General features: G+C 59.2%; 52 protein-coding genes and 1 pseudogene (2 of these 53 only partly in view). 24 read left to right on the top strand and 29 right to left on the bottom strand.

Annotated elements, in window-relative coordinates:
* Positions 1 to 803, bottom strand: the 5' portion of a protein-coding gene (gene cof / locus AC4PR2_RS04500; protein WP_033647299.1) for an HMP-PP phosphatase. Its footprint begins 22 nt before the window's first position; only the first 803 of its 825 coding nucleotides appear in the window; the start codon lies at positions 801 to 803; its stop codon lies off the left edge, out of view.
* A 104-nt stretch (positions 804 to 907) separates the two neighbouring features.
* On the opposite strand from cof, the gene AC4PR2_RS04495 reads away from it, so the two are divergent.
* Positions 908 to 2,623: an SgrR family transcriptional regulator gene (locus tag AC4PR2_RS04495; RefSeq protein ID WP_330113329.1), complete on the top strand. Its 1,716-nt coding sequence runs from the start codon at positions 908 to 910 to the stop codon at positions 2,621 to 2,623.
* Between the two features lie 115 nt (positions 2,624 to 2,738).
* Positions 2,739 to 3,437 (top strand): 7-cyano-7-deazaguanine synthase QueC, encoded by a 699-nt coding sequence (gene queC / locus AC4PR2_RS04490; protein ID WP_025301770.1) that lies wholly within the window; start codon positions 2,739 to 2,741, stop codon positions 3,435 to 3,437.
* Positions 3,438 to 3,472: 35 nt separating this feature from the next.
* Here queC and AC4PR2_RS04485 read toward each other — a convergent pair whose 3' ends face one another.
* The 9 genes from AC4PR2_RS04485 to bolA all read right to left on the bottom strand — a co-directional run bounded on the left by AC4PR2_RS04485 (position 3,473) and on the right by bolA (position 14,123).
* A complete protein-coding gene (locus AC4PR2_RS04485; RefSeq protein WP_038876185.1) occupies positions 3,473 to 3,886 on the bottom strand; it encodes an acyl-CoA thioesterase in 414 nt (137 codons plus the stop codon).
* Between the two features lie 154 nt (positions 3,887 to 4,040).
* Positions 4,041 to 4,421 (bottom strand): ComEA family DNA-binding protein, encoded by a 381-nt coding sequence (locus AC4PR2_RS04480; protein WP_492174918.1) that lies wholly within the window; start codon positions 4,419 to 4,421, stop codon positions 4,041 to 4,043.
* A 138-nt stretch (positions 4,422 to 4,559) separates the two neighbouring features.
* Complete coding sequence (gene ppiD / locus AC4PR2_RS04475) at positions 4,560 to 6,443, bottom strand: peptidylprolyl isomerase (protein ID WP_330113328.1); 1,884 nt, start codon at positions 6,441 to 6,443, stop codon at positions 4,560 to 4,562.
* Between the two features lie 178 nt (positions 6,444 to 6,621).
* Positions 6,622 to 6,894, bottom strand: a complete 273-nt coding sequence (hupB, locus tag AC4PR2_RS04470) for a nucleoid-associated protein HU-beta (RefSeq protein ID WP_004940351.1) — start codon at positions 6,892 to 6,894, stop codon at positions 6,622 to 6,624.
* Positions 6,895 to 7,110: 216 nt separating this feature from the next.
* Positions 7,111 to 9,465, bottom strand: a complete 2,355-nt coding sequence (gene lon, locus AC4PR2_RS04465) for an endopeptidase La (protein WP_019454189.1) — start codon at positions 9,463 to 9,465, stop codon at positions 7,111 to 7,113.
* A 194-nt stretch (positions 9,466 to 9,659) separates the two neighbouring features.
* The gene (gene clpX / locus AC4PR2_RS04460; RefSeq protein WP_004940354.1) at positions 9,660 to 10,931 is read right to left on the bottom strand and encodes an ATP-dependent protease ATP-binding subunit ClpX; all 1,272 of its coding nucleotides are present in this window, start codon (positions 10,929 to 10,931) and stop codon (positions 9,660 to 9,662) included.
* 143 nt (positions 10,932 to 11,074) lie between these two features.
* Positions 11,075 to 11,698 carry an ATP-dependent Clp endopeptidase proteolytic subunit ClpP gene (gene clpP, locus AC4PR2_RS04455; protein ID WP_004940356.1) on the bottom strand — a complete coding sequence of 208 codons (624 nt, stop codon included), beginning with the start codon at positions 11,696 to 11,698 and terminating at the stop codon, positions 11,075 to 11,077.
* Positions 11,699 to 12,136: 438 nt separating this feature from the next.
* Positions 12,137 to 13,441, bottom strand: a complete 1,305-nt coding sequence (gene tig / locus AC4PR2_RS04450; RefSeq protein WP_004940358.1) for a trigger factor — start codon at positions 13,439 to 13,441, stop codon at positions 12,137 to 12,139.
* Positions 13,442 to 13,808: 367 nt separating this feature from the next.
* Positions 13,809 to 14,123, bottom strand: coding sequence for a transcriptional regulator BolA (bolA, locus tag AC4PR2_RS04445; RefSeq protein WP_004940361.1), 315 nt, complete (start codon positions 14,121 to 14,123; stop codon positions 13,809 to 13,811).
* Positions 14,124 to 14,437: 314 nt separating this feature from the next.
* Between bolA and AC4PR2_RS04440 the strand changes: the two genes are divergently transcribed.
* The 8 genes from AC4PR2_RS04440 to AC4PR2_RS04405 all read left to right on the top strand — a co-directional run bounded on the left by AC4PR2_RS04440 (position 14,438) and on the right by AC4PR2_RS04405 (position 23,345).
* Complete coding sequence (locus AC4PR2_RS04440; RefSeq protein ID WP_025160064.1) at positions 14,438 to 15,016, top strand: lipoprotein; 579 nt, start codon at positions 14,438 to 14,440, stop codon at positions 15,014 to 15,016.
* Between the two features lie 51 nt (positions 15,017 to 15,067).
* Complete coding sequence (ampG, locus tag AC4PR2_RS04435) at positions 15,068 to 16,546, top strand: muropeptide MFS transporter AmpG (protein WP_060423369.1); 1,479 nt, start codon at positions 15,068 to 15,070, stop codon at positions 16,544 to 16,546.
* 440 nt (positions 16,547 to 16,986) lie between these two features.
* Positions 16,987 to 17,937 (top strand): cytochrome o ubiquinol oxidase subunit II, encoded by a 951-nt coding sequence (gene cyoA, locus AC4PR2_RS04430; protein WP_492174917.1) that lies wholly within the window; start codon positions 16,987 to 16,989, stop codon positions 17,935 to 17,937.
* A 3-nt stretch (positions 17,938 to 17,940) separates the two neighbouring features.
* The gene (gene cyoB, locus AC4PR2_RS04425) at positions 17,941 to 19,932 is read left to right on the top strand and encodes a cytochrome o ubiquinol oxidase subunit I (RefSeq protein ID WP_033637313.1); all 1,992 of its coding nucleotides are present in this window, start codon (positions 17,941 to 17,943) and stop codon (positions 19,930 to 19,932) included.
* On the top strand, positions 19,922 to 20,536 hold the full coding sequence (locus AC4PR2_RS04420; RefSeq protein ID WP_019454194.1) for a cytochrome o ubiquinol oxidase subunit III: 615 nt from the start codon (positions 19,922 to 19,924) through the stop codon (positions 20,534 to 20,536). The genes cyoB and AC4PR2_RS04420 overlap by 11 nt, the downstream gene beginning before the upstream one ends.
* Entirely contained in the window at positions 20,536 to 20,874 is a 339-nt protein-coding gene (locus AC4PR2_RS04415; protein ID WP_004940369.1) for a cytochrome o ubiquinol oxidase subunit IV, read from the top strand. Before AC4PR2_RS04420 ends, AC4PR2_RS04415 begins: the two co-directional genes overlap by 1 nt.
* 17 nt (positions 20,875 to 20,891) lie before the next feature.
* Positions 20,892 to 21,782, top strand: coding sequence for a heme o synthase (gene cyoE, locus AC4PR2_RS04410; protein ID WP_492174931.1), 891 nt, complete (start codon positions 20,892 to 20,894; stop codon positions 21,780 to 21,782).
* A 198-nt stretch (positions 21,783 to 21,980) separates the two neighbouring features.
* Positions 21,981 to 23,345, top strand: coding sequence for an MFS transporter (locus AC4PR2_RS04405; RefSeq protein ID WP_492174916.1), 1,365 nt, complete (start codon positions 21,981 to 21,983; stop codon positions 23,343 to 23,345).
* Between the two features lie 34 nt (positions 23,346 to 23,379).
* Here AC4PR2_RS04405 and AC4PR2_RS04400 read toward each other — a convergent pair whose 3' ends face one another.
* A complete protein-coding gene (locus tag AC4PR2_RS04400) occupies positions 23,380 to 23,871 on the bottom strand; it encodes a YajQ family cyclic di-GMP-binding protein (protein WP_025301759.1) in 492 nt (163 codons plus the stop codon).
* 182 nt (positions 23,872 to 24,053) lie between these two features.
* Here AC4PR2_RS04400 and panE point away from each other — a divergent pair, with 182 nt between their 5' ends.
* Together panE and yajL are read left to right on the top strand one after the other, a co-directional pair.
* Complete coding sequence (gene panE / locus AC4PR2_RS04395; RefSeq protein WP_089185561.1) at positions 24,054 to 24,965, top strand: 2-dehydropantoate 2-reductase; 912 nt, start codon at positions 24,054 to 24,056, stop codon at positions 24,963 to 24,965.
* Entirely contained in the window at positions 24,928 to 25,530 is a 603-nt protein-coding gene (gene yajL / locus AC4PR2_RS04390; protein ID WP_047728724.1) for a protein deglycase YajL, read from the top strand. The genes panE and yajL overlap by 38 nt, the downstream gene beginning before the upstream one ends.
* 46 nt (positions 25,531 to 25,576) lie before the next feature.
* On the opposite strand, the gene AC4PR2_RS04385 is transcribed toward yajL, so the two are convergent.
* From AC4PR2_RS04385 to thiI, 3 genes are all read right to left on the bottom strand, one after another.
* Positions 25,577 to 26,953, bottom strand: coding sequence for a ShlB/FhaC/HecB family hemolysin secretion/activation protein (locus AC4PR2_RS04385; RefSeq protein ID WP_342169299.1), 1,377 nt, complete (start codon positions 26,951 to 26,953; stop codon positions 25,577 to 25,579).
* A 276-nt stretch (positions 26,954 to 27,229) separates the two neighbouring features.
* Positions 27,230 to 28,807 (bottom strand): filamentous hemagglutinin N-terminal domain-containing protein, encoded by a 1,578-nt coding sequence (locus tag AC4PR2_RS04380; protein WP_492174915.1) that lies wholly within the window; start codon positions 28,805 to 28,807, stop codon positions 27,230 to 27,232.
* Positions 28,808 to 29,256: 449 nt separating this feature from the next.
* Positions 29,257 to 30,705, bottom strand: coding sequence for a tRNA uracil 4-sulfurtransferase ThiI (gene thiI, locus AC4PR2_RS04375; RefSeq protein ID WP_047728729.1), 1,449 nt, complete (start codon positions 30,703 to 30,705; stop codon positions 29,257 to 29,259).
* A gap of 160 nt (positions 30,706 to 30,865) precedes the next feature.
* Here thiI and xseB point away from each other — a divergent pair, with 160 nt between their 5' ends.
* From xseB to AC4PR2_RS04355, 4 genes are all read left to right on the top strand, one after another.
* Positions 30,866 to 31,129 carry an exodeoxyribonuclease VII small subunit gene (xseB, locus tag AC4PR2_RS04370; RefSeq protein ID WP_015376838.1) on the top strand — a complete coding sequence of 88 codons (264 nt, stop codon included), beginning with the start codon at positions 30,866 to 30,868 and terminating at the stop codon, positions 31,127 to 31,129.
* 5 nt (positions 31,130 to 31,134) lie between these two features.
* Complete coding sequence (gene ispA / locus AC4PR2_RS04365; protein WP_047728733.1) at positions 31,135 to 32,055, top strand: (2E,6E)-farnesyl diphosphate synthase; 921 nt, start codon at positions 31,135 to 31,137, stop codon at positions 32,053 to 32,055.
* Between the two features lie 34 nt (positions 32,056 to 32,089).
* On the top strand, positions 32,090 to 33,955 hold the full coding sequence (gene dxs, locus AC4PR2_RS04360) for a 1-deoxy-D-xylulose-5-phosphate synthase (RefSeq protein ID WP_055316790.1): 1,866 nt from the start codon (positions 32,090 to 32,092) through the stop codon (positions 33,953 to 33,955).
* Between the two features lie 113 nt (positions 33,956 to 34,068).
* Positions 34,069 to 35,043: an aldo/keto reductase gene (locus tag AC4PR2_RS04355; protein ID WP_197658139.1), complete on the top strand. Its 975-nt coding sequence runs from the start codon at positions 34,069 to 34,071 to the stop codon at positions 35,041 to 35,043.
* 32 nt (positions 35,044 to 35,075) lie between these two features.
* Here the strand turns inward: AC4PR2_RS04355 and pgpA are convergent, their stop codons facing one another.
* The 6 genes from pgpA to nrdR form a co-directional block, all read right to left on the bottom strand.
* Positions 35,076 to 35,570: a phosphatidylglycerophosphatase A gene (gene pgpA / locus AC4PR2_RS04350; protein ID WP_004940382.1), complete on the bottom strand. Its 495-nt coding sequence runs from the start codon at positions 35,568 to 35,570 to the stop codon at positions 35,076 to 35,078.
* Positions 35,563 to 36,555 carry a thiamine-phosphate kinase gene (gene thiL / locus AC4PR2_RS04345; protein WP_330113325.1) on the bottom strand — a complete coding sequence of 331 codons (993 nt, stop codon included), beginning with the start codon at positions 36,553 to 36,555 and terminating at the stop codon, positions 35,563 to 35,565. Before thiL ends, pgpA begins: the two co-directional genes overlap by 8 nt.
* A gap of 51 nt (positions 36,556 to 36,606) precedes the next feature.
* A complete protein-coding gene (nusB, locus tag AC4PR2_RS04340; protein ID WP_004940384.1) occupies positions 36,607 to 37,023 on the bottom strand; it encodes a transcription antitermination factor NusB in 417 nt (138 codons plus the stop codon).
* 20 nt (positions 37,024 to 37,043) lie between these two features.
* Positions 37,044 to 37,514: a 6,7-dimethyl-8-ribityllumazine synthase gene (gene ribH / locus AC4PR2_RS04335; RefSeq protein WP_004940385.1), complete on the bottom strand. Its 471-nt coding sequence runs from the start codon at positions 37,512 to 37,514 to the stop codon at positions 37,044 to 37,046.
* A 107-nt stretch (positions 37,515 to 37,621) separates the two neighbouring features.
* Entirely contained in the window at positions 37,622 to 38,731 is a 1,110-nt protein-coding gene (ribD, locus tag AC4PR2_RS04330) for a bifunctional diaminohydroxyphosphoribosylaminopyrimidine deaminase/5-amino-6-(5-phosphoribosylamino)uracil reductase RibD (RefSeq protein ID WP_330113324.1), read from the bottom strand.
* A gap of 10 nt (positions 38,732 to 38,741) precedes the next feature.
* A complete protein-coding gene (gene nrdR / locus AC4PR2_RS04325) occupies positions 38,742 to 39,191 on the bottom strand; it encodes a transcriptional regulator NrdR (RefSeq protein WP_004940387.1) in 450 nt (149 codons plus the stop codon).
* Positions 39,192 to 39,366: 175 nt separating this feature from the next.
* On the opposite strand from nrdR, the gene AC4PR2_RS04320 reads away from it, so the two are divergent.
* Positions 39,367 to 39,927, top strand: coding sequence for a SadB/YajI family lipoprotein (locus AC4PR2_RS04320; RefSeq protein ID WP_330113323.1), 561 nt, complete (start codon positions 39,367 to 39,369; stop codon positions 39,925 to 39,927).
* A 64-nt stretch (positions 39,928 to 39,991) separates the two neighbouring features.
* Here AC4PR2_RS04320 and secF read toward each other — a convergent pair whose 3' ends face one another.
* The 5 genes from secF to queA form a co-directional block, all read right to left on the bottom strand.
* Positions 39,992 to 40,960, bottom strand: coding sequence for a protein translocase subunit SecF (gene secF / locus AC4PR2_RS04315; protein ID WP_060423338.1), 969 nt, complete (start codon positions 40,958 to 40,960; stop codon positions 39,992 to 39,994).
* A 10-nt stretch (positions 40,961 to 40,970) separates the two neighbouring features.
* Complete coding sequence (gene secD, locus AC4PR2_RS04310) at positions 40,971 to 42,818, bottom strand: protein translocase subunit SecD (RefSeq protein WP_004940390.1); 1,848 nt, start codon at positions 42,816 to 42,818, stop codon at positions 40,971 to 40,973.
* A 24-nt stretch (positions 42,819 to 42,842) separates the two neighbouring features.
* Complete coding sequence (gene yajC / locus AC4PR2_RS04305) at positions 42,843 to 43,175, bottom strand: preprotein translocase subunit YajC (RefSeq protein ID WP_004940391.1); 333 nt, start codon at positions 43,173 to 43,175, stop codon at positions 42,843 to 42,845.
* A 33-nt stretch (positions 43,176 to 43,208) separates the two neighbouring features.
* The gene (tgt, locus tag AC4PR2_RS04300; RefSeq protein WP_033647322.1) at positions 43,209 to 44,333 is read right to left on the bottom strand and encodes a tRNA guanosine(34) transglycosylase Tgt; all 1,125 of its coding nucleotides are present in this window, start codon (positions 44,331 to 44,333) and stop codon (positions 43,209 to 43,211) included.
* 72 nt (positions 44,334 to 44,405) lie between these two features.
* Entirely contained in the window at positions 44,406 to 45,476 is a 1,071-nt protein-coding gene (gene queA / locus AC4PR2_RS04295) for a tRNA preQ1(34) S-adenosylmethionine ribosyltransferase-isomerase QueA (RefSeq protein ID WP_016928878.1), read from the bottom strand.
* Positions 45,477 to 45,596: 120 nt separating this feature from the next.
* Between queA and AC4PR2_RS04290 the strand changes: the two genes are divergently transcribed.
* The 3 genes and pseudogenes from AC4PR2_RS04290 to ggt all read left to right on the top strand — a co-directional run bounded on the left by AC4PR2_RS04290 (position 45,597) and on the right by ggt (position 49,008).
* Entirely contained in the window at positions 45,597 to 46,178 is a 582-nt protein-coding gene (locus AC4PR2_RS04290; protein WP_046688353.1) for an ACP phosphodiesterase, read from the top strand.
* A gap of 229 nt (positions 46,179 to 46,407) precedes the next feature.
* Positions 46,408 to 47,010 (top strand): peroxiredoxin C, encoded by a 603-nt coding sequence (locus tag AC4PR2_RS04285; protein ID WP_019454212.1) that lies wholly within the window; start codon positions 46,408 to 46,410, stop codon positions 47,008 to 47,010.
* Positions 47,011 to 47,244: 234 nt separating this feature from the next.
* Positions 47,245 to 49,008 (top strand): annotated as a pseudogene (ggt, locus tag AC4PR2_RS04280) (gamma-glutamyltransferase).
* Positions 49,009 to 49,061: 53 nt separating this feature from the next.
* Here the strand turns inward: ggt and malZ are convergent.
* Complete coding sequence (gene malZ / locus AC4PR2_RS04275; RefSeq protein WP_193158716.1) at positions 49,062 to 50,885, bottom strand: maltodextrin glucosidase; 1,824 nt, start codon at positions 50,883 to 50,885, stop codon at positions 49,062 to 49,064.
* A 247-nt stretch (positions 50,886 to 51,132) separates the two neighbouring features.
* Between malZ and AC4PR2_RS04270 the strand changes: the two genes are divergently transcribed.
* The 4 genes from AC4PR2_RS04270 to AC4PR2_RS04255 all read left to right on the top strand — a co-directional run bounded on the left by AC4PR2_RS04270 (position 51,133) and on the right by AC4PR2_RS04255 (position 53,442).
* A complete protein-coding gene (locus tag AC4PR2_RS04270; RefSeq protein ID WP_049270771.1) occupies positions 51,133 to 52,389 on the top strand; it encodes a mechanosensitive ion channel family protein in 1,257 nt (418 codons plus the stop codon).
* 132 nt (positions 52,390 to 52,521) lie between these two features.
* Positions 52,522 to 52,791, top strand: a complete 270-nt coding sequence (locus tag AC4PR2_RS04265) for a hypothetical protein (protein WP_049199847.1) — start codon at positions 52,522 to 52,524, stop codon at positions 52,789 to 52,791.
* Between the two features lie 85 nt (positions 52,792 to 52,876).
* The gene (locus tag AC4PR2_RS04260; RefSeq protein ID WP_019454217.1) at positions 52,877 to 53,155 is read left to right on the top strand and encodes a type II toxin-antitoxin system RelE/ParE family toxin; all 279 of its coding nucleotides are present in this window, start codon (positions 52,877 to 52,879) and stop codon (positions 53,153 to 53,155) included.
* Entirely contained in the window at positions 53,155 to 53,442 is a 288-nt protein-coding gene (locus AC4PR2_RS04255) for a HigA family addiction module antitoxin (protein WP_025160069.1), read from the top strand. The genes AC4PR2_RS04260 and AC4PR2_RS04255 overlap by 1 nt, the downstream gene beginning before the upstream one ends.
* Positions 53,443 to 53,487: 45 nt before the next feature.
* Here the strand turns inward: AC4PR2_RS04255 and proY are convergent, their stop codons facing one another.
* The 3 genes from proY to AC4PR2_RS04240 all read right to left on the bottom strand — a co-directional run.
* On the bottom strand, positions 53,488 to 54,894 hold the full coding sequence (proY, locus tag AC4PR2_RS04250; protein ID WP_019454218.1) for a proline-specific permease ProY: 1,407 nt from the start codon (positions 54,892 to 54,894) through the stop codon (positions 53,488 to 53,490).
* Between the two features lie 73 nt (positions 54,895 to 54,967).
* Entirely contained in the window at positions 54,968 to 56,284 is a 1,317-nt protein-coding gene (brnQ, locus tag AC4PR2_RS04245) for a branched-chain amino acid transport system II carrier protein (protein WP_038873241.1), read from the bottom strand.
* 485 nt (positions 56,285 to 56,769) lie between these two features.
* Positions 56,770 to 57,671, bottom strand: partial view of a PstS family phosphate ABC transporter substrate-binding protein gene (locus AC4PR2_RS04240; RefSeq protein ID WP_049199839.1) — the 3' portion only. The gene runs 61 nt beyond the window's last position; only the last 902 of its 963 coding nucleotides appear in the window; its start codon lies off the right edge, out of view — the gene reads right to left on this strand; the stop codon is at positions 56,770 to 56,772.

The following is a 57,671-nucleotide window of genomic DNA, read 5'->3' as shown; positions in this document are numbered from 1 at the left end:
AGGCAAGGTGAACGCAGCCAATGTTGTAAATAATGGGCCACCGCCTGTTGCTGGCAATGGCCGATAACCGGTAGCTGCGGCAGCAGGGATTTCAGCTGCGGCAGGGCGTTGCCCATCACCACGCCGTGCCCCACCGCCCCCAGCATCTCTTTGTCGTTCATCGCGTCGCCGAACGCCATGCAGTCGGCCATCGTCAGCCCCAGATGGCGGCTCAGCCGGTCCAGCGCCGTGCCTTTGTTGCAACCGAGCGGCAGCACTTCCAGACAGTCGTAAGCGGAAAAGCACAGGTCTGCCTCGTCGCCCAGCTGTGCCCGCAGCTGCACCTGCAACGCCAGCAGCTCCTCATGCGGCGCGACAAAGCACACCTTGCTGTTGCCGAACGCCGGCAGGCGGCGCACGTCAGCCAGCTGAAAACGAAAGCCGCTCAGGTGGTGCGCCCGCAGCATCTCTTCCGGCACGGGAAACTCGGTCAGCCAACCTTCATCGCGGAACACATGCATGCTGGCGCGGGTGCGCCAATGATGATGCAGCACCTCTTCGGCGACCGCCGCCGGCAAATCGGTGGCGTGCAGCTGTTGGCCGCGATTGTCATACACTCGCGTGCCGTTGCCGGTGATCAGGTACCCCTGCAGCCCCAGTTGCGCCATGATCGGCTGCGCGTCGAGGTAGTGCCGCCCGGTGGCGAACGTCACCACCATTTCCCGCTCTACCAGCTGGTTCAGCACCGCCAGCGTTTCCGGGCCAACCCGGTGATCCGGCATCAACAGCGTGCCGTCCATATCGAAAGCAGCCAGGCGATACATAAAGACCTCTTGAATGTGAACGCGATTACAATCCGTGCAGTATGGGATGGTATTTGCGGAAGTAATAGTGAACAATTTGAGAAAACTGTTCCGGATTTCTGCCCATGCGCCTGGTTCACCGTCTCAGCCAATATCAACGCCTGTACCAACAGCTCGGCAGCGCGCCGGTCGCCGTGACCATCGGCGAGCTGGCGACGATGTTCTACTGCAGCGAACGGCACGCCCGCACGCTGGTGCAACAGCTGCAGGATCAGGGCTGGCTGAGCTGGCATTCGCAGCCCGGCCGCGGCAAACGCGCCCGCCTACACTGCCTGAAAACCCCAGATGAACTGCGCGCGCAGCTGCTGCAACAGCTGCTGCAACAGGGCAACCATCAGGGGGCGCTGGAGATGGCGCAGCTCGATCCGCAGCACCTGCAGGATCTGCTCAGCCCGCACCTCGGCGGGCAATGGCAGGCCGGCAGCCCGACGCTGCGCATTCCCTATTACCGCACGCTGGAAGCGCTCGACCCACTCACGCTGACCGGCCGCGCCGAGCAACATCTGGTATCGACCCTGCACGCCGGGCTGACGCGCCTGATGACCGGTAACCCGGAACCGCAGCCCGATCTGGCGCACCACTGGCAGATTGGCGAGCACGGCCTGCGCTGGCGCTTCTTTCTGCGCAGCCAGCTGCGCTGGCACAACGGTGAACCGCTGACCGGCCAACAGCTGCTGCAAACGCTGGAAAAGCTGCAGCGCCACCCGCGCAGCCAACCCAGCCTGGCCAACGTCGCACACATCAGCCTGCCGCATCCGCTGTGCATCCAGTTCGATCTGCACCTGGCGGACTATTGGCTGGCTCACCGGCTGGCGGAGCTGCCTTGCCTGATGACCCACCCGGAGCTGCCGACCATCGGCGCCGGCCCGTTCAAGCTGGCGTTGAATGAGCCGCAGCTGGTGCGGCTGGAACAGCACGCCGGTTACCATCTGCAGCATCCGTATCTGGACACCATCGAGTACTGGATCACCCCCGACCTGCCCACCGCCGGCGCCGACACCAGTTGCCAGCATCCGGTGCGCATCACCATCGGTCAGCAAGACGATTTGGCGCAGGCCCGGCCGGTGCAGCGCAGCATGAGCCTGGGCTGGTGTTATCTGGCGCTGAACCTGCGCCACGGCGTGCTGAGCGAAGCCCAGGGGCAAAAGCTGCTGATGCTGATCCAGCAGTCCGGCCTGCTGAGCCGTCTGCCTATTCCCAACAGCGTGATCACCCCCAGCCATGAAATGCTGCCCGGCTGGCGTATTCCCAGTCAACGGATTGAGGAAGATGTCACCCTGCCCGCCCGGCTGACGCTGCTGTATCGGCCGCCGGTCGAGCTGGAAACGGTGACGGTCGCGCTACAGCGGCTGCTGGCGCAGCACGGCTGCGAGCTGGAGGTGCGTTACTACGCCGGTAAACGCTGGCAAAGCGAGGCGCAGATCGCCCAGGCCGACCTGCTGCTGGCAGACAACCTGATCGGTGAAGCGCCGGAGGCGACGCTGGAGAGCTGGCTGCGGCAGGATACGCTGTGGCGCGGTATCCTGACGGAAAGCCGCTGGCAGCAGCAGCAGGACACGCTGCGACAGATCCAGCAGCTGCAGGCGCAGCAACCGCGCTTCGCACAGCTGCAGGCTTATTATCAACGGCTGATGGCCGCCGCCATCATCACGCCGCTGTTTCACTATCAGTATCAGATCAGCGCGCCGCCGCGCATGCATGGCGTCACGCTAACCGCCCACGGCTGGTTCGATTTTTGCCAGGCGTGGCTGCCGCCGCCGGTGGACAGCGCACCGGCCTGAGCCGAACCGCCCTGCGCCTGGCGGCCCTTTCTGCTACTATTGTCGCCGCAACGCAATTTTTATCCTGCCGCCCGAATGTGTATCGGGAGAGGCCAAAGCCCAAAAAGGTGATTTTATGAAGCGCGCGGTTGTCGTTTTCAGCGGTGGACAAGACTCCACGACCTGCTTGATCCAGGCATTGCAACAGTATGATGAAGTTCACTGCGTCACGTTCGATTACGGCCAGCGCCATCGCGCCGAGATTGAAGTGGCTCAAGAGCTGTCGGTAGCCCTCGGCGCCAAGGCACACAAGGTGCTGGACGTAACGCTGCTCAATGAGCTGGCCGTCAGCAGCCTGACGCGCGACAATATTCCGGTTCCCGCCTACGATCCCAATCAGAAAAATGCGCTGCCGAGCACCTTCGTGCCGGGCCGCAACATCCTGTTCCTGACGCTGGCGGCGATCTACGCCTACCAGGTGGAAGCGGAAGCGGTGATCACCGGCGTGTGTGAAACCGATTTCTCCGGCTATCCGGATTGCCGCGACGAGTTTGTTAAAGCGTTGAACAAGGCGGTGACGCTGGGCATCGCCCGCGATATCCGCTTCGAAACGCCGCTGATGTGGCTAAACAAGGCCGAGACCTGGGCGCTGGCGGATTATTACCACCAGCTGGATCGCGTGCGCCAGGATACGCTGACCTGCTACAACGGCATCAAGGGTGACGGCTGCGGCGAATGTGCCGCCTGCAACCTGCGCGCCAATGGCCTGATGCAGTACCGCGCCAACCAGGCGGAAGTGATGGCGGCGTTGAAACAGAAGGCCGCTCTGGCCTGAGGCAGTGACGGCGGCAGCCTCTGCCGCCCGTGAGCTTACTGCAGATTATCCTTCGGCGTGAGCGCCTCCAGGTGCTCGCGCAATTCTCCTTCGATCGGCAGCGCACGCTGCGTTTTCAGATCGACGCACACGAAAGTCAGCAGCGCGTCAGCCACCGGCGTCCCCGCCGGATCCTGCGTCACCTTTTGGCTCAGCACCCCGCTCTTGCCGTTGAGCTGAACCATCTGGCTGTCGATACGCAGCTTATCCCCCAATACCGCCGGGCTGCGGTAATTGATATTGATGTTCACCACGATGAAAGCGATGTTGTTTTCCGTCATCCAGCGGAACCCGGCCTCGTTCTCCAGCCACTCCCAGCGCGCCTCTTCCAGAAACTCCAGATAGCGGGCGTTGTTAACGTGCTGGTAAACATCAAGGTGATAACCGCGAACTTTGATAAAGGTTTGCATAGGGAACGATCGCTCCTGCCTGGTGATTACAGAAAGAGGGAGCCGCAGCGGCTCCCTCGCCCGTTTGGTCAACGCGCCAAACTGGTAAGACCTGTAAAATGTAGCAGAGGAGTGACGGCCTCAGCGGCATTTTGCCACGCAGCCGCGACCGGGATCACATTTTCAGCCGGGTGCGGTTCTTCTCAAACAGCGCCGGCCCGATGCCCGGTACCTCCTGCAACTGCTCAACCTGGGTGAACGGCCCGTTCTGCTCGCGGTAGCGCACGATGCCTTCCGCCTTCTTCAAACCGACGCCGCTCAAGGCGGCGGCCAGCTGTTCGGCGGTGGCCTGATTGATGCTGACCGCCGCCTCCTCGGCTGTCTTGGTCATCACCGATTGCCCGCCATTGCTCGCCGGTGCTGAGAGCATGGGTGCCGGCGCCTCGGCTTTATCCACCGCTGCGGCCGGCCCCGCCAGGCACAACAGCAGCGCGGTGAGCGCAGCTTTGACGTGATGACGGTAACCTGATAACGCTTTTTTCTCTTTATGTTGCATGCTGTATCCTCCTTGTGTGCGACAGCACGGCTACCTTGCCGCGGCGGCGAATATTCAGCAATCGGCGGATATCAGATGTGGAAAAGGCCGCGAAAGCGGCCTTTGTTTGTTGCACTGCGTTGCAGAAAAATGCGGCGATTACTGAGGCTGTTGCTCAGCGGCGCCCATTTTGATCTTGGCTTCTTTACGCAGGCTCGCCAGCAGCGAATCGAAGGAAACGCCGGTCGCGCCCTCTTCCATCTTGCCGACGAAGGTTTTCATTTCGTCTTCCGGCAGCGTGCCTGGCTTCACCGCATCGAGCGCGATCAGCACCACGTTGTCCTGGCGATCCTGCGACATGCCGTACACCGGTTTGCCGTCCTGCGGGTGCGGCAGCGCGAACACGCTCTCCACCAGCTGGCTGTCTTCCGGCGCGCGCGCCATCTTCTGCACGGCGCCAAAGCTCAGGCCGGCGGCTTTCATCGCCTCGTCGCCCTTGCCCTGCTTCAGCTCAACCAGCAGCTTCTCGCCCTGCAGTTTCGCTTCCTGCACCGCTTTGTTGCGCTTCACCAGCTCGGCCACGCGGTCTTTCACCTGGTCGAATGGTTCGATACCTTCCGGCTTATGGCCGCTCACGCGCACCACGAAGGCGCGGTCGCCATCTACGGTGATCACGTCGGAGTTGCTGCCCGGCGCGCCGTTCTCGCCGATCAGCGAGCCGTCGAAGATCGCCTGCACGACCGGCTTGAAGTTCAGCGCGGCAGGAATGTTGTCACGAGTGAACCAGTCGCTTTGCGCCGCTTTCACGCCGGCCGCTTCTTCAGCCGAGGCCAGAGATTCGTTGTCGCTGGTCGCCGCTTCGCTCACCTTCTGCTGCAGCGCGTAATACGCGTCTACCGCTTTCTCCTGCTGCACCTGCTTGGCGATGGCGTCATGCACTTCGCTCAGCGGCTTCACTTTCTCAGGTTCGATATCATTCAAACGCACGATCAGGAAGCCGACGGAAGATTTCACCACGCCGGACAGCTGCCCTTTCTCGGTCAGGTTAGCCTGCTTCAGCTCGTCGGCGGTGGTTTCCGGCTCCAACCAGCCCAGCTCGCCGCCGGTACGGCGTGAGATGATATCGGTGGATTTCTCTTTCGCCAGGGTGGCGAAATCGGCGCCCTTCTTCAGCTCGTCCAGCACGGCGTTGGCTTCCGCCTCGGTTTTCAGCTGGATCACGCTGTAGTTCTTACGCTCCGGCTGGCCGTAGCTGCTCTTGTGCTGGTCGTAGTAAGCGCTGATGTCTTCTTCGCTCACTTTCACCTTGTCCTGCATGGACGCGGCGTCCAGCGGGATATAGCTCACCTTCACCTGCTCTGGTGCGATGAAGCTGTTTTTGTTCTGATCGTAATACGCCTTCAGTTCGTCGTCACCGGCGCTCTGTTTCGCCTGCAGCGCCTTCAGATCGATGGTCGCCAGGCGCACGTCGCGCTCCTGCAGCACCAGCGCCGCCATGGCTTGCGATTCGGACGGCAGCACGAAGCCGGACTCGCCGAAGGCCTGAATCAGCTGCTGATTGACCAGCTGCTGGCGCATCGACTGCGCGAAGTTGTCGGCGGTGTAGCCCATGCGGCCGATCAGGTCGAGGTATTTGGCGTTATCGAACTGGCCGTTGGTCTGGAAGTAAGGCGCCTTGCGGATAGCGTCCTTGATCTGATCGTCGCTGACCGCCAGGCCCAGCTTCTTGGCGTACTGGTCGAGCAGCATGTTGTCGATCAACTGGGACAACACCTGACGGCGCATCTGCTGCATGTAGCCTTCGTTGCCGGCTAGCGCGGAGAACTGGTCACCCAGCTGCTGCTGCATGCGGCTACGCTCGCTTTGGAAAGCCTGTTCCAGCTGAGCGCGTTCGATCATCTGACCATTTACTTTCGCAGCATAATCGCCGGAGCCGCCGATCAGGTAGTTACCCACCCCGGTCAGAACGAATGACAGGATGATCAGGGCCAGGATGATTTTGAGCACGACGTGATTAGCAGCCGCGCGTAAATTGTCCATCATAGTGTGACAACACTCCGCTGTGATGTGGATTAACAACCCTTGTGCAGGCGCGTTCCCTGCGACAAAAATAAAAAAAGCGCATCAGTCCGATGCGCCTTGTATCTTACCTTACCAGCACCGCTGCGTCAGGTGATTGTTTATTACAAAACCCTGTTACGCTAAACGGTTAGACGCTAAATCAGTTTACAGCGTCTTTCAGCGCTTTCCCTGCACGGAAGGCCGGTACTTTGGCTGCCGCGATTTTGATCTCTTTACCGGTCTGCGGGTTGCGGCCGGTACGAGCCGAACGTTCACGCACGGTGAAGGAACCGAAACCTACCAGAGCCACGTCATCCCCTGCTTTCAGAGAGTCGGTAACGGAAGCGATTACTGCGTCTAAAGCACGTCCCGCTGCCGCTTTGGAAATATCAGCACCTGCGGCAATCTTGTCGATCAGTTGTGACTTATTCACTCTATCATCCCCTCTAGAATTCTATCGTCGCACCGAAAAATCCCTACGGTTGCGACAGCGCAGCTGTTATATCAATCCCATCGAACCTTAGCAAGCCACCGACTGGGTGGCAAAACGCGGGCCGACAGAGATCTAACTTAGCGGTACAAAAAAATACTGGCAAGTCCGAAATGGCTTGCCAGTATAAGTTTTATCAATGGTTTTTGCGATTCGTCACTATTTTGCCGCTACCGGCAGTGCGCCGAAGGCCGGGTTTTGCAACGCAATGTTCAAAACTTCATCGATTCGCTGCACCGGATGAATCTCCAGATCGGCGATAACATTGTCCGGGATCTCTTCCAGATCGCGCTTGTTCTCGTAAGGGATCAGCACGGTTTTGATGCCGCCGCGATGCGCCGCCAGCAGCTTCTCTTTCAGGCCGCCGATCGGCAATACCTGGCCGCGCAGCGTGATCTCGCCGGTCATCGCCACATCGGCGCGTACTGGGTTGCCGGTCAGACAGGAGACCAGCGCGGTGCACATCGCGATACCGGCGCTCGGGCCGTCTTTCGGCGTCGCCCCTTCCGGCACGTGCACGTGGATGTCGCGTTTCTCGTAGAAATCTGCGTTGATGCCCAATTTCTCCGCGCGCGCGCGCACCACGGTCAGCGCCGCCTGAATCGATTCCTGCATCACTTCACCCAGAGAACCGGTGTAGGTCAGCTTGCCTTTGCCCGGCACGCAGGCGGTTTCGATGGTCAGCAGATCGCCGCCCACTTCCGTCCACGCCAGCCCGGTGACTTCGCCCACGCGGTTTTCGGTATCCGCACGGCCGTAATCGACGCGCTGCACGCCCAGGTAATCCTTCAGGTTGTCGCCGTTGATCTCGATATGCTTGCGCTTCTTGTCCATCAGCAGCGTTTTCACCGCTTTACGGCACAGCTTGGAGATTTCACGCTCCAGGCTACGCACCCCGGCTTCGCGGGTGTAGAAGCGAATGATACCGATGATGGCGCTGTCGTCGACCGTCAGCTCGCCTTTTTTCAGCGCGTTGCGCTCAAGCTGCTTCGGCAGCAAGTGCTGCTTCGCAATGTTGAGCTTCTCGTCCTCGGTGTAACCCGACAGGCGGATCACTTCCATACGGTCCAGCAGCGGCGCAGGAATGTTCATCGAGTTCGAGGTGGCGACGAACATCACGTCGGACAGATCGTAATCCACTTCCAGGTAGTGGTCGTTGAACGCCACGTTCTGTTCCGGATCCAGCACCTCCAGCAGAGCGGAGGCCGGATCGCCGCGCATGTCGGAAGACATCTTGTCGATCTCATCCAGCAGGAACAGCGGGTTCTTCACCCCAACCTTGGCCATCTTCTGGATCAGTTTGCCCGGCATCGAACCGATGTAGGTACGGCGGTGACCGCGGATTTCCGCTTCGTCACGCACGCCGCCCAGCGCCATACGCACATACTGGCGGCCGGTCGCTTTGGCGATCGACTGCCCCAGCGAGGTTTTACCCACGCCCGGCGGCCCTACCAAACACAGGATCGGCCCCTTGATTTTGCTGACGCGGCTCTGTACCGCGAGGTACTCGAGGATGCGATCCTTGACGCGCTCCAGGCCGTAGTGATCGGTATCGAGCACTTCCTGCGCCTTGACCAGGTCTTTTTTCACCTTGCTGCGCGCATTCCACGGCACCTGCAGCATCCAGTCGATGTAGCCGCGCACCACGGTCGCTTCCGCTGACATCGGCGACATCATCTTCAGCTTCTGCAGTTCCGCTTCGGTTTTCTCGCGCGCCTCTTTCGGCATCTTCGCCGCATCGATCTTGCGCTTCAGCGCTTCGTGCTCGTCCGGCGCGTCGTCCATCTCGCCCAGCTCTTTCTGAATCGCCTTCATCTGCTCATTCAGATAGTACTCGCGCTGGCTCTTCTCCATCTGCTTCTTGACGCGGTTGCGGATGCGTTTCTCGACCTGCAGCAGGTCGATCTCCGACTCCATCATCGCCATCAGGTATTCCAGACGCTCGGTGATGTCGGACATCTCGAGCACCGACTGCTTGTCGCTGAGTTTCAGCGGCATGTGGGCAGCGATGGTGTCCGCCAGGCGCGCGGCGTCGTCGATGCTGTTCAGTGAAGTCAGCACCTCCGGCGGGATTTTTTTGTTCAGCTTGATATAGCCTTCAAACTGATTGATCGCGGTGCGCACCAGCACTTCCTGCTCGCGCTCGTCGATCGCTGGCGACTCAAGGTATTCCGCCTGCGCGGCAAAATGCTCACCGCTGTCGGACAGCGTAGTGATGCGTGCGCGCTGCAGCCCCTCGACCAGCACTTTTACCGTGCCGTCCGGCAGCTTCAACATCTGCAGGATCGACGCTACGGTGCCAACCGAGAACAAGTCGTTAATGCCAGGTTCATCCGTTGAGGCCTCTTTCTGTGCCACCAGCATGATCTTCTTATCGTGATCCATTGCGGCTTCGAGGCACCGAATCGATTTTTCCCGGCCAACAAATAACGGGATCACCATGTGCGGATAAACCACCACGTCGCGCAATGGCAGGACGGGGATTTCAATGCGTTCGGAACGCTCAGGGTTCATAGAGCTCTCTCTTAGTTTAATTTCCGCCAGGTTGAGGGGGAATCTCATGAGACGCAAGCATCTAACGTTTCATAAAATCTGGTTAATGAGTATATGGGGATGAATCTCTTACATTCAACGGCAAGAATGCAGGAAAAAGAAATGGGGGATGAAATCCCCCATTTTGCTGATAACGCTCTGGTTTAACTGGCTAATTATTCGCCAGATGCCTGGGCTTCCGGCTTGCCGTAAATCAGCAGCGGCTTGGATTGGCCGGCGATGACCGACTCGTCGATCACCACTTTGTCTACGCTGTCCATCGACGGCAGATCGTACATGGTGTCGAGCAGCGCGCCTTCCACGATGGAACGCAGGCCGCGGGCGCCGGTTTTGCGCGCCATGGCTTTCTTGGCGATGGCGTTCAGCGCTTCGTCGCGGAACTCCAGCTCCACGCCTTCCAGATTGAACAGCGCCTGATACTGCTTGGTCAGGGCGTTCTTCGGCTCTTTCAGGATCTGAATCAGCGCATCTTCGCTCAGCTCGCTCAGGGTCGCCACCACCGGCAGACGGCCGATGAACTCTGGGATCAGACCGAACTTGATCAAATCTTCCGGTTCGGCCTGCAGCAGCAGTTCGCCCTCGGTCGCCTTCTCGGACTCGCCCTTGACGGTCGCGCCGAAGCCGATGCCGGAGCCGGTGTTGACGCGCTGACCGATCACCTTATCCAGGCCGGCGAAAGCGCCGCCGCAGATAAACAGGATCTTGGAGGTATCAACCTGCAGGAACTCCTGTTGCGGATGCTTGCGCCCACCCTGCGGCGGAACCGCGGCGATGGTGCCTTCAATCAGCTTCAGCAGCGCCTGCTGCACGCCTTCACCCGAGACGTCACGCGTGATCGACGGGTTATCGGACTTGCGGGAAATCTTATCGATTTCATCGATATAAACGATGCCGCGCTGCGCTTTCTGCACGTCATAGTCACATTTTTGCAACAGCTTCTGGATAATATTTTCCACGTCCTCACCCACGTAACCGGCTTCGGTCAGCGTGGTAGCGTCGGCCATGGTGAACGGCACGTCCAGGAAGCGCGCCAGCGTTTCCGCCAGCAGGGTTTTACCGCTGCCGGTCGGGCCGATCAGCAAGATGTTGCTCTTGCCCAACTCGATACCGTTGCTGGTATCGCCGTTGCGCAGGCGTTTGTAGTGGTTGTACACCGCAACCGCCAGCACTTTCTTCGCCTGCTCCTGGCCGATGACGTAGTCATCCAGGTGGTGGCGAATTTCGTGCGGCGTCGGCAGCGCACTGCGCTCACGATGCGGGGCAACTTCTTTAATCTCTTCGCGAATAATGTCGTTACACAGATCGACACATTCATCGCAGATATACACTGACGGCCCGGCAATCAGCTTACGCACTTCATGCTGGCTTTTGCCGCAAAAAGAGCAGTACAGCAGCTTTCCTGAACCGTCTTTGCGCTTATCTGTCATCAGTCAAACCTCTTCTTTAGTCTTGTCCCGCAGGAAAATCACGGCGGCAGTGCGCCCAAACTCATATCGGGAACGCCGAGGGGCCACAACAGAGCGAGCCCCTGCCCACTCTGATTACTATAGTCCATCGGCGCCGCGTGGTTCTAGCTGCGGTGTGTCAGAATGCCGTCAACCAGGCCGTATTCCACGGCTTCTTCCGCGGTCATAAAGCGATCGCGCTCGGTGTCGCGCTCGATCTGCTCCAGCGGCTGGCCGGTATGCTCGGCCATCAGTTCGTTCATGCGCGCTTTCACCTTAAGGATTTCACGCGCATGGATTTCGATGTCCGTCGCCTGGCCCTGGTAGCCGCCCAGCGGCTGGTGAATCATCACGCGCGAGTTCGGCAGGCAGAAACGCTTGCCTTTGGCACCCGCGGTCAGCAGGAAGGAGCCCATCGAGCACGCCTGGCCCATACAGATGGTGCTGACGTCCGGCTTGATGAACTTCATGGTGTCGTAAATCGACATGCCCGCGGTAATTACCCCACCCGGCGAGTTGATGTAGAGGTAAATGTCTTTTTCCGGGCTTTCCGCTTCGAGGAACAGCATTTGCGCCACGATCAGGTTGGCCATGTGATCTTCCACCTGGCCGGTCAGGAAAATGATGCGCTCTTTCAGCAGGCGGGAATAGATGTCGTAAGAACGCTCCCCGCGTGAAGTCTGCTCTACCACCATCGGCACCAGCGCCATGTTCGGTGCAAATTGATCTCGTTCGCCACTGTATGACATTACCGTCTCCTAATAGAAATTGCCTTGGCGGCCAGGGTGTCACCCTAATACGCCGATTCTACTTGAGAACGGCCATGATGACTATGCTCAAGCATTCGACCCGCGCCACACGTACCCGACGGTTATTTCATCCCGCGCACTTTGGCAAACAGCCCCAGAATTATTCTTAACAGATTGGGGGATCCCGGCGCGATTTCAAGCCCAGAGGCCGATTTTCTCCGCGCGCCGAAAACGATGCCGTTATTCTGACCGTTATCATGCCAGCCAGTTCCCCAGGCAACAGGGTAAATATAGTGCATATTGCCCCGCTTAACCTGAGATTAATCAGCAACGTGGCAAAAAGAAAAGCCCGCAACCTGAGGTTGCGGGCTTTTTCATCGTGCGCCGGTTCGCCAGGCGAAACCGGGGGCGCCGTTCATCGCGCCCGGCACGCCGGCATTACGCCTGTTGAGTCTGGTTCATCAGCTCGCTGAAGGTAGTGGCTTTTTCAGTCACTTTCGCTTTTGCCAGCAGGGCTTCAACCGCTTGCTCTTCCAGAGCCACGTTGCGCATGTTGTTCATCAGCTCTTTGTTTTTGCTGTAGAACTCGATGACTTCGCTCGGATCTTCGTAGGCAGAAGCCATTTCTTCGATCAGCGTCTTCACGCGGTCTTCGTCAGCTTTCAGATCGTTGGTGCTGATCACTTCGCCCAGCAGCAGGCCAACCACTACGCGGCGTTTCGCTTGCTCTTCGAACAGCTCGCGTGGCAGTTCCAGCGCTTGCTTCTCGTTGCCGCCGAAACGCTGTGCAGCCTGACGGCGCAGTACGTCGATTTCGCCGTCGATCAGGGCAGCAGGCACGTCGATTTCGTTCGCGCTCACCAGACCGTCGATCGCCTGAGACTTGATGCGGTTACGCACGGCGCCTTTCAGCTCGCGCTCCATGTTCTTGCGGACTTCGGTGCGCAGGCCGGCAACGGAACCGTCCGCCACGCCGAAACGCTTGATGAACTCTTCGGTCAGTTCCGGCAGCTCGCGCTCTTCAACTTTCTTCAGCACGATAGCGAATTTGGCCGCTTTGCCCTTCAGGTTTTCCGCGTGGTAATCTTCCGGGAAGTTCACGTCGATGGAGAACTCTTCGCCCGCTTTGTGACCGACCAGGCCTTCTTCGAAGCCTGGGATCATGCGGCCCTGGCCCATTGCCAGTACGAAGTCGGACGCTTTGCCGCCTTCGAACTCTTCACCGTCGATAGAACCGGTGAAGTCAACGGTCACGCGATCTTCAGCTTCCGCTGCGCGATCGGTTTCTTTCCAGGTCGCCTGCTGCTTGCGCAGAGTGTCCAGCATCGCGTCGACGTCTTCGTCGTTCACTTCAACCACTGGTTTTTCAACTTCGATGTTTTCCAGGCCTTTCAGCTCAACTTCTGGATACACTTCGAATTCAACGGCGAAAGTGAAGTCTTCACCTTCTTTGTACTCGCCCGGCACGTAGTTTGGTGCGCCGGCCGGATTAATCTTTTCTTTGATGATCGCGTCAACGAAGCTGCGCTGCATCGCTTCGCCCAGCACGTCCTGACGAACAGAGGCGCCGTAACGCTGTTCCACGATGTTCATCGGCACTTTGCCTTTGCGGAAGCCGTCGATACGCACGCTTTTCGCTGCGTTGATCAGCTCTTTCTTCACCGCCTGCTTGATAGTATCAGCCGGTACAGTAATAGAGAGACGGCGCCCAAGGCCTTGAGTGGTTTCTACTGAAACTTGCATCTTGTTACCTCAAAAAAATCACAGTGCTCGGTCAACTCCGTTCCAAGAACCAGGACGGCTACAAATAAGAACCGAGTTCCCTGATGACAGAAGCGTCCCGAAACCATTCCGGAAAAATAAGACGCGACATTATAGCGGCGCATGCATGGCGAGTCGAGGAAAGCTAGGCGGCGCAGGCGCGCTAAAACTCACACTTTTGCCGATTCAATCGCCAAAAGGCCGCCAAAACAGACCGAACGTTGGCCATATTGCGCGTCGGCCGTGTCGTCGTCAAAAACAGAAACGGCCCGCAGGCCGTTTCAAAATTCGTCAGTAGTAATACCCTAATTCGAGGGCAAAGTTCCACTGATACCTGAAAATTTCCCCCTCAGGCCAGCGTCCCGGCGCCGCGGCACGGCGGCGAGGCCGGCACGGTATCCTGCAATCCTTCCCACTCTTTGAGCGTATAGGTGTGCAGCGCCAGCGCGTGTACGCCATCGGCCAGCTCCTCCGACAGTACGCCGTAGATAGAGCGGTGACGCGTCAAAAACCGTTCGCCGACGAAGCGATCGCTGACCAATACCACTTTGAAATGACTTTCTGAACCCGCCGGAACGTTATGACGATAGCTTTCATCAACGACTTCCAGATACGCGGGCTCAAACGCCGCCCTTAACTTTGCTTCTATTTGCTCGCGAATCATAGGATCTCCTTACAACACCGGCAGAGGACCGTGCCCATCTAGTTCAATATTAGCCGGTTTTCCCCCGTTTAGACCATCACCGGGACAAATTTCTCTTTTCTGCGGTCAGATGATGAGCGTCATCCCCGCCGCTTGGGGGATTATCCGATTGAGCGGGCCAAAAAAGCGTGTTTTTATCAACGGCAGGTAAAAATTTGTCACTCAGGCGCCTTCCGCGCTTCCACCGCACGGCGGCGATGCTATGATGTCGGCAATTTGTTGTCGGCTATCCCGCTCTGATTATTGCTAAATCCATCGAGAATGAGACAGAAAACATGTTAAAGAAACTTTGTCTTCCTTTGCTGGCCGCCCTGCTGCTGGCCGGTTGCGCGACCAGCAGCAACACCCTGAACGTCACGCCGAAAATCGTTCTGCCGCAGCAGGATCCTACCCTGCAGGGCATCACCATCAGCATCAACGGCGCGGATCAGCGCACCGATCAGGCGCTGGCCAAGGTGAATCGCGACGGCCAACTGGTCACGCTGACGCCATCGCGCGATCTGCGTTTCCTGCTGCAGGAAGTGCTGGAGAAACAGATGGGCGCTCGCGGCTACATGATCGGCGCCGACGGCCCGGTGGCGCTGCAGATCGTCGTCAATAACCTGTACGCGGACGTTTCCGAAGGTAACCTGCGCTACAACATCACCACCAAAGCCGACATCTCGATCATCGCCCAGGCGAAGAACGGCAACAAGCAGGTGAAAAATTACCGCTCGACGTATAACGTGCAGGGCGCCTTCACGGCCACCAACGAGAAGATCACCGACGCCGTTAACTCCGTGCTGGGCGACGTGATCGCCGACATGGCGCAGGACACCAGCGTCAACGACTTTATCAAGCAAAACGCGCGCTAATCGACGCGCCTTGCGCCGCCCGGCGGATCGGGCGGCGCAGACAGGGAACTCATGTCGAAACACTATCTGAACATCTTCACCCAGCGTAACTCCGCCATTCTGCTGCTGCTGGGCTTCGCGTCGGGTCTGCCGCTGGCATTGACCTCCGGCACGCTGCAAGCCTGGATGACCGTCGAAAACATCGATCTGAAGACCATCGGCATTTTCTCGCTGGTGGGCCAGGCCTACGTATTCAAATTCCTCTGGTCGCCGTTCATGGACCGCTATACCCCGCCGTTTCTCGGGCGGCGGCGCGGTTGGCTGCTGATCAGCCAGCTGCTGCTGGTGGCGGCGATCGTGGCGATGGGCTTCATGCAGCCCGCGCAGCACCTGTGGTGGCTGGCGGCGTTGGCGGTGCTGGTGGCGTTCTGCTCCGCCTCGCAAGATATCGTGTTCGACGCTTATAAAACCGACCTGCTGAAAGCCGAAGAGCGCGGGGCGGGTGCGGCGATCTCGGTGCTGGGCTACCGGCTGGCAATGCTGGTTTCCGGCGGCCTGGCGCTGTGGCTGGCGGATCGCTATTTCGGCTGGCAGGCCACCTACTGGCTGATGGCCGGATTGATGCTGATCGGCGTGGCTGCCACGCTGATGGCGCCGGAGCCGGATGAAAGCATCCCGGCACCGCGCACCATGGAACAGGCGGTCGTCGCGCCGCTGCGTGATTTCTTCGGCCGCAACAACGCCTGGCTGATCCTGCTGCTGATCGTGATGTACAAAATGGGCGACGCCTTCGCCGGCAGCCTGAGCACCACGTTCCTGATCCGCGGCGTGGGGTTCGACGCCGGTGAAGTCGGGCTGGTCAACAAAACGCTCGGCCTGTTCGCCACCATCGTCGGCGCCCTGTTCGGCGGCGTGCTGATGCAACGTCTCACCCTGTTCCGCGCGCTGATGCTGTTCGGCGTCCTGCAGGCGGTCTCCAACCTCGGGTATTGGATCCTGGCGGTGACCGACAAGAGCCTGCTCACCATGGGCAGCGCCATCTTCCTCGAAAACCTGTGCGGCGGCATGGGCACCGCGGCCTTCGTGGCGCTGCTGATGACGCTGTGCAACCGTTCGTTCTCCGCCACCCAGTTCGCGCTGCTGTCGGCGCTGTCCGCCGTGGGGCGCGTCTATGTCGGCCCGATCGCCGGCTGGTTCGTCGAAGCCCACGGCTGGCCGTTGTTCTACCTGTTCTCTATCGCCGCCGCCCTGCCCGGCTTGCTGCTGCTCGGCATCTGCCGCCAGACGCTGGAACACACCCAGCAACATGGCGACTTTATGCCGCGCACCGAGTTTTCCGGATCTTACCGCTGGGCGCTGCGCCTGCTGACGCTGGGCTGTTCGCTGTTGGGCCTGTGGTTGCTGTTGCTGATCGCCAATGCGCTGGACTGGACGCAGGCACCGCTGTTGGCCGATCGGCTGCTGCAGGTCGGCGCCGCGCTGAGCCTGCTCGGCGTCGCGATGGGCAGCGCGCTGGATTACCTGGCCCTGCGCCGCACCCGTTTGGCATAATCTGACCGGCCGGCGATTTCGCCGGCCGAAAAAAAAGCGATCCGCGGGTATATTTATTTTGGTAAAAAAAGATAATCGACGCGGAAATTATTTTTTTATCCGACTGCCGCACTCGGAAATATAATTAAATTCACCTTTAAGACACAATTATTTTACATTAAATAAACCTTTTCTGCGTATTTCCCCGCCGCGCATTTCTTCGCCAAATTCATCATACCTTTAGTTTTCCTTAACATACGGGCTGCTCGTCACGATTCAGCGTGCCAACGCGTTGTTGTCATTGGTAAATTGTCACGCAGGGTTACATCTGTGACCCCCTTAACAGAAAGTGTCAACAAGCCGCTGACACTCCCTTAAGCATGTTTACAGTACTGCAACCTTCCCGTAAAATGCCCGCACACATGAAACGACAATTGAGCCTTTGTTATTGAGGTCGTTAGATGAGACTTAAGAAATACAATAAAAGTATTGGGATGCTGTCATTAATCGCAGGCACTGTATTGCTCAGTGGCTGCGATATGGTTTTGATGAATCCCAAAGGAGCAATTGGTGTTGAGCAACGGACACTGATTATCACTGCAATCGCGTTGATGTTGATCGTGGTGGTGCCAGTTATCTTCATGGCGTTCGCCTTTGCCTGGAAGTATCGTTCTTCCAACAAAGACGCCAAGTACAGTCCGAACTGGGCCCACTCCAACAAGATCGAAGCGGTCGTCTGGACCATTCCTATCATTATCATCGCCATCCTTGGCACCATTACCTGGAAGACTACCCACGAACTCGACCCGTTCAAGCCGATTGTCACCGACAAGAAGCCGATGACGATCGAAGTGGTGTCGCTCGACTGGAAATGGCTGTTCATCTACCCGGATCAAGGCATTGCGACCGTTAATGAGCTGGCTTTCCCGAAAGATGTTCCAGTCGAATTCAAGATCACCTCTAACTCGGTAATGAACTCGTTCTTTATCCCGCAGTTGGGTGGACAGATTTATGCGATGGCCGGCATGCAGACCAAACTGCACCTGATCGGCAACGAAGCCGGTGCCTACAAGGGCATCTCCAGCAGCTACAGCGGCGCAGGCTTCTCCGGTATGAAATTCACCGCGATCGTTACCCCGACCGAAGGCGACTTCGATCAGTGGGTGGCCAAGGTGAAGGCATCGTCTAAAAACCTGAACACCACCGACGACTTTAACAAACTGGCAGAGCCGAGTGAAAACAACCCGGTTGAGTACTTTGCCGCTGTCAAACCGAATTTGTTCAAAGAAACAATTGCCAAATTCATGGGCGACATGGATATGCACAAGGGCGCTGGCGCGCACGAAGGCATGGACATGAGCCAAGGTATGGACATGGGTGAACATGCTGCTCACGCCGGAGCCGAGGAATAACTGATGTTGGGAAAATTAACACTTGATGCGGTTCCGTACCACGAACCGATCATCATGGTCACCGTAGCCGCAATTATTGTCGGGGGCCTGGCAGTGCTGGCGCTGCTGACATATTTCGGCAAATGGAAGTGGCTGTGGAGCGAATGGCTGACTTCGGTCGACCATAAAAAAATTGGTATCATGTACATCATCGTGGCGATGGTCATGCTGCTGCGCGGCTTCGCCGACGCCATCATGATGCGTAGCCAGCAGGCGTTGGCGTCCGCCGGCGAAGCCGGGTTCCTGCCGCCGCACCACTACGACCAGATCTTCACCGCGCACGGCGTTATCATGATCTTCTTCATGGCGATGCCTTTCGTGGTCGGCCTGATGAACGTCGTGGTGCCGCTGCAAATCGGTGCGCGCGACGTCGCCTTCCCGTTCCTGAACTCCCTGAGCTTCTGGTTCTTCGTGGTGGGCGTTGTGCTGATCAACATCTCCCTGGGGGTCGGTGAGTTCGCTCAGACCGGTTGGCTGGCGTATCCGCCGCTGTCGGGTAAAGAGTACAGTCCTGGCGTCGGGGTCGATTACTGGATCTGGAGTCTGCAGATTTCCGGTCTGGGTACCCTGCTGACCGGCGTGAACTTCTTCGCCACCATTCTGAAGATGCGTGCCCCTGGCATGCCTATGATGAAGATGCCGGTGTTCACCTGGGCGGCACTGTGTACTAACGTCCTGATCATCGTTTCTTTCCCAATTCTGACCGTCACCATCGCGCTGCTGACCCTGGATCGCTATCTGGGCACCCATTTCTTCACCAATGATATGGGCGGCAACATGATGATGTACATCAACCTGATTTGGGCCTGGGGTCACCCAGAGGTGTATATCCTGGTTCTGCCGGTGTTCGGCGTGTTCTCCGAAGTCACCGCGACCTTCTCCAGAAAACGCCTGTTCGGCTATACCTCACTGGTATGGGCAACCATCGCGATCACCGTTCTGTCGTTCATCGTCTGGCTGCACCACTTCTTCACCATGGGGTCCGGCGCGAACGTTAACGCCTTCTTCGGTATTGCCACCATGATCATTTCCATCCCGACCGGGGTGAAAATCTTCAACTGGCTGTTCACCATGTATCAGGGCCGTATCAAACTCAACTCCGCGATGCTGTGGACCGTTGGCTTCATCATCACCTTCTCCGTAGGTGGTATGACCGGCGTTCTGCTGGCGGTACCGGGCGCGAACTTCGTGCTGCACAACAGCCTGTTCCTGATCGCTCACTTCCACAACGTCATCATCGGCGGCGTGGTGTTCGGTTGCTTCGCGGGCCTGACCTACTGGTTCCCGAAATCCTTCGGCTTCACGCTGAACGAAAAATGGGGCATCCGCGCGTTCTGGTTCTGGATCATCGGCTTCTTCACCGCCTTCATGCCGCTGTACGCATTGGGCTTTATGGGCATGACCCGTCGTATCAGCCAGAACATCAACCCTGAGTTCCACCCTCTGCTGCTGGTTGCAGCCGGCGGTGCGGCGCTGATCGCCTGCGGCATCCTGTGCCAGCTGATCCAGATCTTCGTCAGTATCCGTGACCGCGAACAGAACCGCGATCTGACCGGTGACCCATGGGGTGCTCGTACTCTGGAGTGGTCAACTTCGTCTCCACCGCCGTTCTATAACTTTGCCGTAGTGCCGCAGATTCATGACCGTGATGAATTCTGGGACATGAAAGAAAAAGGCGAAGCGTATAAGAAACCGGCTAAATACGAACCGATTCATATGCCTAAGAACACCGGCGCCGGCGTGATCATCGCCTTCTTCAGCCTGGTCTTCGGTTTCGCAATGATTTGGGAAATCTGGTGGATGGCTCTGGCCGGCTTCATCGGTATGATCGTTGTCTGGATCGGCAAGAGCTTCGATCACGATGTTGACTACTATGTGCAGGTTGATGAAATCGAGCGCATTGAGAACCAACACTACGAACAAATCCGTAAAGCAGGCGTGAACCATGTCAACTGAAACTCTGACCAATCATAACGCAGCCCATGCAGAGCATGGGCACCACGATGCGGGTGAGACCAAAGTCTTCGGATTCTGGATCTACCTGATGAGCGACTGTATTTTGTTTGCGAGCTTGTTCGCAACTTATGCAGTCCTGGTGAACGGGACCGCGGGCGGTCCCTCAGGCAAAGACATCTTCGACCTGAAGTTTGTCCTGGTCGAAACTTTCCTGCTGTTGTTCAGCTCCATCACCTACGGCATGGCGATGATCGCCATGAACAAGGGTAAAGTTGGCGGTGTAAACACCTGGCTGTTCCTGACCTTCCTGTTTGGTCTGGGCTTTGTGGCGATGGAAATCTATGAATTCCATCACCTGATCGCCGAAGGTTTCGGTCCGGATCGCAGCGCTTTCCTGTCCAGCTTCTTCGCGCTGGTCGGCACCCACGGTCTGCACGTAACTTCCGGCCTGATTTGGATCATCGTGATGATGATTCAGGTGAGCAAGTTCGGCCTGACCGCGACCAACAAAACCCGCCTGATGTGCCTGAGCCTGTTCTGGCACTTCCTGGACGTGGTCTGGATCTGCGTATTTACCGTTGTCTACCTGCTGGGGGTTATGTAATGAGCCATTCATCCCATGAAACCTCTCACGGCGGCGCAAGCCACGGCAGCGTGAAGTCATACCTGATCGGCTTTATCCTGTCGATCATCCTGACGGTAATTCCATTTGCGATGGTAATGAACGGCACTGCCTCTCATTCCACCATCCTGGCGGTTGTTGTCGGTATGGCGGTTATCCAGGTGATTGTTCACCTGGTTTACTTCCTGCACATGAACACCTCATCGGAAGAGCGCTGGAACCTGGTGGCATTGCTGTTCACCGCTATGATCATCGGTATCGTTGTTGTAGGTTCACTCTGGATTATGTACAACCTCAACATCAATATGATGGTCGATTAAGAGCTGAGCTGCACGTGATGATTAAGCAATACCTGCAAGTCACTAAACCAGGAATTATTTTCGGCAATTTAATTTCTGTCGTTGGGGGATTCCTGCTCGCTTCCAAAGGGAGCATCGACTATCCCCTGTTTCTCGCCACCCTGATGGGTGTCTCGTTGGTGGTCGCGTCGGGCTGTGTGTTTAACAACTACATCGACCGCGACATCGACAAGAAAATGGAGAGAACGAAGAATCGGGTGCTGGTAAAAGGCCTGATCGCGCCGAGTGTCACCCTGGTTTATGCGACCGTGTTGGGTATTGCGGGCTTCGCGTTGCTGTATATCGCGGCCAACCCGCTGGCCATGTGGCTGGCGGTGATGGGCTTCGTGGTTTATGTCGGCGTTTACAGCCTGTACATGAAACGCCACTCGGTCTACGGCACGCTGATCGGCAGCCTGTCGGGCGCCGCGCCGCCGGTTATCGGCTATTGCGCGGTGACCAACGAGTTCGACGCCGGCGCGTTGATCCTGCTGGCTATCTTTAGCCTGTGGCAGATGCCGCATTCTTATGCGATCGCTATCTTCCGCTTTAAAGATTACCAGGCGGCCAACATTCCGGTCCTGCCGGTGGTGAAAGGCATTTCCGTCGCCAAGAACCACATCACGGTCTACATCCTGGCGTTTATGATCGCCACGCTGATGCTGACCTTGGTAGGTTATGCCGGCTACAAGTACCTGATCGTCGCTGCGGCGGTGAGCGTATGGTGGCTCGGCATGGCGCTGCGCGGTTACAAGACCGAAAACGACAGCGTCTGGGCGCGTAAACTGTTCGTGTTCTCCATCGTCGCCATCACCTCGCTGAGCGTGATGATGTCGATCGACTTCAGCGCCACGGCGGCGCCTGAAGCGCTGGTGACCTACGTTTGGTAAGCCAAATCATCTGTGAATGGGCCGCTTTTGCGGCCCATTTTATTTGTCACGCCGAAAAGCGGCCGAACTGTAATATCTGTTAAACAACATTCGATTTACCCCCCCTGCCCTGCACACTAAAATGACGCAGCTTTACAGAAGTCATGCCATCAGGCGCTGTTTCAACGTCTGATGGCATGGTTTTTACCGAGGTTTGATGTGAACGATAATTCAATGACCCCGCAGGAGCGCCGCGCCACCTGGGTATTGGGCACCGTATTCTCCCTGCGCATGCTCGGCATGTTTATGGTACTGCCGGTGCTGACCACCTACGGCATGGCGCTCAACGGCGCCAGCGAAGCGCTGATCGGCATCGCCATCGGCATCTACGGCCTGGCGCAGGCGGTGTTTCAAATCCCGTTCGGCCTGGTGTCCGATCGCATCGGCCGCAAGCCGCTGATCGTCGGCGGCCTGCTGATCTTTGCCCTCGGCAGCGCGATCGCCGCCGCGACCGATTCGATCTGGGGCGTGATCCTCGGCCGCGCGCTGCAAGGCTCCGGCGCGATCGCCGCCGCGGTCATGGCGCTGCTCTCCGATCTGACCCGCGAGCAGAACCGCACCAAGGCGATGGCGTTTATCGGCGTCAGCTTCGGCATCACCTTTGCCATCGCCATGGTATTGGGCCCTATCATCACCCACGCCTTCGGCCTGCATGCGCTGTTCTGGATGATCGCCGTACTGGCGCTGGCCGGCATTGTCATCACCCTGGCGGTAGTGCCTTCCGCCGACACTCACCTGCTGAACCGCGAGTCCAGCATCGTGCGCGGCAGCTTCCGCAAAGTGCTGAGCAACTCGCGCCTGCTGAAGCTCAACTTCGGCATCATGTGCCTGCATATCCTGCTGATGTCGAGCTTCGTGGCGCTGCCGCTGGCGATGGAAAAAGCCGGGCTGGCGGCCAGCGAGCACTGGATCGTCTACCTGGTCACCATGCTGGTATCGTTCGCCGCCGTGGTGCCTTTCATCATCTACGCCGAAAAATATCGCCGCATGAAGCAGGTCTTTATGGGCTGCGTGGCAGTGCTGTTCTGCGCCGAAGTGCTGCTGTGGCTCTCCGGCGCGCACCTGTGGGGCATCATCGCCGGCGTGCAGCTGTTCTTCATGGCCTTCAACGTGATGGAAGCCATTCTGCCTTCGCTGATCAGCAAAGAGTCACCGGCCGGCTACAAGGGCACCGCGATGGGGGTCTACTCCACCAGCCAGTTTATCGGCGTGGCGATCGGCGGCAGCCTCGGCGGCTGGCTGTACGGTTTGCAGGGGGCAGGCTTGGTGTTTATCGCCGGCGCCGTGCTGGCCGCGCTCTGGTTCCTGGTCAGCAGTACCATGAAAGAACCGCCGTATGTCAGCAGCCTGCGCATTACGCTGTCGGAACTGGCGGTGAAAGATTCGGCGCTGGAAAGCCGCCTTAAGGCGCAGCCCGGCGTGGCCGAGGCGATCGTAGTGCCGGAAGAGCGCAGCGCCTACGTCAAGGTGGATACCAAGCAGACCAATCGCGGTCAGTTGGAAGCGCTGGTCAATTCGCTGTAAAGAATCAGGGCCGGCAATGCCGGCCCCGTAGAGATTAATCGCGGAAGTTCTTGAACTGGAACGGCTGCCCCAGATCGCCGCCGCGCACCAGCGCCATCACGCTCTGCAAATCATCGCGTGACTTACCGGTCACCCGCACCTCTTCGCCCTGGATCTGCGCCTGCACCTTCAGCTTGCTGTCTTTGATCAGCTTGACGATTTTCTTCGCCACAGAGGTTTCAATCCCCTGCTTCAGCTTGGCTTCCACGCTGTAGGTTTTACCGCTGTGGGTAAACTCTTCCGGGATCTCCAGCGCAGCGCCGTCGATGCTGCGCTTGCTCAGCTTTTCGCGCAGAATGTCGAGCAGCTGCTGCACCTGGAAATCAGACTCGGTGGCAACCTTGATGCTTTGGTCTTTCTCGTTTAGCTCAAAGCTGGCCGGCACGTTGCGAAAATCCCAGCGGGTGCCGAGATCGCGGGTGGCGTTCTCAACGGCGTTACGCACTTCCTGCATATCAATTTCGGAAACGATGTCGAAAGATGGCATACTTCTTCCTCCTGAATGAGTGCCTAATAGCTTAGGCGATTTTGATGCCGAGCATGATAACCGCTTTGCCGCCTCAGACAAAATCTGCTGAACGCACGCAGGGATAGCGCTTCGGGCTGCCATAAAGCCTATAGTTAATTCACGGTAATTGAGCGGTATTCCCGTGTTTCCAAGGAGACTGAATGAAAATAACCATTCTTGGTTGCGGCGCGCTCGGACAACTGTGGCTCTCCCGGCTGTATCAGCAGGGCCACGATGTACAGGGATGGCTAAGAGTGCCGCAGCCTTTTTGCGCGGTGAACGTGATAGAGCCGGAAGGCGTCTCGTTTAATCGCAACTTGCCCACTAACGATCCGGAGCACCTTGCGCAAAGCGAGCTGCTGCTGGTGACGCTGAAAGCCTGGCAGGTGTCCAGCGCGGTCAGCGCACTGCTGCCGAAGCTGAACCCCCAGTGCGCCATTTTGCTGCTGCACAACGGCATGGGCACCCAAGAGGAGCTGCCGCCGAACGGCCAGCCGATCCTGCAGGGCACCACCACCCACGCCGCGCGCCACGAAGGCAGCACCATTATCCACGTCGCCACCGGCATCACCCACATCGGCCCGACCTCGCCGGCCGCCCAGCACCTCAGCCACCTGGCGGAAGTGCTGCATCAGGCGCTGCCCGACGTTGCCTGGCACAACAACATCGCCTCGGCCAACTGGCGCAAGCTGGCGGTCAACTGCGTGATCAACCCGCTGACGGCGCTGTACGGCTGCCGTAACGGCGATCTGCAGCGCTACCCGGAACAGATCGAAACGCTGTGCCGTGAAGTCGCCAGCGTGATGGCGATGGAGGGCTACCACACCTCCTGCGAAGGCCTGATGCAATACGTGATGGACGTGATCCACAGCACCGCCGACAACGTTTCGTCGATGCTGCAGGACATCCGCAACCAGCGGCACACCGAGATCGACTACATCACCGGCTATCTGCTGCGCCGCGCGCGCAGCCACGGCCTCACGCTGCCGGAGAATGCGCGGCTGTTTGAACTGATTAAACGAAAGGAAAATGAATATGAGCGTATCGGCGCTGGTCTGCCTGGCACCTGGTAGCGAAGAAACCGAAGCCGTCACCACCATCGATCTGCTGGTGCGGGCGGGCGTAAAAGTCACTACCGCCAGCGTTGCCGGCGACGGCGAGCTGACTATCGTCTGTTCGCGCGGCGTCAAACTGCTGGCCGACGCGCCGCTGGTGGCGATCGTCGATGAGCCGTTCGACGCCATCGTGCTGCCCGGCGGCCTGAAAGGCGCAGAATGCTTCCGCGACAGCCCGCTGCTGGTAGAAAAGGTGCGGCAGATGCATCTTCAGGGCAACATCGTCGCCGCCATCTGCGCGGCACCGGCGCTGGTGCTGCAGCACCACGATCTGTTCCCGGTCGGCAACATGACCGGCTTCCCTGGCCTGAAAGACCAGATCCCGGCGGATAAATGGATGGAGCGCCGCGTGGTGTACGACGCCCGCGTCAACCTGCTCACCAGCCAGGGACCGGGCACCGCGATGGAGTTCGCGCTGAAGCTGATAGACCTGCTGCTCGGCAAGGCCAAAGCGGCGGAGATCGCCGCGCAGCTGGTGCTGATCCCGGGGATGTACGATTATCGCGACAGTGAAGAAAACTGAATTAGCGATCGTAAACACGGGGCGCAGATCCGCGCCCCGCATTGCCTCAAAAACTGAGCTGGCTGGAGAAGCCCAAAACCAGACGCTCATTAGGTAACGTTCCGGGTTTGATCACCGGCGTACCAGCAAAAATGTCCGCAGCAAAACGCCCCAGATTCACCTGCAGACCAATCACGCTTCCCACCAGCCGGCCGCCTTCCCCCTGTTGCTTGGCCAACTGCCCATAGTCGAGCCCAAAATAGGGTTGCAGGATATTTCGTTCCAACGTTAGCGTATTACGCAGATACCCTCCGCTGCTGCCGACCAATTTGCTATCGCCGCTAAACCCACGCACTGTAGAACGATCGCCGATAAACGACTTATCCTGGATCGGCTGTGCGGCGCTCGCCCATTGCCCCGATAACTCCCCGAGATAACGCAGGCGATGGCCAAATGCATTGAAGGGTTTCAGCATACTGCCACCCGCTCGCAGCTGTTGTTCGGCATGTGAACTCCCCTTCCCGACACCGGCAAAGGCGTCGGCGGTCAACGCGATCTGCGAATGAGCGCCATAATACAGGTGGCTGACACCCAGCTTCAGGCTGGTTAACCGCGCGCTCTGCAAGGAAATCTCCGTGTCATTGAGGTAATAGCGGTAATGACGTTGCAACAACTGGGCGTTCAACACCGTTTTCTCATTCATCCCGCGCGCCAACGTATAGTCAGTCTGCAGCCCCCAATACTGCGAACGGCCGTTATAGCGATAATCGGTGAAGTTACCGGCGAAAGTCTGGTGATAGCGGCTGTCGCCGCCCAACGCGCTGAAGCGCCAGTACCCCCAAGGCAAGCTATAGTACAGGGCGCGGCTTTCATTGCCTTTGCCCGGCGGCGCCAGAATGCTGCGCGCCATCGACAGATAGAAAATATCGCCCAGTGAAGTCAGATTATCGAGATATAACGCGCCGCCTGCCTGATAACGCCCCGCGGAGCTGACGCCGGCGTCATCCGCCCAGGCGGTAAAACGCCAATATTTATCTTGTCGCCGAAAAATCTCGATATCGCTTTCGCCAGGTCGCTCGGCGGGAACAATGCGAATATCGCTGATAACGCCCGGAATTCCGCCCATATTCTCCAGCCCTTGCTCAATGCGGCGTAAATTCAGCGCATCGCCGGCAGCAATGGGAAAAAGCGTATCGGGGCGAAAATAGGTGCTGCTGCCCGCCAGCATTCTCAACTGGCCGATACGGCCATAATCCACGCGAACCTTCAGTATTCCTGCCGGTACCGCTTGCACGTCAAACTGCACCCGCGAAGTGATATAGCCTTGTGTAATCAGCTCATTTTGCAGCTTCTTGTGCAACTTCGCCAATCCTTGCTCCCCCATACAGCGCCCGCGGGCAGCGTGCGCCAACCGTTCGAAAGCAGTAAGGCTTGCTGGCGCCATTTCTACAGAGTCGATCACCCAACAGGGGGACTCGTTGACAAAAATATCCGTTGGCGCGTTTTGTTCCGGCTGCGGTGACAAGACAGAGGCGGTAGACGGTAACAGTTTGCGCTGCGTATCGCCGATGAGTTTTTCCTGGCTGACGAGTTGTTTAACCGGAGCCGGTACAGAATCCGCACGACTGAAACAGCTGAACAGTGCGCCCAAACAAAGAATCAAAAATTCCCTTTTCATGCTCTCTCATCCACTCCCCCACCCGAAGGCGGGGGAAACCGGTTACATCCAATAAGACCAAGCGTAAGGCCTGCCGAAACCGCCGTATCCCCAACCCCAGCTATTTACGGGCTTGTTGATATCCTGACCATTGTTGGTGACCACGCCGGACGTGGATCGCATCGTGCCAAAATTGTTGAAAGAGACGCCACGATGGCTGATATCGCCATACGCTTCAATCCTGCCGTAGTTGCTGAAGCTGGTATCCGACAAGCTGACGGAAGAGACGCGAGAAACGATGCTCCCTCGGTTGGTGATGGACGTCCCCTGGATAGCCGCGCCGTTTTCGGCTTCGATCACGCCATTGTCGGCGTTAAACAGGCTGGTGGCGTTGAGTTGCAGAGCCTGAGCGGATTGAATGCCGCCGCTATTGTCGACGCGGGTCGCTTGCAGTGTCAGTGCGCCGCTTTCCGTTTTGACGCTGCCGCGGTTGTTCAGTTGGGTCGTCTTCAGCTGCACTGCCCCGCCTGCAATGCGGCCGGAATTGTCCAACCGTGTTGCCGTGATGGATGCCGAGCGCGCACTCACATTCTTTTCATTTTGCAGCAGGGTGGCGCTGATGCTCAGCGGCCCCTGAGAAGCGATTTCCCCCTGATTAATCAGCGTGTCAGCGCTAATATCGGCGCCGCCATTTTTCGCCTGAATCTGCCCACGGTTAGCAACACCGACAGAAGCGCGGGATACGTTTTGAGCACCGTTGCCGATTTGCACGCGTTCATAACTTCCCGAGTCGCTCTGGATACTGACGATACTGACATTGTTCAACGAGGTGCCTGTGTTGGAGCCAGCCCCATTGGCATTGCCGCTATTGACGCCTACGCCGTTTTCATTGGCGACCAGCTTAATTTTGTTGGCGTACATGCCGCCCAACTCGGCGACGTCGACCAACACTTCAGGCTTATCTTTAGAAGCTTCAACGTTATTGAGGCGGGATAAATCCGCTGAAACCGTTTTTTTACCCGCCGAGACTAACAGCGCGTCCGCATGAACCGCAGCGCTGATTTCAGCCGTACGCGCAATGATCGCCGTATAATCGACATCGCCTTTCTTCAGCCCGTCCCCCTCAACGCGAATATTTCCTTGATTAACCCGGTAGCTGTTAAAAGCGCCGTCCTTGAACTGCAAATCGGCGGTAGTTAATACGCCATTACGGGCGTTGATAAAACCACAGCCGCTACAGGTAATGCCGGATTTATTGGCAATGACGACATCGGCGCGTTGCCCGGCGACTTCTACCATCCCCTTCAAAATACTTTTATTCGCCGAGTTCACTTCATTCAGAATTACCTTAGCTGCACGCCCCTCTAACTGAGCGTTTCCCACAACAGCACCGGCCAATGTCGTATTAGCGCCCGAAAGGCTGTTATTTAAAATAGCGCCCTGAGCGCCAATATCAAACTGCGTGTAAACGTTATGCGAGACACCGTCCGCACCTGCACGATTGATGTTCACCACTGGCACCTGATTGATATGCTCAACTGATGCTCCACCCGCCTGAGGTGCTATTTGCGCCAACAGCGGCGCGCTGGGCACCTGAAACGCCGCTGCCGACAACAGCAATGTCGTCTTATTCATTTTCATTAATCGCTCTCCTTAAATAATGTTATCCATCCCAGTCAACCATTAACTGATGTTCAGACTAATGTCGAAAACATTAATGGCCATAGGGATATATCCTTTTGCAATGTGCGTTACCCTGATAACCATAAAATATCAATGGCCAATGCTCAGCAAAAATACAATTTGCACAGTAAGAGAAAAACACGCGCAATCAAATGCCGATACATAATTTCAATAGGGAGTTGGCAGATAAAAACCGACAGGTCTGTCAGCATTCGACAGCAATAATAACCATAACAATAAATAAAAAAATCAATAGATATTTAATATATTGATTAAGGATATTTAAATAGAAACAAAACTCAAGTTGGCTGTATCATTAATAAAACAATGCAATGAACAGGGTTATTTAATCGGGGAATAAAGAATTGTACGAAAAAGGCCGGCGTCTGGCGACGCCGGCGGAGAAATTACGGGCGATAAACCTTCACGTTGCTGAAGCCTTGCTCCAGCAGGTACAGCGCCTGCAGGCGGCTCATCACGCCGCGCTCGCAATACAGCAGATAGGTTTTGCTCTGATCCAGATCGCCGAACTGGGTGCTCAGCTTGTAGAACGGTAGCGCTTTCACTTCAACCTGTTCCAGCTGCAGCGGCTTCTCTTCCTGCTCGTCGTTGGAGCGGATATCCAGGATCACCTCGTCGGCGCCGAAGGCCGCGACGGTTTCCACCTCGGTCACCTGCTCCTGTGCCTGCTCGGCGATAGAGCGAATATCGACGTTCTTCGCTTCGCTCACCACCCGGTCGAGAATGCTGAAATCGAAGTGGCTCTCTTCCTCTTCGATCTTGGCCTTGATCGCTTTCACCGTCGGGCTCTTCGAAATCACACCGCAGTATTCCGGCATGGTTTTGGCGAAGTCTTCGGTGCCGATTTCGCGCGCCAGTTTGATGATGTGCTCTTTATCGTGCGAGATCAGCGGACGCAGGATCAGGGTATCGGACGCATTGTCGATCAAACGCAGGTTGGTCAGCGTCTGGCTGGAGACCTGCCCCAGCGCCTCGCCGGTCACCAGCGCCTGCACGCCGTAGCGTTCGGCCACTTGCGAAGCGGCTCGCACCATCATGCGCTTGAGCACCACGCCCATCTGGCCGTCGTCGACCTTCTCCAGGATCTCACCCACCACCGGCTCGAAGTCGATGGCGACGAAGCGCACCTTGTGCGAGCTGGCGAAGCGATTCCACAGGTAGTGCGCCACCTGCTTCACGCCGATCTCGTGCGCGGCGCCGCCCAGGTTGAAGAAGCAGAAGTGCACGCGGCAGCCGCGGCGCATCAGCATGTAGCTGGACACGCCCGAGTCGAAACCGCCGGAAATCAGCGACATTACGTCTTCCTGAGTGCCGACCGGGTAACCGCCGATGCCTTCGAGGCGGCGTTTGACCAACATCAGCTTGTCGTCTTCGATCTCCAGGTTTACCGTGACCTGCGGGCGGGTAAGGTTAACGCGCGCGCTTTCGATGTGTTGGTTCAGGCCGCCGCCGACGTAGCGCTCCACGTCCTGCGAGTTGAACGCCTGCTTGCCGCGGCGCTTGACGCGCACGCAGAAGGTTTTGCCTTCCAGCTGGGCGCGGTAGGCTTCCAGCGTCTGCTCAAAGATGTGGTGGATATCGGTATAAGCGCGATCTTCCACTTCCAGAATATGGTGGATACCGGGAATACGCGTCAGGGCGTCGGCAATGATCGGCCGCTGGTTTTCATCTTTGGCGCGAACTTCGATATGATCCCAGTGACGGACGACCGCCAGCGTTTCATCATACTGCTTCAGGACGTTGCGAATATTGGTCGAGAGAATCTTGATAAAGCGCAAGCGCACAGATTGGCTCTTGATGGTGATTTCCGGGAACAATTTAATGATAAACTTCATGGCGGTCTTTGTTGTCAGATAAGAATTACGGCGCGGAGTATATCACCATATCGCCGTGCTCTGCGCACAAAACCACACATGAGCGCCATGATTTGCTAATCAAGATCCGCTAGGATAGGCTCTGGCGCCACGGTTCACATGATGACGTAAAAAGAAAATTATGCCGAAAAAACCAGCACAATCAGCCAGTACAGAGCAAACTGCCAGCTTTGAAAGCGCCCTCGGCGAGCTGGAAAGCATCGTGACGCGTCTGGAATCAGGCGAACTGCCGCTGGAAGACGCGCTGAACGAGTTCGAACGCGGCGTACAGCTGGCGCGTCAGGGCCAGCAGAAACTGCAACAGGCGGAACAGCGTGTGCAGATACTTCTTAACGACAGCGCTGACGATGCGGCGCTGGCGCCTTTCACACCGGATGCCGAGTAACCGACATGTCTGAGATCGCCCCATCGGCCGCTTTTGCCGATCAACTGCAGATTTTCCGCCAGCGCGCCGATCGCGCGCTGCTGGACTTCATCGCCCCGCTGCCGTTCAACGACGGCAACATGGTGGCGGCGATGCGTCACGGCGCCTTACTGGGCGGCAAGCGCCTGCGCCCGTTCCTGGTGTACACCACCGGCCAGATGTTCGGCGTGTCGCTGGCTAACCTGGACGCGCCGGCGGCGGCGGTGGAATGCATTCACGCCTACTCGCTGATCCACGACGATCTGCCGGCGATGGACGACGACGATTTGCGCCGCGGCCAGCCGACCTGCCACATTAAATTCGGTGAGGCCAATGCGATACTGGCCGGCGATGCGCTGCAAACGCTGGCGTTTTCGATCCTGGCCGATGCCGAAATGCCTGACGTAGCCCTGCGCGATCGGCTGGCGATGGTCTCTGAACTGGCGACCGCCAGCGGCGTAGCCGGCATGTGCGGCGGCCAATCGCTGGATCTGGAAGCCGAAGGCAAGCGCGTTGATCTGCAGGCCCTGGAGCAGATCCACCGCCATAAAACCGGCGCGCTGATCCGCGCGGCGGTGCGCCTGGGCGCGCTGAGCGCCGGCGAAGCCGGACGTGCGGCGCTGCCGCAGCTGGATCGTTATGCCGCCGCGGTTGGCCTGGCGTTCCAGGTGCAGGATGACATTTTGGACGTTGTCGGCGAGACTGAAAAAATCGGCAAGCGCCAGGGAGCGGACCAACAACACGGAAAGAGTACCTACCCGGCGTTACTCGGGCTTGACAGCGCGAAAGCAAAAGCGTGGGATCTCTATCAGGAAGCATTAGCTGCATTGGACACTTTGGCAGCGCAATCTTATAACACAGCGCCATTGCGAGCGTTAGCCAGCTTCATTATTGAACGCGACAATTAACGTGTGACGTTAACTCCTCTGATATGAGTATCGAATGAGTCTTGATATAGCCAAATACCCAACCCTGGCGCTAGCGGAAAACCCCGAGGAACTCCGCTCACTGCCCAAAGAGAGCTTGCCGAAGCTGTGCGATGAGCTGCGGCAATACCTGCTGAACAGCGTCAGTCGCTCCAGCGGCCACTTTGCCTCCGGGCTGGGTACCGTCGAACTGACGGTGGCGTTGCATTTCGTCTACAACACGCCGTTCGATCACCTGGTGTGGGACGTCGGCCACCAGGCCTACCCGCACAAAATTCTGACCGGCCGCCGCGACCGCATCGCCACCATTCGGCAAAAAAACGGCCTGCATCCGTTCCCGTGGCGCGCCGAAAGCGAATACGACGTGCTGTCGGTCGGCCACTCGTCGACCTCGATCAGCGCCGGCCTCGGCATGGCGGTGGCGGCGGAGCGTGAAGGCAAAGGCCGCCGCACGGTGTGCGTGATCGGCGACGGCGCCATCACCGCCGGCATGGCGTTCGAAGCGATGAACCACGCCGGCGACATCAACCCGGACATGCTGGTAGTGCTGAACGACAATGAGATGTCGATCTCGGAAAACGTCGGCGCGCTGAACAATCACCTGGCGCAGCTGCTGTCCGGCAAGCTTTACTCCACCCTGCGCGAAGGCGGCAAGAAAGTGTTGGCCGGCGTGCCGCCGATCAAGGAGCTGGTGAAACGCACCGAAGAGCACCTGAAAGGCATGGTGGTGCCGGGCACGCTGTTCGAAGAGCTGGGCTTTAACTACATCGGTCCGGTAGACGGGCACGACGTGCAGGGGCTGGTTGCCACGTTGAAAAACATGCGCGATCTGAAAGGCCCGCAGCTGTTGCACATCATGACCAAGAAAGGCCGCGGTTACGCACCGGCGGAGAAGGATCCGATCAGCTTCCACGCCGTACCGAAGTTCGATCCTGCCAGCGGTACGCTGCCGAAAAGCGCCGGCGGTCTGCCGACCTATTCGAAAATCTTCGGCGACTGGCTGTGTGAAACCGCCGCCAAAGACAGCTCGCTGATGGCAATCACGCCGGCCATGCGCGAAGGCTCCGGCATGGTGCAGTTCTCCCGCGACTACCCGCAGCAATATTTCGACGTGGCGATTGCCGAGCAGCACGCGGTCACCTTCGCCGCCGGGCTGGCAATCGGCGGCTACAAGCCGGTGGTGGCGATCTATTCCACCTTCCTGCAGCGCGCCTACGACCAGCTGATCCATGACGTGGCAATCCAGAACCTGCCGGTGATGTTCGCCATCGATCGCGGCGGCATCGTCGGCGCCGACGGCCAGACTCACCAGGGGGCGTTCGATCTGTCGTTCATGCGCTGCATCCCGACCATGGTGATCATGACGCCGAGCGACGAGAACGAATGCCGCCAGATGCTGTATACCGGCTATCACTACAATGCCGGCCCGAGCGCCGTGCGCTATCCGCGCGGCACCGGCACCGGCGCGGCGCTGGAGCCGCTCAGCCTGCTGCCGATCGGCAAAGGCGTGGTACGCCGCCAGGGGGAGAAGATCGCCATTCTCAACTTCGGCACCCTGCTGCCGGAGGCCGCGCAAGCGGCGGAAGCGCTCAACGCCACGCTGGTCGACATGCGCTTCGTCAAACCGCTGGACGAGCAGCTGGTGCTCGAACTGGCCGCCAGCCATGAAACGCTGGTCACGCTGGAAGAGAACGCGATCATGGGCGGCGCCGGCAGCGGCGTCAACGAACTGCTGATGGCCAAACGCCGTCCGGTGCCGGTGCTGAACCTCGGCCTGCCGGACAGCTTCGTCTCGCAGGGCACCCAGGAAGAACTGCGCGCCGATCTGGGGTTGGATGCCGCCGGCATTCAGCGCCAAATCGAAACCTGGCTGGCGCAGTAATCGCCACTCGCGCCTGACAAAACGCCTCCGCCTTCGGGGGCGTTTTTGTTTCCGCCCCCTCTCCCCGAGATCCGCGCTACAGTTACTGTCTGAGTTGTGAATGGGAGGCAAGCATGAAGTACCTGAAACTGGGCAACACCGATCTGAACGTCTCGCGCATCTGCCTGGGTTGCATGACCTACGGCGAACCGAACCGCGGCAATCACGCCTGGACGCTGCCGGAAGAGAGCAGCCGCCCGCTGCTGAAACAGGCGCTGGAAGCCGGCATCAACTTTTTCGACACCGCCAACAGCTATTCCGACGGCAGCAGCGAGGAAATCCTCGGCCGGGCGCTGCGCGACTATGCGCGCCGCGAGGACGTGGTGGTCGCCACCAAGGTGTATTTCCCACTGAGCAACCTGAAGCGCGGTTTGTCGCGCGCCAACATCATGCAGTCCATCGACGACAGCCTGCGGCGCCTGGGCACCGACTATGTCGATTTGCTGCAGATCCACCGCTGGGATTACGAAACGCCGCTGGAAGAGACGCTGGAAGCGCTGCACGACGTGGTGAAAGCCGGTAAGGCGCGTTACATCGGCGCCTCCTCGATGTACGCCTGGCAGTTCGCCAAGGCGCTGTATACCGCCGATCTGCACGGCTGGACGCGCTTCGTCAGCATGCAGGATCAATACAACCTGATTCAGCGCGAAGAAGAGCGCGAAATGCATCCGCTGTGCGCCGCCGAAGGCATCGCCGTGCTGCCGTGGAGCCCGCTGGCACGCGGCCGCCTGACCCGCCCCTGGGGCGAAACCACCGCGCGGCTGGTTTCCGACCAGTTCGGCAAGAGCCTGTATGAGGAAACTGAAGGCATCGACGCCATTATCGCCGAGCGCGTCGCCAGCCTCGCCGAGGAACGCGGCGTTTCACGCGCACAGATCGCGCTGGCCTGGCTGCTGAACAAACCGGCGGTCAGCACGCCGATCGTCGGCGCTTCGCGCAGCGAACAGCTGGACGACGCCATCGCCGCGGTCGATTTGAGTTTGTCGCCGCAAGAGGTCGCGGAGCTGGAGACGGCTTACGTGCCGCATCGGGTGACGGGATTTGAATAAGAGAGACGGGCGCGAAACAGCGCGCCCGTCTGTCAGAACAGCCCGATCGGCCAGTGGTGCCCAATCAGGTAGATGATGCCGGCGGACAGCACGCCGGCGATGATATCGTCGACCATGATGCCCATGCCGCCATGCACGTTGCGGTCGAACCAGCGGATCGGCCACGGTTTCCACATATCCAGAATGCGGAAGATGACGAAACCGGCGGCAACCCAGCGCCAGTCGTTGACCGGCAGCGCCATCAGCGTGATCCACATACCGACGAACTCGTCCCAGACGATGCTGCCGTGATCGTGCACCTTCATATCTTTTGCCGTGCGGTGGCAAATATAGACGCCGATGCAGATGCTGAACATCACCGCCAGCGAGTAAAGCTGCCACGGTAGCTGGATCAGCAGCAGCCAGAACGGGATCGCCGCCAGCGATCCCATGGTGCCCGGCATCACCGGCGACAAACCGCTGCCAAACCCGGTGGCCAGCAGGTGCCACGGATTGCTCATCCGCAGCCGACGCTTGGCTTCATCCATGGGTGCCCGGCCCCGCGTTGAAATGATCGAACCCAATCCAATCCAGCTCTACCGCTTCGTCGTTGCGATAATAGCGGATGCCTTCAGACAGCGGGCCAATTTGGCCGATGCAGGTGTAGTCGGCCCCGAGGTGGCTCAGCGCCACTTCCAGCGCGCCGCGGTTGATCTCCGGCACGGTGAAGCACAGCTCATAATCTTCGCCGCCCGCCAGCGCCCAACGCAGCGCCTGCTCGGCATCGGCGTGGCCGCTCAGCGCCTGCGACATCGGCAGCTCGTCCAGCACGATGCGCGCGCCACAGTCGCTGGCCTTCAGGATATGCTTCAGATCGGAAATCAGGCCGTCGGAGATGTCGATCGCCGAGCTGGCCAGATCCCGCAGCGCCTGCCCCTGCAGCACCCGCGGCTGCGGCCGCAGATGGCGGGCGACCAGATAATCGCGCGCCGCCGCATCCTTCACCGCCAGGCGATCCTGCAGGATCGCCAGACCGGCGGCGCTGTCGCCCAGCGTGCCGGTCACATAGATCCAGTCGCCGATGCGCGCACCGCTGCGGGTCAGCGCCCGGCCGGCCGGGATCAGCCCCTGAATGGTCAACGTCATGCTCAGCGGGCCGCGCGTGGTATCGCCGCCGATCAGTTGCATGCCGTAATAGTTGAGCTGGTCGAACAGGCTGTCGCTGAAGGCCTTCAGCCAGGGCTCGTCCACCTCCGGCAGGGTCAGCGCCAGCGAAAGCCAGGCCGGATCGGCGCCCATCGCCGCCAGATCGCTCAGATTGACCGCCAGCGCCTTATAGCCGAGATCGGCCGGATCGATGTCCGGCAGGAAGTGAATGCCCGCGACCAACGTATCGGTACTGACGGCCACCAGCTGTTTTTCCGGCACTGCCAGCAGTGCGCAGTCATCTCCAATGCCCAACTGTACATCCCGGCGCACGCGCTTAAACCGGTCAAAATAGCGGGCAATGAGGTCAAATTCGCCGCATGCCATATCGATATTCCACTAGAAGAAATTAAGGCCGGGAATGCCGGCCTTAAAGTTTTACTTTTTCTTGCGAAGGGTTGGCGCCACTTTATCCAGCACCCCGTTCACAAACTTGTGGCTGTCTTCCGCGCCGAAGGTTTTCGCCAGTTCGATCGCTTCGTTGATTGCCACCTTGTAAGGGACATCCTCGCGCATTTTCAGTTCAAACAGCGCGACGCGCAGCACCGCGCGCTCCACCTGGCCCAGCTCTTCGAGCTGACGCGACAGGTAAGGCGCCATCAGTTCGTCCAGCATACCTGCATTCACTGCCGCGCCGGACAGCAACTCGCGAAAATAGGCGACGTCAACATCTTTGACATCCTGCTCCGTCAGGAACTGGTGTTCAACATCGGCAAGGTCGTTTTTAGACAACTGCCAAGAGTAAAGCGCTTGAACAGCGCACTCACGAGCGCGGCGACGAGCAGCAGGTTTCACGGAATTCCCCTTAACTAAATTCAGGCTTTAATAGCTTTGATAACATTAATCATTTCAAGTGCGGTCAGCGCGGCTTCAGCGCCCTTGTTGCCCGCTTTGGTGCCGGCGCGTTCGATCGCCTGCTCGATGCTTTCGGTGGTCAGCACGCCAAAAGCAACCGGGATTTCGGCATTCATCGCAACGTTGCCGATGCCGGAGCTGGCTTCGCCCGCCACATATTCGAAGTGCGCGGTGCCCCCACGGATAACGGTGCCCAGCGCGATAACCGCGTCGTATTTGCCGGTTTTGGCCAATACGCTCGCCGTCAGCGGCAGCTCGTAAGCGCCCGGGACCCAGACAACGGTGATGTTGTCGTCAGCAACCTGACCAATGCGTTTCAGCGCGTCGATGGCGCCTTCCAGCAGGCTGTCGTTGATGAAATTGTTAAAACGTGCAATTGCGATCGCCACACGGGCATTTGGAGTAGCAACAACACCTTCGATAACTTTCATGGGCTTTCCTTAAAAATGGGTTCAATACCCCGCAGGGGGGCGGATTCTATCATATTCTTTCATCGCCTGCGCGGCGCTTTTGTAAAACCGGCGCGCGGGCGCGAGATTCAGTGTTTCGCCCGCAGGCGCAAACGCAGATCGGGGCCGACCTGACGCACGTCGCTAAAGACGAATTCCGGCGCGTCGGCCAATCGCTCCAGGCCCGGCAGGTGGCACAGGCCACGGCCATTATCGCCCAACAGTTTCGGCGCGATGTACAAAATGAGCTCATCCACCAGGCCGGCCTGCAGCAGCGCGCCGGCCAGCGATGCGCCCGCCTCCACCCAGATTGAATTCACCTGGCGCTTGGCCAACAGCATCATCATCACCACCAGATCGACGCCGCCGCCGTGCGCCGGGCAGATAAACTGCTCAACGTCTTGCGGCCAGGTCTGTTCATCCGCCTGCAGGCGCGCCAGCCAGGTGGCGCCCGGCTGCTGCACCACGCGGTGCTGCGGGGTAATGCGGTTTTGGCTGTCGAGCAGGATGCGCAGCGGCTGGCGTAGATTGTCGCGCGGATAGAGGCGCTGCGTCTCGGCGTCCAATTCATCCCAACGCACCGTCAGCGACGGATCGTCCGCCAGCACGGTGGCGCTGGTGCTGAGAATGGCGGCGCTCTGCGCGCGCAGGCGCTGCACGTCCTGACGCGCTTCGGGTGAGGTGATCCACTGGCTCTCGCCGGAGGCCATCGCCGTGCGGCCGTCCAGCGACGCGCCCAGCTTCAGCTGCACGTAAGGGAAGCCGGTGCGCATGCGCTTGAGGAAGCCCAGATTGACCGCTTCGGCCTCGGCCAGCATCAGGCCGTGCCGCACCTCGAGGCCGGCCTGCTGCAGCTTGTACAGCCCGCGCCCCGCCACCTGCGGGTTAGGATCTTGCATCGCCGCGACCACCCGCGCCACGCCGGCGGCCACCAGCGCATCGGCGCATGGCGGCGTGCGGCCGTGATGGCTGCACGGCTCGAGCGTAACATAGGCGGTGGCGCCGCGCGCCTTGTCGCCCGCCATGCGCAGCGCGTGCACTTCCGCGTGCGGCTCGCCGGCGCGCAGATGGTAGCCTTCACCGACAATTTCGCCGTCGCGCACGATAACGCAGCCGACGTTCGGATTGGGCGCGGTGGTAAAACGCCCCAGCCGCGCCAGTTCGAAGGCGCGCGCCATGTAAAATTCGTCGTGATGCATGAAAGATCCTTTAGTCTTGCAGGCGGGCAATCTCTTCGCCGAACTCGCGCACGTCTTCGAAGCTGCGGTACACCGACGCGAAGCGAATATAGGCGACCTTATCCAGCTTTTTCAGCGCGTCCATCACCAGATTGCCCACCAACTTGGTCGGCACTTCGCGTTCGCCGGTGGCGCGCAGTTGGGATTTGATATGGTTAAGGGCGTTTTCCACGTCGTCCGAGCTGACCGGGCGCTTTTCCAGCGCTTTCAGCATGCCGCGGCGCAGTTTGTCTTCGTTGAACGGCTCGCGCACCTCATCGCTTTTAATCACTCGCGGCATCACCAGCTCGGCCACCTCAAAGGTGGTGAAGCGTTCATTGCACACCAGACACTGGCGGCGACGGCGCACTTGCGAACCGTCCCCCACCAGGCGGGAATCAATGACTTTGGTATCAACGGCGGCGCAGAAAGGGCAATGCATAACACGTCCTGATAAACGTTTTTTATAGATAAATGCAGTTTACCCCGAAGTGCAGCCACAACAAAGGGCGGCGGCCATTTGTTGCGACACGCGGCCAGGAAGCGGCGCCGATATGACTTTCCCCTCCGGGCGGACTAAGCTGATAGCAGGAGATTCAGCATAGGAAATCGCCGTCATGACAACCTGTTACCCCAAAATCGCCCTGCTCGCCGCCGCCGTGTTGCTGGCGGGCTGCGCGCACAACGCCGCCGAGCCTCAGCTGCGCCATCAGGTCGCCGCGCTGAACCAGAAAGTGAGCGTGCTGACCGATCAAACCACCGCGCTGGAGCGGCAGAATCAGCTCAATCAGCACTCCGACAACGGCGTCTACCTGCTGCCGGCAGCCCGGAGCGCCGCCCGTTTGCAGAGCAGCCTCGGCGAACTGAGCGTTTCGCTGAGCCACATCAAGAGCGAAGCCAACGGCACGCAGGCGCAGTTGCATGTGCGCATCCTCTCGCAGGCCACGCTGCCGCCGTTCAACGCGGTGGTGGAATGGGGCCCACTGGATGAAGCCACCGGCCGGCCGTTGACCGCCGAGGCGCTGTCGCAACCGATCGCCAGCGCCGATTCACTGCTGCCAAAACCCGGCCAGGACTTCGAACTGCGCTTCAGCGGCCTGACGCCGGAACAGCTGGGCTATATCCGCCTGCACAGTCTGGTTTCGACCGCCCAACCGGCGGTGGTGCAGCCGCACTGAAACCCGAAACAAAAAAAAGGAGCGCCATCGGCGCTCCTTCTCATTTCGCTGAATACTGCGGCGGTTAAGGCAGAATCGAAGGCTGATCTGCGCCCTCTTTTTCCACTTTTTGCTGCAGCATGTGTTCGCGTTTCATCCCCAGCTTCAACGCCAGCGCAGACGCGACGTAGATGGAGGAAACGGTACCGATCGACACGCCGATCAGCATCGCCAGCGAGAAGCCTTGCAGCATCGCGCCACCGAAGATGTACAGCATCAGCACCACCATCAGGGTGGTCCCGGAAGTCATCAGCGTACGGCTCAGCGTCTGGGTCAACGACACGTTCATGATTTCGTAAGGCGTGCCGCGGCGGATCTTGCGGAAGTTCTCACGAATACGGTCGGAAACCACGATGCTGTCGTTCAGCGAGTAACCGATAACCGACATCAGGGACGCGACGATGGTCAGGTCAATCTCGATGTGGAACAGCGACAGCACGCCCAGCGTGATGATCACGTCGTGCGCCAGCGCGATAACCGCCCCCAGCGCCAGGCGCCATTCGAAGCGGAAACCGACGTAGATCAGGATACAGATCAACGCCACCAGCAGCGCCATGCCGCCGGTTTGCGCCAGCTCGCTGCCCACGCTCGGGCCGACGAACTCAATGCGCTTCACGGTGGCGTTTTTGTCCACCGAGTCGTTGATCACGCCGATCACCTTGTTGCCCAGTTCCTGGCCTGCGGTGCCGGTTGCCGGTGGCATGCGCACCATCACGTCGCGGCTGCTGCCGAAGTTCTGGATGATCGGATCCTGGAACCCGGCCTTCTCCAGCGTATCGCGCATCAGGTCGAGATTGGCCGGTTTCTCCAGGTTGATTTCAATCACCGTACCGCCGGTGAAATCCAGACCCCAGTTAAACCCGCGCACCGACATGGTGACGATCGACGCGACCAACAGCAGCAACGAGATGCCGAAGGCCACGTAGTCCCAGCGCATAAAGTCGTAGACTTTACGGCCGTAGTTGAGTTGCTCAACAGTATAATCCTGTGCCACAACGCACTCCTCAGATAGACAGCTTGTTAATGCGTTTGCCGCCGTAAAGCAGGTTGACGATGGCACGGGTACCGACAATCGCGGTGAACATGGACGTCGCCACACCGATAGCGGTGGTGATCGCAAAGCCTTTGATCGAACCGGTGCCCACTGCGTACAGGATGACCGCGGTGATCAGCGTGGTGATGTTGGCGTCGACGATACTGGAGAACGCGCCTTTATAGCCCTCATGGATCGCCTGCTGAACGGACCTGCCGTTCTTCAGCTCTTCCTTGATACGCTCGTTAATCAGTACGTTGGCGTCAACCGCCACCGCCAGCGTCAACACGATCCCGGCAATGCCCGGCATGGTCAGCGTCGCCCCCGGCAACAGGGACATCACGCCGACGATCAGCACCAGGTTGGCGACCAGCGCCGTGGTGGCGATCACGCCGAACTTACGGTACCAGACCACCATGAAGACGATGGACGCCACCAGGCCCCACAGACAGGCTTCCAGACCTTGGGTGATGTTCTGCTGACCCAGGGTTGGACCGATGGTGCGCTCTTCGACGATCTGAATCGGCGCGATCAGCGCGCCCGCACGCAGCAGCAGCGAAAGCTGACGCGCTTCGTTCGGGTTGCCAATACCGGTGATGCGGAAGCTGTTGCCCAGACGCGACTGAATGTTCGCCACGTTGATCACTTCTTCCTGTTTCACCAGCACCGCACGGCCGTTGGCGTCTTTCTTGCCGCTGTCCTTATACTCCACGAACAGGGTCGCCATCGGCTTGCCGATGTTGTCCTTGGTGAAGTTGGACATGGACGTGCCGCCGGCGCTGTCCAGCGAGATGTTAACCTGCGGCTGGTTGTATTCGTCGGTGCTCGAGGTAGAGTCGGTGATGTGGTCACCGGTCAGGATCACGCGCTTGTACAGCACGATCGGCTGGCCGTCACGGGTGTATTTCACCTCGGAATCGCCAGGCACGCGGCCGTTGGCCGCCGCAGTGGCGTCCGCATTGGTGTTCACCAGACGGAATTCCAGGGTCGCGGTGGCGCCCAGAATTTCTTTGGCGCGCGCGGTGTCCTGAATGCCCGGCAGCTCGACCACGATGCGGTCGGCGCCCTGGCGCTGCACCAGCGGTTCGGCGACGCCGAGCTGGTTGACGCGGTTACGCAGGATAGTGATGTTCTGCTGGACGGCGTATTCGCGCGCTTCGCTCAGACGGGCGTCCGTCAGGTTGGCTTTCATGGTGTTGGCGCCGTTGGCGGACAGCACCAGATCGCGCTGACGCGGGCCGATGTAGCTGATGGCCTGGTCGCGGGCCGCATCGTCACGGAAGCGAACTTCCACGCCGTTGTTGTCCAGCTTGCGGATAGACGCATAAGGAATGCCCTTCTCGCGCAGCTCGCTGCGCAGGGTATCCATGGTCTGTTCCTGCAGCTTGCTCAGCGCGGTGTCCATGTCCACTTCCATCAGGAAGTGCACGCCGCCGCGCAGGTCCAGGCCGAGTTTCATCGGCTCTGCGCCCAGCATGGCCAGCCAGGTCGGCGTGGCCGGCGCCAGGTTCAGCGCCACGACGAATTTGTCACCCAGCTCGGTCACCAGCGCTTCGCGGGCGCGCAGCTGAACGTCAGGATCTTTAAAGCGAGCCAGGATGGCGCCATTTTCCAGCGCAATCGACTTGCTCGCAATGTTGTCTTTTTCTAATACGGTACGGACCTGGTCCAGCGTAGTTTCACTGGCGGCGACGCCGCGCGCGCCAGTGATTTGTACGGCCGGATCCTCACCGTAGATGTTGGGAAGCGCATAAAGCAGACCGACGAGGATCACGACGATCAACATCAGATACTTCCACAAAGGATAACGGTTTAGCACGGCAATTCCCTTCGGGAAAAAAGATTACAGGGCCTTCATGGTACCTTTCGGCAGAACGGCCGCCACGAAGTCACGCTTGATCATCACTTCCGTGGTGTCGTTCAGCGCGATGGCGATGATGCCGGTGTCGGCCACTTTGGTCACGCGACCGATCAGGCCGCCGGTGGTCAGCACTTCGTCGCCTTTACCGATGGAGTCCATCAGCTTCTTGTGATCTTTAGCGCGCTTCTGCTGTGGGCGCAGGATCATGAAGTAGAAGATCAGGCCGAACACCACCAGCATAATGATCAGAGAGTACGGGCTTCCCTGAGCCGGGGCCCCTGCGGATGCGACGGCGTCAGAAATGAAAAAGCTCATTGAAATTCCCTCATTAAGTTATCAATTATTAGATCAAGCGTTTAAAGGCGGAATCGGCTTGCCGATCCGACCATAGAAATCCGCAACAAACTGCTCTAATTTACCCTCTTCGATAGCCTGGCGTAAACCCGCCATGAGGCGCTGGTAGTGACGCAGGTTATGAATCGTGTTCAGTCGAGCACCCAATATTTCGTTGCAACGGTCGAGATGGTGCAAGTAGGCACGGCTGTAATGGCGACACGTGTAGCAATCACAGTCCTTATCCAGCGGAGAAGTATCATCCTTGTGCTTGGCATTACGGATTTTTACCACACCGTCAGTCACGAACAGATGGCCGTTGCGGGCGTTGCGGGTCGGCATGACGCAGTCGAACATGTCGATGCCGCGACGCACGCCTTCCACCAAATCTTCCGGCTTGCCGACGCCCATCAAATAGCGTGGCTTATCTTCCGGAATTTGCGGGCAAACGTGTTCAAGAATGCGATGCATATCCTCTTTCGGCTCGCCTACAGCCAAGCCGCCCACAGCGTACCCGTCAAAGCCGATATCCACCAGCCCTTTGACGGAAACATCACGTAAATCTTCGTAAACACCGCCCTGAATGATGCCGAACAGCGCATTTTTATTTTCCAGCTCGTCGAAACGCTTGCGGCTGCGCTCCGCCCAGCGCAGCGACATTTCCATCGAACGCTTGGCGTAGTCCCAGTCGGCCGGATACGGTGTACATTCGTCGAAGATCATTACGATGTCGGAACCCAGGTCATACTGGATTTCCATCGATTTTTCCGGGCTCAGGAACACCTTGTCGCCGTTGATCGGGTTGCGGAAGTACACGCCTTCCTCTTTGATCTTGCGCATCGCCCCCAGGCTGAATACCTGGAAACCGCCGGAATCGGTAAGGATCGGCCCATGCCACTGCATGAAGTCGTGCAGATCGCCGTGCAGTTTCATGATCTCCTGGCCCGGGCGCAGCCACAGGTGGAAGGTGTTGCCCAGCAGGATCTGTGCGCCGGTCTCTTTCACTTCTTCCGGCGTCATGCCCTTGACCGTGCCGTAGGTACCGACCGGCATAAAGGCCGGGGTTTCCACCACGCCGCGGTCGAAGATCAGGCGGCCGCGACGCGCGCGGCCATCGGTAGTTTGTAGTTCGTACTTCACAAAGCCTCCAGCATCAGAGAAACAGTCTGATGTCGTTGAAACGGGGCCGCGCCGTGGGCGCAGCCCGGGAAATTAACCGCCGACGGACTCGTTTTCCGCCTGCGGGTTACGGCTGATGAACATCGCATCGCCGTAGCTGAAAAAGCGATACTGCTCGGCCACCGCCTGCTGATAGGCGTTCATGGTATTTTTATAGCCGGCGAAGGCCGACACCAGCATGATCAAGGTCGATTCCGGCAGGTGGAAATTGGTCACCAGCGCGTCGATCACCTGGTAGTGATAGCCCGGATAGATAAAGATGCTGGTGTCGCCGAAGAACGGCGCAATCAGCGCCTCTTTGCTGGCCGCCGCGGCGCTTTCCAGCGAACGCACCGAGGTGGTGCCCACCGCCACGACGCGTTTGCCGCGCGCCTTGCAGGCCAGCACCGCATCGACCACGTCCTGCGGCACTTCGGCGTATTCGGCGTGCATCACGTGATCTTCGATGGTTTCCACGCGCACCGGCTGGAAGGTGCCGGCGCCGACGTGCAGCGTCACGAACGCCATTTCCACGCCCTTGGCGCGCAGCGCCGCCAGCAGCGGTTCGTCGAAGTGCAGGCCGGCGGTCGGCGCGGCGACCGCGCCGGGTTTCTCGCTGTAGACCGTCTGATACAGCTCGCGGTCCGCGTCTTCATCCGGGCGGGCGATATAAGGCGGCAGCGGCATATGGCCGGCGGCGTTGAGGATAGTGAACACGTCGCGCTCGTCGTTGAAGCGCAGCTCGAACAGCGTCTCGTGGCGCGCTACCATGGTGGCGGCGATGCTCTCGTCATCCCCCAACAGCAGCTCGGCGCCCGGCTTCGGCGCTTTCGACGCGCGCACGTGCGCCAGCACGCGATGGTCGTCCAGCACGCGCTCCACCAGCACTTCAATCTTGCCGCCGCTGACCTTGCGGCCGAACATGCGCGCCGGGATCACGCGGGTATTGTTGAACACCAGCAGGTCGCCGGCTTCCAGCTTATCCAGCAGATCGGTGAATACGCCGTGCGTCAGCGCCCCGCTCGGCCCGTCCAGCTGCAGCAGGCGGCATGCGCTGCGTTCGGCCTGGGGATAGTGGGCAATCAGGGATTCGGGAAGTTCAAACGAAAAATCAGCGACGCGCATGGGTATTCACTTCTTCAATTTAGGGCTGGTTGGTAAAAAACAGGCGGCCTAGTCTAAAGCCGGGGGCGGTCAGCGGCAAGAAATAAGGAGGATTTGCCTGACTTCGGGTATAGTTGAGGGATGAATTTTCTCGCTCATCTTCACCTGGCCATGCTGGCGGACAGCTCGCTGCTGGGCAACCTGCTGGCCGATTTCGTGCGCGGCAACCCCGCCGCCGACTACCAGCCCGACGTGGTGGCCGGCATCATGATGCACCGCCGCGTCGACGTGCTGACCGACAGCCTGCCGCAGGTCAAAGCCAGCCGCGACTATTTCAGCGCCCCCTACCGCCGCGTGGCGCCGATCACCCTCGACGTGGTGTGGGACCATTTTCTGGCGCGCCACTGGCAGCAGCTGGAGCCTTCGCGCGACCTGCACCAGTTTACCCAGGAAGCCCGCAGCCAGATCGAACCTTTTCTGCCGCTCACGCCGCCGCGCTTTCAAAACCTGAACGGCTACCTGTGGCCGGAACGCTGGCTGGAGCGCTACGCCGAATTGCCGTTCATCGCCCGGGTGCTGCAGGGCATGGCCAGCCGCCGCCCGCGCCTCGATGCGCTGGCCGGCTCGTTCGCCGACGTCGAGCAACATTATCATCAGCTTGAAACACAGTTCTGGCAGTTTTACCCGCAAATGATGCGGCAGGCGAAGGACAAAGCGCTCTGAGGTCAAGCCCAAGTCATTGAAATTGCAACGCCTTGCAAGAATTTACGTTTTGCCGCTTGCCCTTTTGTGGGAAAAGGTTATTTTTAAAGCTCGCTAAATTATATCAACGACTTTGATAGGTGAAAGCTATCTCATCGATTGGTCTTTTACCCTTTATTCACCAAGTCGCGGCCCCTATACTGGCCCTTGTTTTTACATCCACCCTTTAACACCTATTACAGGAGTAATTATGGTCCTGGTAACTCGTCAAGCCCCTGACTTCACTGCAGCTGCCGTACTGGGTAGCGGCGAAATCGTTGAAAACTTCAACCTGAAGAAGCACCTGAACGGCAAACCGGCCGTGCTGTTCTTCTGGCCAATGGACTTCACCTTCGTATGCCCTTCCGAGCTGATCGCTTTCGATCACCGCTATGAAGAGTTCCAGAAGCGTGGCGTTGAAGTGGTTGGCGTTTCCTTCGACTCAGAGTTCGTCCACAACGCATGGCGTAAAACCCCTGTCGACAAAGGCGGCATCGGTGAAGTGAAATACGCAATGGTTGCTGACATCAAGCGTGAAATCCAGAAAGCTTACGGCATCGAACACCCGGAAGCCGGCGTTGCGCTGCGCGGCTCCTTCCTGATCGACAAAGACGGCATCGTGCGTGCTCAGGTTGTTAACGACCTGCCAATCGGCCGTAACATCGACGAAATGATCCGTACCGTTGATGCGCTGCAATTCCACGAAGAGCACGGTGAAGTGTGCCCGGCTCAGTGGGAAAAAGGCAAAGCAGGTATGGGCGCTTCCCCAGACGGCGTTGCAAAATACCTGTCTGAAAACGCTGCCAAGCTGTAATTTCAGCCTGATAGTGAATCAACCGGCCCATGCGGCCGGTTTTTTTATGCCCCTTTATGGGGCAGACCGCCCACCTTCAGTGCTTTATTTCCCTGTTTCCGCTCACATTTCCCACCCTGCTCGCCGCGCGCACGCCCATCTGCGGCTACTATCAATAACGCTGGCTCGCGCTTTGCAAGTGAACAGCGGCAAGCAAACACAACACAATAAAAAACTGACAGGGTAGGAATAACTATGTTTTTACAGAAATGGAGCAAACCCCTGACCATGGCGGCGCTGCTGGTCAGCGGCAGCCTGTATGCGGCATCCAACCCGGCGGTGGAAGCCAAAAACGGCATGGTGGTCACCTCGCAACACCTGGCCTCGCAGGTCGGCGTGGATATCCTGAAGATGGGCGGCAACGCCATCGACGCCGCCGTGGCGGTGGGCTATGCGCAGGCGGTGGTTAACCCCTGCTGCGGCAACATCGGCGGCGGCGGCTTTATGACCGTCCACCTGGCGGACGGCACCGACACCTTCATCAACTTCCGTGAAACCGCGCCGGCGGCGGCCAGCGCCAACATGTATCTGGATGCCGACGGCAAGGTAAAGAAAGACGCCAGCCTGTACGGCTATCTGGCGGCGGGCGTGCCGGGCACCGTGCTGGGGATGGAAACCGCGCGTGAGAAGTACGGCAAGCTGAGCCGCGAACAGGTGCTGGCGCCGGCTATCAGGCTGGCGCGCGAAGGCTTTGTGCTGACCCGCGCCGATACCGATATCCTCGACACCACCGTCGCACGCTTCAAACAGGATCCCGAGTCGGCCAAAATCTTCCTGCGCCCGGACGGCAGCCCGCTGCAGCCGGGGGACAAGCTGGTGCAAACCGATCTGGCCAATACGCTGGAAGCCATCGCCAAAGGGTGAACCGACGCCTTCTATAAAGGCAAGATCCCGCAGGCGGTGGAGGCGGCGGCCAAACAGAGCGGCGGCATATTGACCGCCGCCGACTTCGCCAATTACAAGGTCACCGAAACGCCGCCGATTACCTGCAGCTATCGCGGCTACAAGTTCGTGTCGGCGCCGCCTCCCAGCTCCGGCGGCGTGACGCTGTGCGAAATCCTCAACGTGGTGGAAGGCTACGACCTGAAAAGCATGGGCTTCAACTCGGCGGCGGCCATTCACACCATGACCGAAGCGATGCGTCATGCCTACATGGACCGCAACACCTACCTCGGCGACCCGGAATTCATCAAGAACCCGATCGACCGGCTGGTGAGCAAGAGCTACGCCGAGCAGATCCGCAAGAAAATCGTCGCGGACAAGGCCACGCCGTCGGAAAACGTGCAGCCCGGCATGGAACCGCATGAGAAACCGGAAACCACCCACTATTCGATCGTCGATCACGACGGCAACGCGGTCTCCACCACCTATACCGTCAACGGCCGCTTCGGCGCCGTGGTGATCGCACCGGGCACCGGCTTCTTCCTCAACGACGAGATGGACGACTTTACGGTCAAAGTGGGCGAGAAAAACCTGTACGGACTGGTGCAGGGCACCGCCAACAGCATTGCCCCCGGTAAGCGCCCACTATCGTCGATGAGCCCGACGCTGGTGACCAAGGACAACAAGATCTTTATGGTACTGGGCTCGCCGGGCGGTTCGCGCATCATCACCATCACCCTGCAGACCGCGTTGAACGTGATCGACCACGGCATGGCGCCGCAGGAAGCGGTGGACGCACCGCGCATCCATCACCAATGGTTGCCGGATGAGGTGTACTACGAACAGCGCGGCGCTTCCGCCGATACGCTGAAGCTGCTGAGCGGCATGGGCTATAAGATGCTCGAGCAAACGCCGTGGGGCGCCGCCGAACTGATTCTGGTCGGTTTGCCGGGCGCGGCGGGCGTCAGCCCGGCCAACTCCGGCAACGACTCGGCGGTTTCCGGCAAGGTGCGCGAAGGCTATCTGTACGGCGCCAACGACGTACGTCGCCCGGCAGGTTCTGCGGTCGGTTACTGATGTAAACGCCTACTCACTTTTATCGCGGGGGCCCTTTGGCCCCCGCAGTTGCTTTAGCCTTCGCAGCGCCACACGCTGGCCGACTCTTCCGCCAGCTGCAGGCGCAGCCCGCCTGCCGTTTCGCTCAACTCTCCCCGCCCTTCCACACGCCGCCACGGGCCGCGCGCCAACAGTGGGTTGTGCGGCAGCTGCGCTTGGCCGCTGCCGTCGCGCTGCAGCGCCACCAGCACCTGCTCCTGCTGATACAGGCGCACGAACACCAGCGTTTCTCCGCTGGCATACAGCACCTGACAGCCGCCGCGACGCAATGCCACGCTCTGTTTACGCAGCGCCGCCATGCGCTGGAACAGCGCCAACAGCGGCCGGTCCCAGTCGCCGACGTCCCACGGAAACGGCTTGCGGCAGAACGGATCGTTGCCGCCGTCCAGACCAATCTCATCGCCGTAGTAGAGACAAGGCACGCCAATCCAGCTCAGCAACCACACCGCCGCCATTTGCATGCGCGCCGCGTTCCCCTGCAACAGCGTGAGAAAACGCGCGGTATCGTGGCTGTCCAACTGGTTGAACTGGATCAGCTGGCGGCCGTGCGGCAGCCCGGCGCGGTAACCCTCCATCCACTGCGCGCACCCGACGGCGTCCAGCCGCACCGGGTGATAGGCCACGTCCAGCCCCGCCAAAAATGCCCGCACCGGCAGCGCGAACCCCATGTAGTTCATCGCCGCATCCTCCACGCCGGCGTGCAACCAGCGGCGCGCGTCGCCGAAGTGCTCGCCCAAGACGTAGGCCTGAGGGTTCTCCTGCTTCACCGCCTGATAGATGCCAGCCAGGTGATGCAGGTTGCCGGTGGCGCCGCCGTTCTCCCCCAGCATGTGCACCACGTCCAGCCGCCAACCGTCGATGCTGTACGGCGAGCGCAGCCAGTGGCGCACCACGCTGCCTTCTCCGCGATAGATCGCTTCCGCCACTTGCGGCTCGGCGAAGTTGAGCTTCGGCAGGCTGGCGTTGCCCTTCCAGTCGAGCGCGCGGCCGTCCGGGTAAAAGTTGAACCAGCCGCGATACGGTGAATCAGGGTGGTGACAGGCGCCGTTTTCGCCCTGGCGATGGCGGTCGAACCACGGATGCGAGTCGCCGGTGTGGTTGAATACCCCGTCCAGCACCAGTTTCATGCCCACCTTGTGAGTGCTCACTCGCAAACGCTGCAGCGCCGCGTTGCCGCCAAAGTGCGGATCGACCTGGTAATAGTCCTCGGTATCGTACTTATGCACGCTCGGCGCGGTAAAAATCGGGTTCAGATACAGCGCCGTCACGCCCAGCTGCTGCAAATACGGCAGTTTGGCGCTGATGCCGTCCAGATCGCCGCCGTAAAAGGTCGAGGCGGCGTGGCGATCCTCCAACGGGTGCTGCCAGTCACGCCGAATCACCTCGGCGCCGGCCGCGTGATGGCGGTAGCTGCCGCTTTGGATGCCGTGCTCGCCGCCGCTGCTGGCGAAGCGATCGGGGAAAATCTGGTAGAACAGCTGATCCGCCACCCACTCGGGGCCATGGTCGGGCTCGTCGACGGCGAACTGCGCCAGCTGGCCCGGCGGCGTTGGCGAACAGCCCTGCGGGCCGAACCACTGCTGGCGATCGGCCCACAGCAGCTTGAAGCAGTAACGCCGCGTCGGCTCGCCCTCATTCAGCGTCAGGCTGGCCTGGTAGCGCCGCATTCCCTCGTGGCGCTGCGCTTTCATCACCAGCAGCCACTCTTCGTTGTCCGGTTCGGCGCGCAAAAACACCCGTTCCGGCAGTTCATCCCCCTGTAACCACAGCGTGATATCCAAACGTTGCCCTTGCTTCACCACAAAAGGCGGGACCGGTTGATGCCAGGCGTTAAGCATACTGTTTCTCCTGCTGTACCAAACGAAATCGACGGCGTTCTTCAAGAAGCGAACAATGCCACGTTAAGTGCAACTCCCCCTCCTCTCTGGCCGCAAAACCCGGGGATGAGCCGGGGGGCGGAGACCGAAAAATAACGCTAACCCGATGTAAAAAAAGGTAAACAGGCACAAATCCTGCACGTTACCCCTTAGGCTAACGCGTTTTAAGTTTACAGGATATTTTTTGCGCATTTTTTAAGGAGCGGTAATGCAACAACAGATAACGCGCTGGCTGGAACAGTTTGGTTTGGAATTCGGCGGAGTGATGTCGCTGTTGATGGTATTGGGGTTGATTGTCCTGATCTCGGTCGCGATCCACCTGGTGCTGCACCGGGTGGTGCTGGCCGCCCTTCAGCGCCGTGGCCAGCAATCGCAGCGCGTCTGGCAACAGGCCATCACCCAATACAAACTGTTCCAGCGCGTGGCGCTGCTGCTGCAAGGGGTGATCATCAGCATCCAGGCGACGCTGTGGCTGCAGAGCGGCAGCCAGACCCAGGCGGTGATCGTCACCGCCGCGCAGGTGTGGATCCTCGCCTTCACCCTGCTGTCGCTGTTCTCGCTGCTGGATACGCTGCTGGCGCTGCTGCGCCAAAGCCCGATCTCCAATCAGCTGCCGCTGCGCGGCATTTTCCAGGGCCTGAAACTGGTGGCGGCGATCCTGATCGGCATCATGATCGTTTCGTTGCTGATGGGCAAATCGCCGCTGCTGCTGCTCAGCGGCCTGGGTGCCATGACCGCGGTCTTGATGTTGGTGTTCAAGGATCCGATCCTCGGGCTGGTGGCCGGCATTCAGCTCTCCGCCAACGATATGCTGAAGATCGGCGACTGGCTGGAAATGCCGAAATACGGCGCTGACGGTGCGGTCACCGACATCGGCCTGACCACGGTCAAAGTGCGTAACTGGGACAACACCGTCACCACCATTCCCACCTACGCGCTGATCTCCGACTCGTTCAAAAACTGGCGGTCGATGTCGGAATCCGGCGGGCGTCGCATCAAACGCAGCCTGAATATCGACACCGGCAGCGTGCACTTCCTGTCGGAAGAGGAACAGCGCCGCCTGCAGCGCAACCCGCTGCTGCACAGCTACCTGAACGTCAAGACCCAGGAGCTGAGCCAGCATAACCAGGAGATCGCCGTCGATCTGGCCTCGCCGCTCAACGGCCGCCGCCTGACCAACCTCGGCACGCTGCGCGCCTATCTGGAAGCCTATCTGCGCGCTCACCCGCGCATTCACCAGAACATGACGCTGATGGTGCGCCAGCTGGCGCCGACGCCGGAAGGCCTGCCGCTGGAAATCTACGCCTTCACCAACACCACGGTCTGGGCGGAGTATGAAAGCATTCAGGCGGATATATTCGACCATATTCTGGCGGTGATCGACGAGTTCGGCCTGCGCGTGCATCAAACGCCAACCGGCAATGACCTGCGCGGCATGCTGCTACAAAACGCGAACGCTTCCTGACGTCGGCTGACGTAACTGTGTCTGCTGGTAATGATGTTCTTTCAATTGCCAGCAGATATCTCCATCCCCTTCTTTTCCCCGGCGAAAACGGCGTTAATGCGCCATCACCTTCACCACCGAGAGGGAAAGCCCTTGCTGAAACGGTTACGTCATCGGCTGTTTACCCTGATGGCCACCCTGCTGTTTATCGGCTGCCTGCACAGCGCTTCGCTGGACGAAAGCCGCATGCCCCGCAATCTGCAACCTTCGCTGAGCGCCCTCAGCAGCAATATGCAGGACATTCGCGAAGTGCTGGCGCGCTGCGCCGGCGAGGAAGAGGAAGAACGCCTTAACGGCGGCGACATGCGTATCGAAGCGCGCGCCGCCGGGGAGGATGAAGTTGAAGACAAACGCCTGGCATAATAGGTTAAAAAAAGCCCCATTTTGTTGCGCCATACGCAACACCTGGCTATGATGCGTATAGCGCAACACTCATGGAGCCGTCAGGATGATAAGAAGCTTCAAGCATAAGGGACTCAAAAAGTTTTTCGAAACCGGTTCAACGGCGGGTATCGACGCCAAGCAGGCGAAGAAAATCGCGCTGCGGCTGAGCGTGCTGGATCTGGCGAAAGTGATTGATGACGTAGATCTACCCGGCTTCTTCTTGCACCCGCTAACGGGCGCTCGCAGCGGACAATGGTCCGTCACCGTAACCGGCAACTGGCGTATCACGTTTGAACTGGTCGAGGGTGATGTTTATATCGTGAATTATGAGGACTATCACTAATGAACCGCATGCATAACCCCCCTCATCCTGGCGAGTTGATCAAAGAAACCATGGAAACGCTGAATCTCAGCGCGCGCGCGCTGGCTAAAGCGCTGGACGTTGCGCCCTCCACGGTTCAACGCCTGATCAGCGGAAAGTCCGATATCTCGCCGGAAATGGCCATCCGCCTGTCCATCGTGATAGGCAGTTCCGAACAGGTTTGGATGGGCATGCAGGATGCTTACGATCTGTGGCAGGCCAGGCAGTCCATCGACGTTTCGAAACTGCGCAAGCTGGACTTCGCTTGACGCCAGCCCCTAAAAAAACACCGGCCTTAGCCGGTGTTTTTCCATTTAGTCTTGCTGCGTCGCCAGCGGCGCGCGTTTTTTCTGATGGTTGACCTTGAACCAGTATCCCGCCAGCAGCAATACCACCCAGACCAGGCCGGCGTACAGCGAGACGCGCGTGGTCGGGAAGTAGCCGATCAGGCCGATGATGAACACCAGGAACACGATCGCCACCACCGAGGTGAACACCCCACCGCGCAGCGGGAACGCCAGCTGCTTCACCTGCTCTTTGCTCAGGCTGCGGCGGAAGGCGATTTGGGAGAACAGGATCATGATCCACACCCACACGGTGGCGAAGGTCGCCAGGGACGCGATCACCAGGAACACGCTCTCCGGCATGATGTAGTTGAGGTATACCGCCAGCAGCAGCGCCAGCATCATCACCACCACCGTCACCCAGGGAATGCCGCGTTTCGACACCTTGCTGAACATCTTCGGCGCGTGGCCCTGCTCGGCCATGCCGTGCAGCATGCGACCGACGCCGAACACGTCGCTGTTGATCGCCGACAGCGAAGCGGTGATCACCACGAAGTTGAGAATGCCCGCCGCCACGGTGATGCCCATATGCTGGAAGGTCAGCACGAACGGGCTGCCGTTGGTGCCCACCTGGTTCCACGGGTAGATAGACATAATGACGAACAGCGTGCCGACGTAAAACACCAGAATGCGCCACGGCACCGAGTTGATGGCTTTAGGAATCGATTTTTTCGGATCTTTGGCTTCGCCGGCGGTGATGCCGATGATTTCAATGCCGCCGTAAGCGAACATCACCAGCTGCAGCGACAGGATCATGCCGATAAAGCCGTTGCTGAAGAAACCGCCGTTCGACCACAGGTTATGAATGCCGGTCGGTTGCCCGCCGTTGCCGATGCCCCAGATGATGATGCCGATGCCGGCCGCGATCATGATGATGATGGTGGCGACCTTGAAGAACGAGAACCAGAACTCCAGCTCGCCGAATACCTTGACGCTCATCAGGTTGATGGCGCCGATGATCAGCACCACGCTCAGCACCCAGATCCAGTGCGGCACTTCCGGGAACCAGACCCCCATATAGATGCCGAAGGCGGTCACGTCGGCGATGGCGACGATCAGGATTTCAAAGCAGTAGGTCCAGCCGGTGATGTAACCCGCCATCGGGCCGAGGTAGTCCTGCGCGTAGCGGGAAAACGAGCTGGCCTGCGGGTTGTTGACCGACATCTCCCCCAGTGCGCGCATGATGATAAAGGCCACGATGCCGCCGATCAGGTAAGCCAGCAGCACGCTCGGGCCGGCCATTTTGATGGCGTCCGCCGAGCCGTAGAACAACCCGGTGCCGATGGCCGATCCCAGCGCCATAAAGCGGATATGACGCGTACTGAGGCCGCGTTTCAGCTTATTGTCGGGGGCCGTGGTGGGTGACTGTTGTTGCATGAAGATGACCCATAGTTTTAAACGTAAAAAAGCCACGGACATGTCCGTGGCCCTGGATTAAGCCGGGGGATTATCAGTGCGCGGTCACTTGGGAACGCGTGCACACCCGATCATAAATCGCGACCAGCACCAGCATCAGCAGCGAAGGCGGCAACCATGCCAACCCCTGCTCCGCCAGCGGCAGGTGAGTGGTCCAGGCCGGCAGCAGTTGCTGGAAACTGGAGGCTTTCACCGCGTCAAGGATACCAAACAACAGGCTGACAAGCATCACCGGCGCGATGATGCGTGGCGCGCTGTGCCACCAACGCAGGGTGAAGCTCAGCACCACCAGCACGATGCACGGCGGATAAATCGCGGTCAGCACCGGAATGGAGATCTGGATCAGGTGGCTCAGGCCGAGGTTGGACACCACCATCGAGAACAGACCCAGGATAAATACCAGCGTCTTGTACGAGAACGGCAGGTATTGCGCGAAGAACTCGGCGCAGGCGCAGGTCAGGCCGACTGCGGTCACCATGCAGGCGATGAAGATCAGCGCCGCCAGGAAGAAGCTGCCCAGGCCGCCGAAGGTGTTCTGAACGTAAGCGTGCAGGATCACCGCGCCGTTGGTGGCGTCAGGCACCAGCGCGCCGCTGCCGGAGCCCAGCTTGAACAGGCTCAGGTAAACCAGCGTCAGGCCCACGCCGGCAATCAAACCGGCCAGAATGGTGTAACGGGTCAACAGACCGGCGTCTTTCACGCCGCGCGAGCGCGCCGCGTTGACGATAACGATGCCGAATACCAGCGCACCCAGCGTATCCATGGTCAGATAGCCGTTAACGAAGCCGGAGGAGAAAGGCACGCTCTGGTAAGCCGCCGTCGCCGGGATCGGCGCGCCGGCAGGCCACAGCAGCGCGGCGATGCCCAATACGGCCAGCGCCACAATCTTCAGCGGTGCCAACACGTGGCCGACGGTGTCGAGCAGACGGCCCGGATACAGGGAGATGCCGATCACCAGCGCGAAGTACACCAGGCTGTAGATGAACAGCGGCATGGCGCCGTCGCCGGTCAGCGGGGCGATACCCACTTCAAACGACACGGTGGCGGTACGTGGCGTGGCGAACAGCGGGCCGACGGCCAGGTAGCAGACGGTCGCCAGCAGCAGGCCGGCGCCACGGCCGATCGGTGAGCTGAGGGCGTCGATGCCGCCGCCGACGCGCGCCAGCGCGATGACGGTGATGACCGGCAGACCGACGGCGGTGATCAGGAAGCCCAGCGCCGCGGTCCAGACGTGTTCACCGGACTGCAAGCCGACCATCGGCGGGAAGATGATGTTCCCGGCCCCGACGAATAAGGCAAAGGTCATAAAGCCCAGTGCCAGGATATCTTTTGACGTTAAACGATGACTCATACGATGTCGTGTTGCCTGTTCAAATGAAAAATAGTGTCCGATAGCGTGGTGGCGTGACGCCCCACCCGGTTGCCGGCATGCCCGATCGTTGCAGCGCCAAATAAGCACCCTAAACGCAATAGATCCGGCGTTTATGTCCCTATTCGAAAGTGGCCGCTCATGAAGATGGGCAAAATTTTAGGAGTTATAAAAATGGAGGTTTAATCCGACAACGAAGGCTAAGGTAAACGTTTATAGCGCTTCAAGGCAAGGCGCACGGCGAAAAGCAGAGCTATCGACCATATAAACTTTTGCCACCAGTCGATCATATTGGCTATCAATAAATATACACTACATGATTTGTATCATTTTTGAACAACAGATTCACGAAACGTGAAGCATATATCACTTTACCGCGCGAAAACGCCAATAAATGCCCGGTTTTCGCGTGGCATAAGCTCCGTTTGGCCGTGAAAAAAGGCGAAAATTACGCCGCTTTTTGCCGCTTATTGCACCGTAGCCGACGCGAGCGGCTGCAAGCCGAGCGCCTGGCGGGTCTTCTGCAGGGCGGCCGGCGGCAGCGGCAGATAGCCGTCGTGATTGACCAGGCTCTGCCCTGCGGTCGACAGCACGCGGTCGAGGAACGCGGCGGTCAGCGGCTCGAGCGGTTGATTGGGGGCTTTGTTGATATAGATATAGAGATAGCGCGACAGCGGGTAGCGATCGTTGCGCACGTTGGCGGCGGTAGGTGCGACATAGTCCTCTCCCGACTCCGCCAACGGCAGCAGCCGCACGCCGCTGGCGCGAAAGCCGATGCTGGCATAGCCGATGCCGTTGAGCGAACCGGCCACCGCCTGCACCACCGAGGCCGAGCCGGGCAGCTCATTGACGCGCGGCATAAAATCGCCGCCGCACAGCGCGCGCAGTTTGAAATAGCCGTAGGTGCCCGAAGCCGAGTTGCGGCCGAAGCGCTGCAGCGAGCGCGTCGCCCAATCGCCGCTGAGCCCCAGCTCGCCCCAGCGCGTCAGCGGTTTGCTCTCACCGCAGCGCCGGGTGGCGGAGAAAATGCGATCGAGCTGCTGCAGATTGAGGCCGCGCAGCGGGTTGTCCTGATGCACCAACACCACCAGCGCATCCACCGCCACCGGCACCGCCAGCGGCGCATAGCCGTAACGGTGTTCGAACGCCGAAACCTCAGCCGCCTTCATCGGCCGGCTCATCGGGCCCAGCTGCGCGGCGCCCGCCGCCAACGCGGTCGGCGCGGTCGACGAGCCGGCGGCCTGGATCTGCAGGTTAACGTTGGGGTAATGCCGGCTGAAATCCTGCGCCCACAACGCCATCAGATTCGCCAGGGTGTCGGAGCCGACGCTGGACAGGTTGCCCGCCAACATGCCATCGGGCTGCGCCA

This window comes from Serratia sp. A07 (assembly GCF_058725505.1).
This window is presented reverse-complemented; position numbering and strand designations above follow the sequence as displayed.

Coding starts and splice junctions, on each gene's coding strand:
- AC4PR2_RS04495 (WP_330113329.1), top strand. CDS start 908: ATGCGCCTGGTTCACCGTCTCAGCCAATATCAACGCCTGTACCAACAG.
- queC (WP_025301770.1), top strand. CDS start 2,739: ATGAAGCGCGCGGTTGTCGTTTTCAGCGGTGGACAAGACTCCACGACC.
- AC4PR2_RS04485 (WP_038876185.1), bottom strand. CDS start 3,886: ATGCAAACCTTTATCAAAGTTCGCGGTTATCACCTTGATGTTTACCAG.
- AC4PR2_RS04480 (WP_492174918.1), bottom strand. CDS start 4,421: ATGCAACATAAAGAGAAAAAAGCGTTATCAGGTTACCGTCATCACGTC.
- ppiD (WP_330113328.1), bottom strand. CDS start 6,443: ATGATGGACAATTTACGCGCGGCTGCTAATCACGTCGTGCTCAAAATC.
- lon (WP_019454189.1), bottom strand. CDS start 9,465: ATGAACCCTGAGCGTTCCGAACGCATTGAAATCCCCGTCCTGCCATTG.
- clpX (WP_004940354.1), bottom strand. CDS start 10,931: ATGACAGATAAGCGCAAAGACGGTTCAGGAAAGCTGCTGTACTGCTCT.
- clpP (WP_004940356.1), bottom strand. CDS start 11,698: ATGTCATACAGTGGCGAACGAGATCAATTTGCACCGAACATGGCGCTG.
- tig (WP_004940358.1), bottom strand. CDS start 13,441: ATGCAAGTTTCAGTAGAAACCACTCAAGGCCTTGGGCGCCGTCTCTCT.
- bolA (WP_004940361.1), bottom strand. CDS start 14,123: ATGATTCGCGAGCAAATAGAAGCAAAGTTAAGGGCGGCGTTTGAGCCC.
- AC4PR2_RS04440 (WP_025160064.1), top strand. CDS start 14,438: ATGTTAAAGAAACTTTGTCTTCCTTTGCTGGCCGCCCTGCTGCTGGCC.
- ampG (WP_060423369.1), top strand. CDS start 15,068: ATGTCGAAACACTATCTGAACATCTTCACCCAGCGTAACTCCGCCATT.
- cyoA (WP_492174917.1), top strand. CDS start 16,987: ATGAGACTTAAGAAATACAATAAAAGTATTGGGATGCTGTCATTAATC.
- cyoB (WP_033637313.1), top strand. CDS start 17,941: ATGTTGGGAAAATTAACACTTGATGCGGTTCCGTACCACGAACCGATC.
- AC4PR2_RS04420 (WP_019454194.1), top strand. CDS start 19,922: ATGTCAACTGAAACTCTGACCAATCATAACGCAGCCCATGCAGAGCAT.
- AC4PR2_RS04415 (WP_004940369.1), top strand. CDS start 20,536: ATGAGCCATTCATCCCATGAAACCTCTCACGGCGGCGCAAGCCACGGC.
- cyoE (WP_492174931.1), top strand. CDS start 20,892: ATGATTAAGCAATACCTGCAAGTCACTAAACCAGGAATTATTTTCGGC.
- AC4PR2_RS04400 (WP_025301759.1), bottom strand. CDS start 23,871: ATGCCATCTTTCGACATCGTTTCCGAAATTGATATGCAGGAAGTGCGT.
- panE (WP_089185561.1), top strand. CDS start 24,054: ATGAAAATAACCATTCTTGGTTGCGGCGCGCTCGGACAACTGTGGCTC.
- yajL (WP_047728724.1), top strand. CDS start 24,928: ATGAGCGTATCGGCGCTGGTCTGCCTGGCACCTGGTAGCGAAGAAACC.
- AC4PR2_RS04385 (WP_342169299.1), bottom strand. CDS start 26,953: ATGGCGCCAGCAAGCCTTACTGCTTTCGAACGGTTGGCGCACGCTGCC.
- AC4PR2_RS04380 (WP_492174915.1), bottom strand. CDS start 28,807: ATGAAAATGAATAAGACGACATTGCTGTTGTCGGCAGCGGCGTTTCAG.
- thiI (WP_047728729.1), bottom strand. CDS start 30,705: ATGAAGTTTATCATTAAATTGTTCCCGGAAATCACCATCAAGAGCCAA.
- xseB (WP_015376838.1), top strand. CDS start 30,866: ATGCCGAAAAAACCAGCACAATCAGCCAGTACAGAGCAAACTGCCAGC.
- ispA (WP_047728733.1), top strand. CDS start 31,135: ATGTCTGAGATCGCCCCATCGGCCGCTTTTGCCGATCAACTGCAGATT.
- dxs (WP_055316790.1), top strand. CDS start 32,090: ATGAGTCTTGATATAGCCAAATACCCAACCCTGGCGCTAGCGGAAAAC.
- AC4PR2_RS04355 (WP_197658139.1), top strand. CDS start 34,069: ATGAAGTACCTGAAACTGGGCAACACCGATCTGAACGTCTCGCGCATC.
- pgpA (WP_004940382.1), bottom strand. CDS start 35,570: ATGGATGAAGCCAAGCGTCGGCTGCGGATGAGCAATCCGTGGCACCTG.
- thiL (WP_330113325.1), bottom strand. CDS start 36,555: ATGGCATGCGGCGAATTTGACCTCATTGCCCGCTATTTTGACCGGTTT.
- ribH (WP_004940385.1), bottom strand. CDS start 37,514: ATGAAAGTTATCGAAGGTGTTGTTGCTACTCCAAATGCCCGTGTGGCG.
- ribD (WP_330113324.1), bottom strand. CDS start 38,731: ATGCATCACGACGAATTTTACATGGCGCGCGCCTTCGAACTGGCGCGG.
- nrdR (WP_004940387.1), bottom strand. CDS start 39,191: ATGCATTGCCCTTTCTGCGCCGCCGTTGATACCAAAGTCATTGATTCC.
- AC4PR2_RS04320 (WP_330113323.1), top strand. CDS start 39,367: ATGACAACCTGTTACCCCAAAATCGCCCTGCTCGCCGCCGCCGTGTTG.
- yajC (WP_004940391.1), bottom strand. CDS start 43,175: ATGAGCTTTTTCATTTCTGACGCCGTCGCATCCGCAGGGGCCCCGGCT.
- queA (WP_016928878.1), bottom strand. CDS start 45,476: ATGCGCGTCGCTGATTTTTCGTTTGAACTTCCCGAATCCCTGATTGCC.
- AC4PR2_RS04290 (WP_046688353.1), top strand. CDS start 45,597: ATGAATTTTCTCGCTCATCTTCACCTGGCCATGCTGGCGGACAGCTCG.
- AC4PR2_RS04285 (WP_019454212.1), top strand. CDS start 46,408: ATGGTCCTGGTAACTCGTCAAGCCCCTGACTTCACTGCAGCTGCCGTA.
- malZ (WP_193158716.1), bottom strand. CDS start 50,885: ATGCTTAACGCCTGGCATCAACCGGTCCCGCCTTTTGTGGTGAAGCAA.
- AC4PR2_RS04270 (WP_049270771.1), top strand. CDS start 51,133: ATGCAACAACAGATAACGCGCTGGCTGGAACAGTTTGGTTTGGAATTC.
- AC4PR2_RS04260 (WP_019454217.1), top strand. CDS start 52,877: ATGATAAGAAGCTTCAAGCATAAGGGACTCAAAAAGTTTTTCGAAACC.
- AC4PR2_RS04255 (WP_025160069.1), top strand. CDS start 53,155: ATGAACCGCATGCATAACCCCCCTCATCCTGGCGAGTTGATCAAAGAA.
- proY (WP_019454218.1), bottom strand. CDS start 54,894: ATGCAACAACAGTCACCCACCACGGCCCCCGACAATAAGCTGAAACGC.
- brnQ (WP_038873241.1), bottom strand. CDS start 56,284: ATGAGTCATCGTTTAACGTCAAAAGATATCCTGGCACTGGGCTTTATG.